Genomic DNA, 57,671 nt, shown 5'->3' with positions numbered 1-57,671 from the left:
TGGCTACGCTCGTAAGTTATTAGTTTTAATCGTTATAATCACAGCAAATATAATCGATCAAGTACTGTCGTTAAATGGGACACTCACATTTGCGACGGTACTTTTTTATATAGCAAATGAGGCTTTAAGTATCACAGAAAACATGGCGCAATTAGTGGTACTTATCCCAAAACAATTAGCTGAAAAGTTAAAGGTCATTGAGTCTCAGTCAGAAGAACATTTCACAAATGAAATGCTAAATGAACTAACAGGGAAAGACGTTGATAAAGAATTGAAAAATAAAAAGGACGGTGGACAATAATGGTTGTAACTCGTAAAAAATTAGTACCCGATGTACAAGCAAACGAGGTCTCTTATGGCAAAGGAAATGCTAAAAAATACATTGTAGTCCATGAAACAGATAATACTCGAACAGGAGCCGATGCAGACGCGCACGCTAGATTACAATATAACGGTAATAGCCGTAATGCATCATGGCACTATACTGTGGACGACAAAGAAGCCGTACAATCTTTTGAACATGCTTGGAGATGTTGGGCTGCAGGAAGCACAACAGGCAATAACCAAGGGATACAGGTAGAGGTTTGCGTTAATAGTGATGGTAACTATCAAAAAGCAATGCTGAACGCTGCGGAATTAGTAGCTAAAATCATGAAAGATGAAGGTATTCCAATTAGTAATGTAGTTCAGCACAATCATTTTAGTGGTAAGAACTGTCCTAGTCAAATGCGTGCTGGAAAAGTAAGTAGGTCACAATTTATCACGATGATTAAGAACGCTAGTGGTAATACAACACAACAGAAGCCTTCCACAGATACTAATAGATATCGTGTCTTAACAGGTACTTACGCTACAAAACAAGCTGCTGAAAATGTCTTAGATGTATTAAAACATCGTTTTGGTTGGGTGGCATATATCGAGCCAGATGAAGCTAAATGGCGCGTTAAAACAGGAACATTTACAGGAATGGATGCTGTACAAGCTGGGGCAAATAAAATTAAAACAGCTAAATTAGCACAAGTAACAAAAATAGTAGTGAATAATATTAAAGACCAAGATAGCTGAATTGCCATCTTGGTCAAGATTCAATTATTAATAGCAATAATCAAAATAACAAAAAACAATACCCCCGCAAAATATCCGATTGCAACAGTAAAAATTGGATCTGCATCCTCTTTATTTTGGACTTGGTTTTCTGTATATTCCTCGCGCTCTTCTTCCTTAATAGTATTACAATACTCACATATTTCAATCTCAGCCCCATCTCTATGTACTTTCTTAAATGGATTTATGGCTAAACAATTAGGGCAATTACTCAATTATATTCTCCTCACTAATCTTATCTTCTAATTACCATTTTAGGAAATTTAGCATGAATTGTATATATAAAATTAGGCAATAGTAACCGAAATCACGCTCCTTAAAATTTATTCCTGTAATTTTCACTTGCTAAATTACAAACATCTGTTCTAAAATGATACAAACGAATGTTCTTGTGTGAGGAGTGGAATTATATGTTGAATATTGAACAGCGTCAATTATTTCATAAGTTTGTGATTTTAGATATGGCGATTCAATCATTACAGCGTGATTATAAAGTGATTGAGATCTTAAATTGAGCAAAGTGTATTTGCCAATCCTTGATAAGCTTTTAGACGACATTTCACAAGAATGTTACAACTCTAAAAGGCTGTTGGCCAAAGATAAAATTAGAATCGTGAAGTGGGTAAAGGTCGATGAATACTTTAGTGATTTAATTATTGCCACCGCTGGCGAGGATCAAGTGTTTACCTATGCTAATATGGTATTGAAAACACAGGTTGAAAAATTATTAATCAGTCACCAAAATAAAGACCAGGAGCTCAATGGAATGTGAGTACCTGGTTTTTTGTCTTAGTATTCTCTTACTTCAAATGAAGCGATTTTATCATGTACGATATATTCAGTAACCTTTTTGTAAGGTGAAATTGTTTTAGAAAATTTAAATGTGGATGTGCCTTGAGCACTATCAAACCATTTCAAATAGTCATTTAATACTTTATTGGTAACATCATACTCTTTTGTTATACCATTTACTAGTGTAATACTTAAAATAGCATTTGAAAATTCATTGTTTGGTTTCTTAACAATTACTGTACTAGTGGCTGTAATTTCAGTGCCTTCAATTTTGGCTGTAATTATTACTTCACCTTCACGAACTGCAGTTACATTACCATCTTGATCTACAGTGGCAATACTTTCATCACTAGAAGACCATATTACTTTTGCAGAATTTGGAGTAACGAATGCTACTAGCTTATCTTGACTAGATTTTAGAAGTTCTAATACATTTCTATCTAATGTGATTGATTTAGATTCTGTACCGCCTAGTTTTTTAACCGTAACTATACAATCAGTTTTTAAATTAGTATTTTCGACTTGAGCAGTTATAGTAATTACGCCTTTTTTAATGGCTCTTACATTACCAAATTGATCAACTGTTGCGATGCTTTCATCACTACTTGTCCAAATTATATTTTTATTTGTATTCTCAGGTAGGATTGTAGCTGTTAATTTATCATAGCGGTTTTCTGAAAGCTCTAATACATTTCTATCTAATGAAATTGATTCAGGCTCTGATGGTCTTGACGTTTTCTCCATCATTTGTAGTTCGGAAATTGATAAGTTGACTTGATTAATTGTACTGTTTGTAAGAGTAACATTTATTCGGTACTTAGTATAATAATTGGTATTTTCAAATTTGAAACTTTGTTTCGGATTCTTTACCCAATCGTTTGCTGTAACGCCGGTTTGAGAGTCCAATATTATCCAATTTGAACCGTCCCAAGCTTCAAAGGTCCATGAATTTGGAAAGATTTCAGGCCATCTTCCTTCATTATGCATTACATATTTACTAATTACTTTTGGGGTTGTGAATTCATAGGCTAACCACCCTGTTTTTGCGGATGTTCCCCAAGCATTTGGATAAATTAGTTGTCCATCAAATGCTAGCCAACTTGGAAAATATTTACTTGAAGATGAAGCTTTACCAAACTCTGATACATCAGATGTCATTTTAGGGATTAGATTTTCTGAATAACCATCTTCAGCATGTGCATTTTCAACGTTATAGCTAATTAGTACTATTAGTATTAATGCTAGATAAATAAAACCATTTTTAAATAGCTTACTCATTTATGTATCCTCCTTTAAAGTTTTTAAAGGTAATTTCTTTAAATAACCTCTAAAGACAACTTTAACCAATATGAGACTTATTTACCGTAATAAAAATTTGTTATTTTTAATAAAAAAAGCCACTCATTTGAGTGACTATTTTGTGTTTACCAAGAACCGATTGTTTTGCCGAAATTCTTTACATCATCCGTCATAAATTCAATCTCGGAAGCCGTAATTACAGCGTCAGACATAGGTTCATCGTCATTGGACACGAATTTATCAGTATAAACAGTGAATTGTGCAATTTTATTAGCGCCCTGTTTAACGTTTATTCCGATAGTTTTGGCACCCTTTACATCTACTTGTTGTACGAAATCATATGTTTAGTTCACAACGTGCTGTGTAGCTAAGCCAGGACTAATAGCTTCGTTCATACTGATAATCAGTGTAACATGATCGTTCAAGTCAATGGCATCTGTCACATCAACAGCGTCCGCGTATTCAAAAACAGATGTATCAATAATGCGTTTCGATGTTTCAGTGGTAGTAGGCTCTTCTTCATTAACTTCTTCTTGTTCTTTTGCTAACTTCGCCTTTTCATCTTCTAGTGCTTTCGCTTCTTTAGCCTTTAACTCAGCTTCTTGTTTAGCTTGTTCGTCCTTATCAACTGTAACTGTTGTTTTTTCTATATCAACTTTAGCTGAATCAGTCGGTTTTTCAAGTAAATTATCTACAGACATCAAAACCACAACTAATAATAAAGATATTCCAGTGAACTTTAAGAATTTCATTCCCTGAGCCTTATCATTCTGTTTAAACTTTTTGTAAGTTAAAACCGCAAAAACAATCAATGATATAAAACTTAATACTCCAAAAAATGCAATAAAACTTGCCATAAATAAATAACCTCCCTCTATATTCCCACTCTAGGAAATTTGGAGGGAAAAGTACATATAAAAAAAACAGACAACCAATATTAGTTATCTGTATTGTAGACAATAATCTCAATTAAAATTGGTACATATCCTCGCAGGGCTTTCATCTCAAAAGAAAAAGGTGATTCAGAATTAAGTTTTAGGTATTCAATATTTGTATGCGGTAGTGCTGCCTTTCGTAATTTAGCTTCTTGCGCCGTTTAGCGCGCATTATGAAGTACCACAAGTTATTAACCGATGTGGGAGTGGCTTACATGCGCCAGTACTTGTATAAAATGTTTGGAAACGTATCTTTGAAAGGGAGTGAGGATGCATGAAGGTGACAGCTAAAGAATGGCGTGTCATGTCTGACCACAATAAACAACTGTTGTTAAATGCTGTCTCTAATAGATAGTAGTACAGTGAGCATATTTCCACTAATAAAAATATGAGGTGATTATATGGATAACAATAAATTACAGGCTTTGATAGAAGGCAATAAATGTGATAATGCGAAGGATCATCTGCGCATAGTTGAAATGGTGTTAAAGATTAACAACAAAAAGGCATTAGACACGTTATACGTTCTAACCAAATCAGTATTAAAAAAGAGCAACTCACTTTGATTGAGTTGGAAAATAAAATAGGAAAAGGGGAATTCACATGCAACAAACACAAAATGTATTAGAAAAAGTAGTGTTAGAAAGTAACAACAATATTTATAGTTTATCTGCACAAATAATTCAATTAAGAGTTGTACAACAGGCGACCTCTCATTTAATGGATAAAATTGATGAAATCACTCACAAAGGTTGGCATAAAGATATTGGAATGGCACATGCAGCTATTTTAGAAATTCAAGATACATTACGTTTAATTGATATGGCATTCTTTCCGTTATACAAAGATATGTCAGAAGAAGTCGATATCCTTAACATTCACGCACAAGAATTGTATAATACTGTAATTGGTGAATCAGAAGCTCAAAGTGTTTGAAGGGTATAAAACATTAATTATTCAAATTACAATGTGGACAAGTAGTATATTTGTGGAATTTTAGAAATATATATTATAAGGGAGTGATTTTATGACAACGAATTTTTTTCCGATTGATCCCGAACGAGTACGTCAGAATGCTTATTTACCTGTGAAACTCTCTGAACTATCTAAGTCGAATCCAGAAAAGGCATTGGAACTTTTACAGGCTTGGGGAGATGGCACAAAATCCATAAAAAAGTTGTGGGATGAGGTCATTCAATATGTGGGAGATAACATCCACACTTCATAGGTAGATGGAGACAAAGAATAGAGAGAAAGGAGGGATATATTGAAAACCATACCATCTATTGAAACTCAACAACGTATGCATGCTTTCTTTATGAAAACATCAGCACCACGTATCTATAAAGAACTTTTAGAAGAAGAACAAAAACGTAAAGAAATGGAATCTCAACAAGATGCGAATAAGGAAAAGTAATAAAAATGAGCACTTGCTACGGCAGGTGTTTTTTGTGTTAGGTAAAATAAAAGGACTGGGGAGTATACCCCAATCCTATAAACTTGCCCCCGGCAACGTCTTTTTTTATAAACCGTATTCAAAACCGTATTCATTCAATAATGTAAAGAGCCGAAAAGCTTGATAAACCTTGGTATTCCTACACTTTAAAAACAAAAGAGCCAGACTAAACAATGTCTGACTCCATGCGTGTATAACCTTTTAAATCATCAAAAAGCTCTAAAGTAAATGAATTGGAATCTGCTTGAGGGCTAACACCCTTTTGAACGAATACTAAGAATTCATCTATCGCTTTTTTTGATCCTTCTACTTCAACCTCAATTTGATCTTGATTATTTAGTTTACAGTATCCTTTTAATCCTAGTTCAATCGCTTTCTGTTTAATGAAAAAACGATAGCCAGTCCCGTAAACATCACCGAAAAATTTAATAAGCGCTCGCTTGTTCAAGCTAACACCTCCTACTAGTTAAAAGGGGTGAATCCCCTTGGTGCTTAGTGCATAACACGTTCTTTTTCTAAATATACGATTAAATTATTGATAAAATAGAGAACATGCTTAGAAGCTTGATCTACTTCTTTTAAATGAACTTCAGCTTGTTGAATATTCCCAATCTTATAAGCTTCCGCTGCTAACTTCGCCGATTCATGAACACGTAAATGATATGCGTCTAATTCTCGGAATTCCTGTAAGTGTCCGAAACGTTCGACAGTGCGAGCGGATGTATACCATTTACCGAGACGGCAATCTGTATGCGAAGAAACATCACTTGGCTCGACATTTTCAAGACCAAGGAACATATTATAAATTCGCCATTTCCATAAAATATGATCGGCCTTTGATAATTGTAAAAGTGCTATAGACGATAGCTGAACATTATTATTCTCAATAATATCATTGCGGAAACGATTAATTTCTTTCCCTAATGAATGAATATCACTAGATGTATTATGACTATATTCGCGAATGTCATCTTGAAGGTTAGAAATTTCAATCATTCTTGCTGATACTTCATCAATAGCTGCAGCCTGTTCCTGTGATATCGCAGCTGTATTCGTGACATCCAGATTAATACCTTCAATGGCACTAACAATCGCATTTAATAAGGGTAACGATTCTTTAGCCTCTACTGTTGCATCTTTAATAATCTCAGTCGTTTCTGTAATTGAGTTTGACACATCGTTTGAATAGCTTTTTAAATGATGTACATTTGCAGTTACTTCACTTAGCGCTGATACCGTTCCCTCAGCAAGCTTTCGAACTTCCTGCGCAACTACGGCGAAGCCTTTACCATGTTCGCCTGCTCGTGCAGCCTCAATAGAAGCATTCAAAGCAAGTAAATTCGTTTGATCGGCAATTTGGTTTATTAACGTTACAACATGCTCAATATCATTTACCCGCTTTTGTAATTCTGAAAAGGATTCAACAATTGTTGTAAATGTCTCTTCTGTTTTAAAGATTTCAGAAAGGGCATGCTCAATTGCATTTTTTCCTTGTACAGCATGATCAACAGATTCAGTTGTTTTTTCAGAAATACGAGAAGACATTCGAGCAACCTCGTTAATAGAAGCGGCAATTTCTTCAGTTGCCGCGGTAGAGGACTGGATTTCTTCGTTTTGTTTATCTAGGCTAAATACTAAATCTTTCATGTACATGATTTTTGCGTTGACATCCATTAAAGAAGAAATTTCAGCAACTACATTTTCAATAGTACGTTCTGTTAATACTTCGATGAGTAATTCTTGGTCAACATTAACAGCTGATTGGAAAGATTTCATATATTCAAATGCTCTATTAGGTTTTAAACCGAAATTATGTAAAATGTATGTAGTAATATAAAATGCAAATTGATTGAAGACGACGATTAACTTACCTGGCTCATATTGATTCTTTCTAAATAAATTAAAAAATTTAACGGTTTCATCTACATAGTCATCATCACGAGTAGCTAAGAAAAATTGATTTAAGTATCGATTAATATTTTCTTCACTAATCGTTAGCTGAGAGGAAAGAGAGATTTCTCTTAAATAGTTATTAAAAATAGCATTCATTGAAGGCGTGATATCTTTTAATTTATTGTAGAGAGTTTTTAAATTCTCTTCATCTTGAGCATTGAAATGGTTAAATGCTAGTGTTTTATTAAAACGACCTGTAGCATTTAAATTTGTACCACGCTTTAATAATTCATCGAGTTCGGCCTTAGGTCGAATACTTGAAAACATAAAAAAAATACCTCCAAAAATTATGAATAATAAGGTAATAATAGCATATGACAGAGTGTTTTAATAGACATTTCAAATGTGTTTGCTAAAATGAAAATATCTTATTACAGCAGGGAATGTGGCAAATATGTATACAATCATTTACATGAAAGCTGATTATGAGCCTTGGTGGAAGTTTGAAGGCTGGGAGGCTTTTATTCAATCAAATGATACATTTGAATCGGAGGAGCAATTTGAGTCAGCATTGCAAACGAAACTGCAGCACTTCCGTTTAACATATGACAATGAGGCTACGAAAGAAGAGGGATATTGGGCATTCTGGTCAGAAGATGAAAGTGTTTTTTGCGAAGCCTGTGATGATGATGTACAAATATATCACGGCATTATCGCTTTAAAATCTGGAAAATAGAAATAAAATTTAGAAATTAATAAAAAAACATTTTTCTTTATTTGACAAAATTATGAATGGCGGTTATACTTAGGTTAACAATTTAATTGCTTCACCGGAAACATGAATTCACATATTACAAAAAGTGATCGCGTTAGTTCGGTACTCTTTGTAATATGTGAATTTTTTACAATCGTTGAAGAAATTACATATTGTTCACTTTTATTTTTTGGAGGTTTTCTTAAATGAAACAAGGTACAGTAAAATGGTTTAACTCAGAAAAAGGTTTTGGATTCATCGAAGTTGAAGGTGAAAACGACGTATTCGTACACTTCTCAGCTATCCAAGGCGAAGGTTTCAAAACTCTTGACGAAGGTCAAAAAGTGGAATTCGAAGTTGTAGATGGCAACCGCGGACCACAAGCTGCTAACGTAACTAAACTTTAATTCTCAGTAATTAAAATTACTTCCGTTAAAAAAAGGCATCCTATTGATATAGGATGCCTTTTTTTTATATGCTTCGAACATTTGAGAGTTACAAAATATGATTACTAGTGACTTGGTATTTGAAAGAGTCTAGATACTACGATTCATACAGATCAAAAATTAAGTTTCTCAATTTCTGTACGATTTAATAATTATATTATGTAAACAAAATAAATTGCTTGTCTCTTTAGTATGAGAACAAGCAACTTTTCGGATTAATTACTTAGTATGCGTTGTAGCACTTCAACAGGAATAAACAAGCCAACACGACCATATGGATCTTTTTTCGCCGTTGCAAAGACGATTCCAATCACCTCACCAGCAGCATTTATAACAGGACTGCCACTATTTCCTCGATAAACAGGGGCTTTCATCATCATAATAGGCTCCTGCCAATCATCAACGAAAGTTGACTCCAGTAAAGTTCCTTCATTTGCAATGCCCGTAAAGGCTAATGGATTACCAATGAAATAGACATGCTCATGTTTGCTATAGTTAGGATTTTCTGCAAGCGAGAGGGAAGGTAAGTCATCACCAGCTACCTGCAATAATGCTAAATCTACGTCAGGGAAACTTTGTAGTACCTTGGCAGCCATTAACCCTTCTTCAGGAAAAATGACGAATAATGATTGAGCATCTTCTACAACATGTGCATTGGTTACGATAAGTCCATCTGAAGAAATTGAAAAACCAGTGCCTTTACTAGAACCTGTAGAAATCTCTACTACAGCTTTTTTATAGGTTTTTATATCTTCTTGCGCTGATAGCCGTGCAGACACCTTCAAAAATTCAAGAGCTGGAGGGGAGTAAATTTGAAAGATAAGAGCAAAGGTATTCAAAATTAATACAAATGCCATACTCCAGACAATCCATTTGACAATTGGTTTTCGTTTTTTAGGCTTTTTACCTTGTAGTAGTTCTTCTTGTTCTTGTGCCAACGCCTTTTGCTGTTCAGCGAGGACAAGTTCTATTAATTCTTCTTCTGTCAATTCTTCATCTGTTGTTGATCTATGTATATCATTCATAAAAACCCTCCTTACCCAAAATGAAAAGCGCCCATGCAGGACACCTGTAAAGTAATTCTTATTTAAATTTTTAGGGCTGAGGTAATGACGAAAGGTTCCTTATCAGTTGTCAGCATTGTGTCATTTATACGAATAAGGCTGATATTTTTAAAAAATATTGCGATATCGTCATTATCCTCTGAGTGTGCTAGCTGAATAACATCATGATAGGCAGTTGCTTCAGTAGTGGTTCGTTAACTTGTAGTTCATATGAGTACATTCAGGCTCATACTAGAGTCCTTTGGCTATTTGCCTTCATTATACGTGAAGTATATAGGTTATACGAACATTATGAAAATCAGTTTTCCTCATTGCTAGTTGTTTGAAACGTACACTTAAGCCGATGGGCATGGCATGTAGGGTTAAGTGTGTAGCAATCAACATCAGTGATGATAGGCATAGTACATCCATCTAGCTGTTCAATACATTATAAGGCTTTCTTCCAGTTCCCAAACCATCATATTGTTCATGTTACCTAAAATAATCGCTGAAGCTTTGTCGAAAATGCCGTGTAGTTTTGCATGGTAAAGTTTTTCTCGCAATACTTTTAGAGGAAGTAAGGTTTCCAACGAAGCCGTACATTGTATTTATATTTTCACCTAAAAAACGACCTTTAGCAATGCCAGATTGAACTGTAATCCATGAATTGTGATGCAGGTTTTATCTGTCGTTTTTTCTAACCAGTTAAGTCGATCATCTGTCCAAATAGGTGGGATTTGGATGTTATAGAGAACATAAAATACCTCTTTCTATTTAATAAAGCTTTTATACATGATTTTACAATTTAAAGATTCGCATTCTTGTTATGAGGAAAGAGAAGTAAAAAGTAACTAAATGAATAGTTCTAACAAAATAAATGAATAAATAATAATGTTATGTAAACTCGATACTAAGCTTGTAAGAGAGTTATCAGTTTACAAAAAAATGGGTGTTGATATATGTACCGGCGTGGTCAGCATTAGCACAAGGCACTATTCAAGTATTAAAAGCTATAACAGATGACAATCTAGAGTAAAGCATTGTAGAAGGTTCCAATACATTTAGTTTGTTATTTATACACTGAAAAGCTCACATTTGATATGTGGACTTTTGAACTGAATATGATGGGAATTTTAACCATTATGTCACATTTAATACTATTACTAGTAATTTTTTCTAATTCCAGTATTGAATTTTCTGGAAATATATTGTAAAGTGGGTATGAAATTTTAATATTTTGATTTTTCTCTTTAGTGATATCTTTTCGTATATTTCAAGTATTGTTAATTTTACTAGTGTGTAAGGTTTCTTACTTTCAAAAAGAAAAAAGAGGTGGTTTGTTTTGGGAAAATTCAGATTTAATAGTATATTAGAAAAAATTTTTTCTGGTAAATTATTGACAGAAGAGGATCGTATTTGGGCAGAACAGGTTGTTGCATTTAAAGAAGCTACATCAGGGCAAATAAGAGCATACGAAATTGCTACCAAGCCTGGTTTTGACCTTAAACAATCACTGTTTTCTACTATTGAAAAATTAGAAGAATTGTTGAAAAGATGCCCTCAAGAAGGGCTTAATATGTGTCCTGCTCCAAACAAGTGGTCTGTACACCAAATTATAGGCCATTTAGCTGATAACGAGGTCTGTAATTCAGTACGCGTACGTTGTATTTTAACAGAGGATTGCCCCAATTTGGTTGGATACGACTCAGATGACTGGGAGCGATGGTTTAGGCTTGATGATGTGTGGGCTTGTTTCGCACGTTTTAAAAGAGAACGTATGAACCTGTTATCTTTACTAGATACCTTACATGAAGAAGAGTGGAATCGTGTCGGATATTTAGATTATCGAGGAAATGAACAACTGCGTGTTCTATTAGGTGTTCTGGCAGGTCATGATGAGAATCATATCAATCAAATGAAACGGACAATCGAATATGTAGAACGGGCGTTAGATGTCAACATAACGACTGAAAAAATTAGTGAAAGGGGTTTAATATAGATGTCGTACTTGCAACTTCAAGAAGAAATTTTGGATCAAGATTTATGTACTAGTTGTGGTGCTTGTGTGGCAGTATGTCCGGCTAACATCATCAGTTTAAACGACGCTTTTTTACCTGAAACGACTTTGGATTCTGAAATGATATCGAATGTTTGCGTTTCATGTAACCTATGCAGTGAGATATGTCCAGGGAAGGAGACGGACGTACCGGCATCCGAGATGTTTCTCTTCGGCCGCACACGGATTCCTGAGGAGCGTTGGACTGGTATTATGCAAAAATCTAATTTAGTTTCCGCTGTAGATTCAAGCATACGTGATCGAGCTTCTGCTGGTGGTGCTGCAACTGGTTTATTAGTGTCTGCACTACGATCAGGATTAGTTGATGCAGTTCTAGTTATTGATCGTGATAAAGAACGTCCTTGGATTCCTCAGGCAATCTTGACTGATGATGAACAGACAATTATTAATTGCGCGCAATCAACATATTGTGTGGCTCCAAACTTGCACTTGTTAAAAGAAACAAAGTACGAACGAATTGGCATAGTTGGTTTGGCATGTGAGATCCAGGCTATCCGAAAGATTCAACGACATCCAAAAACTGCAGATCTAGCCAAGAAAATTGTGTTTACAATTGAAATTGGGTGTGCATCTAGTACTAAGTTGTCGGGAACAGAGCATCTTATAGAGAATAAACTTAATATCCCGCTCGAAGAGGTAGCAAATGTGAGATATCGCGATGGCCAGTATCCAGGAGCCTTTACAGTTTATACAAAGGACGATAAATCCAAAGGACTTCCATTTTTTGAATTGGTAAAGGAGTTCAAAAAATTCAAAACATTCAGGTGTCTATCTTGTCGTGATTGGTGGTCTGGTATTGCAGACATTTCTATTTCAGATGGGGATCCTAACATTTATGCTTCAAGTCAACACGGTGATATCCCAAGTCGTTTCTCAATGGTAGTAACCCGAACAGACATTGGTCAGAGGTTACTCGAACTCGGCGTAAATTCAGGTACCTTAGTAGCAGTACCTGAAAAATTTGAACCAGAAGAGAGCTTAGGGTTGCAACGTAAAAGATTCCGTAGCTCTAGCTTTGCAAAGGAATATCCTGGACGTGTTCCGGATTCTGCGGTGTTGTTTCCAGATGATGACGCGGAAAGGGAGGATGATGAGATAATTGCTACTATGTCAAACCGCATCTCCTGACTCAATGAATCGGCTATTTTAAAATGGGGGTTTTTTCTTGAATAAAGTGACAATATATCCGAGGCTTATGCCTCATGAAAATATAATTTGGAGGCCTCCTGGAGACAAGTCTATCAGTCAAAGAGCTACCTTTTTGACAAGTCTAGCGGAGGGAACCAGTCGCATCTCAGGACTACTATGGTCTGAGGATACGATAAACAATTTGAAATGTCTTAAGCAGATTGGAGTACAGATTAAAACTGTTGGAGAGGATGTCCTCATATCTGGTGTAGGGAAGTATGGATATCATACAGGAAACAAATCTGTTAACTTGGGGAATTCCGCTACTTCATCTCGCATCATGCTTGCGCTCTTATGTGGTCAGCGTGGGTGTTTCCGAGTTGATGGTAACCAAGTTTTGCGTCGTCGTCCAATGAGCTGGATTGTTGAATCTTTAAGAGATATGGGAGCCAAGATTGAATGGGAAGGAGAAACTGGTTATCTTCCTGTAGATGTAACTGGAGCTTTATTAAAGGGCAGGCATCACCGAATTCGAGTCTCAAGTGCTCAAGCAGTCTCGGCGCTACTTTTTGCAGCACTGCTGGCTGATAATCCAACTCGTATTTATAGGAAGACAAAAGCTCGGGATCATACTGAACGGCTGTTTAACTATTTTGGATTTAATTTAGTTGATACTGGGGATTATCTTGAACTTACTCCTCCGAACAAAATACTGGCGCTTGATTTGTCAGTTCCTGGAGATGTATCTTCTGCTGCGTTTCTAGTTGGATTGGTCGCCATGCAAAGAAATCCAGGCCTATCATTAACGGTTAAAGATGTGAACTTAAATCCAACACGTACAGGATTCTTAGATGTAATTCGACGTATGGGGGCTGATATAGATGTTCTAGAGCAAGGTACGGTATGTGGTGAGCCGATAGGGAAAGTGGTTATCCGCTCAGGCCGTAAACTTAAAGGTGTGACGATTGCTGGTGATGCATTTGTCCAGAGTATGATTGATGAAATACCAATCATCGCAGCTGTAGCAGCAACCGCTAAAGGTGAAACAGTAATTTTAGATGCTCACGAACTAGCTGATAAAGATACTGACCGTGCGTTTACTACCATTGAGTTATTGCGACAATTTGGAATTAGTGCTCGGTCTATTGACGGAGGACTGATAATTCCTCCGGGACCGTTTAGTAGTCCTGGAACTGTAACAGTACCAAATGACCATCGGATAGCTATGGTAGCCATGATTATAGCGAGTTGTTGCGCTCAGGAAACGATTATACATAACTGGGATGTGGTACGTGTTTCGTTTCCGGGTTTTTTAGATGAATTTAATCGCATAGGGCATGCCGTAGCAGATAGCGAATTGAAGTTATGGGGTCCTCATTCTCTAGAGGAAGTGGGGGTATAAGAATGAAAAAACTCGCAGTAATTATAGGGGGGGCTGGCTTTATCGGACAAAGTGTAGCTAAACGTTTCGGTGAAGATGGATATGCTGTTAGCTTGTTTGATCGTGACGAACAAGCGTTAAAGTCTGCAACTGCATCATTACAAGCCCTCGGCATTGAGTGTCACCCAAGGGTGGTAGATGCTCTTAACGAAGAGCAAATGAAACAGGAAGCCGATAGTTTATACCGAGTAATTGGACCTGCAGCAACTTTGGTGACTGCTAACGGCTTTTCTCCTAAACGGAACGGTAAACGACCGAGCACATTAGAAGTACAGGGTGATGAGTGGCGTTTAGTAATGGATATTAATTTAAACGCTGTCTTTTACAGCATCGCATCTTTCTTACCTCAGATGAAAGACGTTAAAAGTGGGCGGATCGTTACGATTTCATCAACGGCTGGCCTAGTAGGTTCGCAAACTGCAGGGGTACATTACTGTACAGCGAAGTCTGCGATTATCGGATTGACAAAATCACTAGCAATCGAGTTTGCTTCTGATGGCATATTGATCAACTCGGTGGCTCCGGGGAAAATCGAAAACCCAAACTGGGGCGATGTAAAGTCTGAAATGGAGCGTTATGCGAGTACAGTCCCTCTCGGACGACTTGCTAAGGCTGATGAAATATCAGAAATGATACAATTTTTGGCTTCGGAGCGGAACACATATATAACAGGGAAAGTTATTACTTTAGACGGGGGACGTACTCCAGTTTAATCTGTAATTTAAAAAGGAGAGAAGAGATATGAGTTATACTTTAGCCGGAAACGGAGTCTTGACAGATATACCTTGGGTAGATTTAAAATCGAGTCAACTTGATTTCTTGGTACTTGCGACTGGCAGTGTCGAGCAGCATGGGCCACATCTTCCTCTTGGAGCTGACTATCTTGTGGCGGAGCGAATTGCGCAGGAGGTCGTACGCCGCTTTAGCGTTTTACAGCTCCCTTTTACTCCAGTTGGAGTGAATTTTATGTTCCAAAACTGGGCAGGAACACTCAACATTTCAGCTGAAACATACACTAAGCTTATCGTGGAAATCGGAGCTAATGCAGCAAAAATCTGTCCGCGTCTCCTAATTATTAATGGACATGATGAAAATCAGCCTTTACTACTCACGGCTGCACAGCAACTGGTTACAGACTACGGTATGGAAGTCGTGGTTTTTGAATGGGCGGAATTGGTTCTTGATATTCTACGTTCGGTTTGTGAGTCAAAATATGAAATGCACGCTGGAGAAGGTTTGACATCACTGTTTCTCCATTGGTTTCCTCAACATGTGAGAATGGAGCGAATTAAGGAAGGTACACAAATTTCAGGAGGTCTCGCTTCAAACGATATCCATCTTGATCATAGGGCATATAACCCACGTTTGATTAACCCAAGCCCGGAGGCATCAGGCGTGTTTGGCAATCCTTCTCTTGCTAATGCCGAGAAAGGTGCAAAAATATCAGAAGCCTTGATAAAGCGTGTAACAGAACTGGTGCGAGAATTAAATTGGGAAGGAGCAGCCGCTCGATGAATAAACAAACGATTATAGATGTTGTGACGAAGCTAGAATCCCCATCAATGGCGGATATTATTTGTAAAGAAACAAAACTGGATTGGGAAAGTAGTTCAGGATTTCGCGTCTGGAACGAAACCGGAGATGAATATTTGGATTTGACTGCAGGTTCTGGCGTACACAATGTTGGCCACAATCATCCTGAAGTTCTCACTGCTATAATTCAGCAACTCCAATCTATTTCCCACACAGGTTGGCAATTTCCTACTCGCTCCCGTGCTAACCTTCTGGAGAAACTTAGTAACTTAGTCCCGTTTGAACAGCCACAATTCCTCTTTACTGTTACAGGATCTGAAGCCGTAGAGGGTGCCTTGAAAGTAGCACGGATGGCCAAGAGGCGACCGGCTATACTTAGTTTTCAAGGTGGTTTTCATGGGAAAACGGGAGGATCACTTACTGTGACGGCAAATCCGAAATTACGTGCAGGTGTCTCTAGTCATGCTGCTGATACTATTCGTCTCCCCTTCCCGGATGATGATGCGTTACGTGTGCACGGATTTAAGGTCCCTTCCGTAGAGGAATATCTTGAATGGATAAAGCGCTTTATTATACATCCAGATTTTCCTATCGATCAGGTTGCTGGGATTATAGTTGAACCGGTGCAAGGATCTTCTGGTATGACTGCCGCGCCACCAAACTTTCTTAAAGCTCTAAGACAGCTGACGGATGAGAATGATATGTTGTTAATTTTAGACGAGATCTATACTGGCATGGGCAGAACAGGTCGTTTATTTGGGTTCCAGCATGACAATATAACACCAGATATTATTATTATGGGAAAAGCACTAGGAGGTGGTTTACCAATTTCGTTAGTTGCTGCCCCATCATCAATTATGCAACAAGTACCTGCTTACAAGCAAACCAGTACATTTTCTGCACATCCGGTTGCGTGTGCGGCTGGTGTGAAAGTGTTAGAGATCCTAATCCAAGAGAGCTTACCTCAAAATGCTTTAGAACGGGGAGAGCAATTTAGGAGCAGATTGGAGGCACTTAACGGAGAGTTTTTAGAGAATAGCGGAGTTCATCTTGTCGTTACAGGACGAGGGCTCATGCTAGGAGTTCGAATAGAAGCTAATACGCCAGCTAACTCTGAAAGACTAGCAAGGCAGCTTAATGAGCATTTAAAGGAACAATATGTTATTTGTTTGCTGGGAGGAACGTTTAATAACGTAATCAAAATTACACCGCCACTTACTTTAACATCATCAGATGTGGATATGATTTGCAATCGGTTTGCTTTAGCGATTGGCAAGATGATTACCCAGGAGTCCACTTTGAATTATTAAGAGGAGAGAAAGTTATGGGAAAATTCTGGTTAGCACGTGTATTTTATGATGAAGATATTTCGGGCAACCTTACAGGAGTTGTCAAGCTTGAATCCGATATAGGAATAGAGACTAGTCAGGGGATAGCTACCCGACTTCAATTACCCGACACGGCTTTTATTTGGAATAATAAAACGATGCAACACCGGACGTTCTCTCCGTATGAAGAGCTAAAATTTTGTACCCAGACTTTGTTGGCAAGTGCCGCAGTACAATATGGGCAAAGTATTGGTTTTGCGCGCTTTCAATATGAAACTGCTGTTGGTATAGTTTCTGTATTTACAGAAGGTGATGGTTTTTGGTGGATTGATTCCAACCCCGACCTGGTCATTCCTTATTCGGATATACACGGACTGACACAACTTGGTATATCAGGAGAGGTATTGGCTGGGAAAGTTTGTATAGGCGGTGTTGGCCGACGACGACTTTACATTCCGGTAGCAACAGAAGATGACCTATACAGTATTCGTTTAATACCGTCAAAGGTTATGCATATATGTACAGAACTTGGTATAACTGGGATTTCGTTTTTTGTCAAGCTCAGATCGGATTATGTTCTCTTACGTGTGTTTACTACCTCGCTAGCTGGTAATGAGGATGCAGCTACAGGGGGCGCCGCTCTTGGTTTAATTGGATATGATCAGTATTGTTCATTTGGCCTGTCTAGTAACGTTCGTGTGGATCAAGGACATATAGAATCCTCTAGCAGGGGCTGTATCTATTTACAACAAGATTCGAGCGGTCGTACTTTCCTTGGAGCAAAAGTGGAGGTTCTAGCAGAGGGCTCAATTCTTCCAAAGCAAATGTATTAGAAAGGTGAAAGGTATGAATACACAAATGAATTTAGATATTACACAGAAGGTTGAACAACTTTTTTCAGAGAGATTCGATTTAAATGGCAATATTGGACGTTGTTATAAAAGTGTTAAGGAGATTCCCTCGGATGCTCTGCAAAAGATTACTCAGGAACAAAGCTTTTGGTGTTCTAGTGAATGGTTGACTTACGTTGAGCAGATACCAGAAGTCCAAATGTTGTATCTTGTAATAGAGGACTGTAAGGGGAACTTAGCAGGAATTTTACCTTGTCAACTTGTTACAAATGCAAATGGCTTATTATTTTATAATATACCCCGTAGTTTGATTGAAGGTGGAAACTTTGGCAATCCAGATTTTTTGACTCTAGCACAACAAGAGGAACTTAAAGAATCTCAAAACGAAATACAATGTCAAAACCTATACCCATCCTTGATAGCAGCTACACCTAATTCATATTGTGCGCTTATGGTTAGCCCAAGCATTTCTGCTAATGAACGTCAAAAAATCATTAGCGCAATGGTGAAATTTTTTGAATGTTGCGCATATCAATTAGGAAGTCGAGTTCACGGATTATTTTATATACCGGAGGATTTGTCTACAGATATGGCACGAAATTTACCAGATAAATATCAAAAAGTAAGGGTTGGGGCTGATACGATTTTACCTGTACGCTGGAAGTCGTTCGAGGAGTATTTAAAGTTTTTTAATGATCATCGCCGTAACACAATCCGCAGAGAGCGTAAAAAATTCATAAATGCTGGGTTGGACGTTAAGGTCTTATGCGGTGCCGAAGGACTTACAAACGAGTTAATTGAATTACAGCTCTCCATACGCTCAAAGTATGGTCATGGTGGAGACCTTAACCAATTACGCAACAGTTTTATTGCGATGCGGGAAAATCTTGCTGATCGGATTAGAGTTTTTACTGCTGTTTGTAAAGGAGAGACCGTTGGGTTTGTATTATTTTTCGAATATGATAACGTATTGTATTCTCATGTAGCCGGATTTGACTATGAAAAGTTAGATAAGGTATTTTGCTACCCTAATATTTGTTTTTACGAACCTTTAATTTATGCGATAAAACAGGGAATTACGCGAATTCATTATGGACTTTCCTCTTATGAAGGGAAGGTAAGGCGGGGTTGTGAACTTTTTGATTTAGGAGCGTATATAACACTGGATACCGAATATGATGATTCATTACTAAAACATATTGTCAATCTTATGTCGTACAGTGAAGAACAGCAATTAAACTATTTCCGAAAAATGGTTGTTCAATCATTGAAAGACTATTAATTTATTAGGAAGTTGGTGTTTATTCATGAGTGAAAAACGATATCGTCTTTTAATAGTGGATGCTCCAGGTGGGCCGTCGCCATCAGTGTACATACCTATGCTTCCCAAAGATTTCGAAGTGAGAGTGGTTCTCGCAAAACCAGAGAAAGATAAGATGTTTCAACAACGATTATCTGCTTTAGAAAAGCATGTGAAGGTATATGTAGTTGAAGACCGATGTAAGCTTAAGCAGGAGGTAGAACGTATTGCAAGTTTATTTGGAGCTCAAGGATTACTTGCTTTTAGTGAAAGAGTTGTACATGACGTAAACGAAGTTGCTTATCGTTTGGGATTACCGTCAAATTCGGAGCAGACACAACAAGCTTTACAAAATAAGGAGTTGCAACGTGAAACTTTATCTAAAGGAGGGGTAGCCACTCCAAAAATCTATAAGATAGAAGGTTCTCATCACCTGCAAGCTGCTGCGAAATACGTTGGCTTCCCTGCTGTTCTGAAACCAGTTATTGGAATTGGTAGTTTGTCAACTTACGATATTCAATCAATGAAAGAGTTAGAGGAAGTATTTGAATTAGCGACAACATTATATCAAAATGATGCGCGTGTGCATGGCTCCCCCAATTTTCTGTTGGAGAAAAAATTGATTGGTACACGTTGGCACGAAGACGAGCGATACGGAGATCATGTAAGTGTTGAGTCACTAGTGTCACACGGAAATATTCTTCATTTAACAGTGACAGACAAACTGCCTTTGGTATTTCCGTTTCGTGAAACGGGCGATGTCATGCCATCTTTTCTGCCTGAATTTCGACTAAAAAGTATTTATGAGGAAGCGGAGTGTGCTATTCAATTACTTGGTATTGAAGTAGGAGCTGTACACACTGAGATTAAATTGACAACAGATGGACCACGTATAATTGAAGTAAACGGACGTGTGGGAGGGGGGATAACAGAGATGTTATCCTATGCTGCTAATTATAACATAGTAGCTGAGTTAGCACGAATTGCAGTAGGTATTCCGCCATCAAATGAACCATCATTCAGGGACTATTGCGGATTTTTCACGCCACAACCGCCTGTTTTGGACATTAAATTAGAAAGAGTACCAAGCGTAACTGAAATTATGGATTTACCTGGGGTGATAGAAGCGGAAATCGTGTACCCTGTCGGATCGGAACCAAATTGGCGCATTGGGACAGGAAGTAATTTGGCCCGTGTTATAGCGGTATCAAATAAAAGAGAGGATATTCTCAATCTTGGTACAAAATTGTCAGACTTAAGCTTATTCAGTTATTCGACAAAAGGTAAGGAAAGTAGCGATTCTGATTACAGAAAGGGTGTAAATGTATGAAAGAAAATAATGTAATAAGTGTATTTATGGGTGAGCCCACTTCAATTGACCCATGTTTTGGTTCAGAGCATGATGGTGCCTTGGTATTGCGTTTTTTAAGCGATCCGTTAATAGACTTTACACCGGATACCGGACAAGCTAAGCCGGCGGCAGCTCAATCATGGATATTAGAAGAAGAAGGATGCGTTATACGTTTGTTTTTACGAAAAGGCGTTCGTTTTCATCATGGGCGCGAAGTTGTTGCCGATGACTACATCTATTCTTGGAATCGTTTAGCAAAACCTTCACAAAACTCCGAGCTTGCTTATCATTTAAGCATAATTAAGGGATTTGAAGAGATACATTCTGGTGTAGCTGATCATATGAGTGGTTTGGAAGCAATCGGACCATATGAGTTATTAGTACGTTTGACTGAACCATTTGCTGAAGTCCCAGCCCTCTTCGGACATCATTGTACCGCTGCTGTACCTCGAGAATTGGTTGAGCAGGACCCAGAAAAATTTCGTGACAATGTAGTCTCTACAGGACCATATATGTTGGCTGAACCGTGGGTGCATAATAGCTATGTTCGGTTGAAACGTTTTGATGATTACTATGCAGCTAATGAAGCTTTTATTGATGGTGGAAGAGGATATTTAGATGAAATTGAGTTCCGTATTTATGAAGATCTTGATGATGCCTATTCTGATTGGAAAGAAGGTAAGTTAGATATCACAAAAGTACCACCGAAGTCGTTGGATGAAGCAATGTCTTTTGGAGACTGCTTCCGTAGCACACCTTGTGCATTGATGCAGTATATTGGATTTCCGAATGATTTGCCTCCTTTTGACAATGTTTTGGTTCGCCAAGCAATTGCTTTGGGGATTGACCGTCAAAATATAATTGATAACGTGTTTGCAGGTACTCGTCCATTAGCAACGGGTGTATTACCACCAATGGTTGGATCCGAATTCCGCACCAACATTTCAGATATTCTTTCTCAAGAGACTAATGTAGACCGAGCACGTGAACTACTTAAGCAGGCAGGAGTATCTCTACCTTTAAAAGTTCCATTTTATTACAATGAAGGTTTAGGACACGAAACTTGGGTACGTGAGGTAAAGCATCAGCTCGTAAATAATCTCAATATTGAACTCGAATTACGTCCGTTACCCTGGGGTCAATTTTTAGACAAGTTACAGAGTGGAATTGACGGAATGTTCCGAATGACGTGGGCGATTGACTGCCCAAGTCCCGATAACGTATTGTTCCCACTTTTCCATTCTAATTCTATTGGAATGGACAATTTTTCAAGCTTTAACAACGCAATCTTCGATAATACGTTAATGGAAGCACGTGCTATGTTAGATATCGATCAGCGTAAATTAAAATATCAAGAAGCTGAGAATATCATATTAGAACAAATGCCTATTCTACCATTATGGTACGGGATACAATACCACGTGGTTGCTAAGGAGCGTTTTGAATTTACTGGAAATCGTGTGGTGGATATTTTCGGAGAGCCAGTCCTACGCCACGTGAAAGCCAAAGTCACAATTACTAAATAGTAAATTTGATAACCAAAGGAGAGCTGTGGATAATGAACACATCTGATAAAGTACCGAACGAAACTTTATTTCAAAAACGCCATCACGTCTTAATTGTAGGTGGTGGTTCTGATCTCATACCTCGACTTCGTGCCGTTGACACAAATGTACAAACGTCTGTAATCTGTCGTCCCTCTGTTTTAAAATTTGTTTATGAGATTGAAAAGAACAATAAAGTCTTAGTTATAGAAGAAAAAGCGGATACTCAGGCGTGGGTAGAACATGCAGGTGCACTACACAAAATTGATCCTTTCGACTCAGTAGTTTCCTTCGCAGAGATTGATCAAGATAAAGCAGCTGCAATTAGTGAGTCACTAGGATTGGACTATCACAGCTCCTCTACAATCGAGTGGGTGCATAACAAACTTCAAATGCGTGAACAACTGCGCTCAACCGGAGTAGAAGATATTCCAAATGCATTAGTTTTGAGTGCTGAAGAAGTGATGGAATTTGGACAAAAGTGGGGATACCCACTGATTATTAAACCTTGCAAAGGTCGTGCTAGTGCAGGGGTTTCAGTTGTCTATGGACCAGAAGATGTGGCTATAAAATTTGAACGTTCCAATACGGCGACTGCACCCCGTTTGGAACCTTCACCCTTAATAGTAGAACGTTATCTGCAAGGTCGTGAATATAGTGTTGAAGCAATTTCTGAGGGAGGCCAACATGTAATTCTGTCTATCGTTGAGAAGTATAAAGAGGAGGTCAGTAAGGTCGAAATTGGCCATATGATTCCGGCTATACTTGATTCAAACACATATACAGAAATTGAAAACCATATCGTAAAGGTATTAGATGCATTAAACATTCGCTTTGGAATTACTCACACCGAAATCATGTTAACTGGGGAAGGTCCTCGTGTCATCGAAACACATGTGCGAGCAGCTGGGGATGATATTCCCTATTTATTACAAGATTCTCTGGGATTAGACCCGTTGCAGTACGTGGTGGAACAGGCCGCTGGGGAATCGATATATGAGCGATTGAAGATGGATGTACAAAGAGCCAAACGAACGCAAAAAGGAGTGGCAATCTGGTTTGTTCATACCGACCTAGAAGGGGAGTTACTAAATGTGGAGAACACTGAGCAAGTATCACAAGCCGAAGGGGTCGTAGAATTCATTCCTAGCTTCGAACTTGGTATGACTTTGGAAGGTTTGAAAAACTCATATTCACGCCTGGCATCAATTCGAACAGTTGCTGAAACTCCTATACAAGCGTTAGAGTTGGCAAAAGCAGCAGCAGATCAACTCAAGTTACAAGTAAAAGTTCACAGTAACGTAGGGAGTTGATTGATTGAAGTCAAATACCTTTTTGTTAAAACAGCTAGACCGAAGAGCTTACTTTTTACTATTAAATGTATTGTTTACTAATATCGGGCTTGGTGGTCATTCATTAATGACCGGGATTTTGATTTATAATGTAACAGGGTCAGTGGTAGCATTTGCCACTACATTAAGTCTGGGGTTTGCTCTTGATTTAGTCGGACAGTTCTTCGGAGGAGGTATTCTTGATCGGATTAGCCCACGTAGTACAGCTAATTTCGTCAATATTTCTAGGGGGCTTCTGATAATTATCGCGGGTATTCTTGTAATCGTTACAAAAAGCATCGTGGGTGTGATAATTGTTTCGCTATACATGAGTATAATGGGGCCTGCATACCGTGCAAGTATCTTTTCATTGTCACCACAGTTAATCCAGCAAGAATTGCTTAGCCGCTACAATGCACTTCGTATGGGGGTCATGCAAGCTGGGCAATTACTTGGTCTAGGGATGAGCACCCTTATACTTGCAATGGCTAATAAAGAGCTTGCTTTCATCTCTCTTGGAATTTGGTTCTTGCTGGGAGGTCTTATGACATTTTCACTAGGCAAATTACCTTCTCTTGAAAAAACAATACATTCCAAAATGTTTAACTTTACTCAAACATTACTTGAATGGAAGGAGCTATTAGTGGCATTTCGCACTACCCCAAGCATATATGCCCATGTCTTGATATCCAGTAGTGGTCTATTAATTACAGCAATTATTAACTTGCTGATTGTTCCGCTCAACGAATCACTTAAAGGTCAATCATTTGGATACGTTATATTGGATGGTGGATACATAGTCGGAGCATTTTTAGCTTCCTATCTACTTTCACGTATAGTTAGGTTAGAACGTTTATCTCGATATATTGTAAATATTAGTTTGTGGTTATCTACAGGAGCGATCTTCTTAGTTGGAGGGGGTAACATTTACTTTGCTGGTTTTTGGTTATTTGTAATAGGCTTTTCATCTACAAGTGCAGTGATATGCTTAGATACTTCCTTGCAATTACGTGTTGGAAGCAATTACCTGGGTCGGACAGCTATTTTTCAGGATGTGTTCATGTCATTGGTAGCAGTGTTCCTTGTTCCTATCATAGCTAATACAATTGAAGCTCAAGGCATCCAGTCATCATTGAACCTAACTTCACTAGTTTTATTTATCTATGCTGGTTTTACGCTGCTGTGTGGCTCAAGCTTCATATTTGGAAAGCGAATGTTCGAGAAATCTATCCAACTATAATATATAACATTCAATTATTAGTTATTTTTCCAATGAGAGTTTGAAGTTAAAGCAATATTGGGTGGTATTATTTCTTGGTAGAAATATACCGTTCAATATTGCTTGCATTTTTTTAAATAAACAGATTGTTACAAAATGAATTTCCTAGAGCTCAAAAAACGATCATATTTTATCATATATAGTTAAGTAACTAACAAGGAGGATTTTATGATATTAACTCATGAAGTAGACTTGCTACGAGAAAAAATAGATGATATTAATTTACAGATATTACATTTACTAAATGAACGTGCAAAGGTTGTTCAAGAAATTGGTGGATACAAAAAATCACAAAGTACAAAACGCTTTGATCCCCTACGCGAGCGTGAAGCACTTGATTTGATTGCCCAGAATAATGAAGGTCCGTTCGAAACAGCTACCATTCAGCATATTTTCAAAACTATTTTTAAAGCAAGTCTAGAATTGCAAGAAGATGATAATCGGAAAGCATTATTGGTTTCACGAAAAAAGAAACAGGAAAATACAATTGTAGATATTAAAGGTGAATTATTAGGAAGTGGCTTACAGACATTTATTATGGGACCTTGTGCAGTTGAAAGCTTAGACCAGGTTCGTCAAGTAGCTCAGGCTATGAGAGAACATGGAATAAAATTAATGCGGGGTGGTGCGTTCAAACCGAGAACATCGCCTTATGATTTTCAAGGATTGGGAATAGAAGGATTACAAATTTTACGCCAAGTAGCAGATGAATTTGATTTAGCAATTATTAGTGAAATATTAAATCCCAATGATGTAGAAATGGCACTTGATTACGTTGATGTAATTCAAGTTGGCGCTCGAAATATGCAAAACTTCGATTTATTAAAAACCCTAGGAAAAACGAGTAAACCAGTATTATTAAAACGGGGCATAGCAGCGACAATTGATGAGTTCGTCCATGCAGCCGAATATATTATTGCGCAAGGAAATGATGAAATAATTTTATGTGAGCGAGGTATTCGTACATATGAAAAGGCAACACGTAATACACTTGATATTTCTGCAGTGCCGATTTTAAAGAAAGAAACACATTTACCGGTTGTTGTTGATGTAACACATTCAACTGGACGAAAAGATTTACTTCTTCCAACTGCAAAAGCGGCACTAGCAATTGGTGTAGATGCAGTTATGGCAGAAGTACATCCAGACCCAGCAGTCGCATTATCTGATTCTGCACAGCAAATGGATATTCTGGAATTCCATACATTCATAGAAGAATTAAAAAGATTCAAGAATAAGTTATCTTAATTCTATAGTGAATTTGCGTGGAAAGGAAAGTTTTATTACGAATTTTCTTTGTTACAGAAATTGATCGATGGGAGAAGCTAGTATAAGCTCGACAAAGTAATAATTTACTTGCAAAAATTAAGTAAATAAATGTATAAAAAAACAGGGTTCTCCTTTTTGAATAGGAGGACCCTGTTTTGTTCATTAGTTTAAGCCTTGGCTATCTTTCCACTCTAGGAATTCATCATAAGTTAATAGTTTATCTAAAATTGTACCGTCTTCACGGATTTCGATGACACGGTTAGCAATAGTTTGGATGAACTGATGGTCATGAGATGTGAAGAGCATTGCACCTTTGAAGCGCATAAGTCCTTCGTTTAATGCTTGGATTGACTCAAGGTCAAGGTGGTTCGTTGGCTCATCCAGTAAAATAACGTTTGCTGTTGCAAGCATCATTTTTGATAGCATACAACGAACTTTTTCGCCTCCTGATAAAACGGAAGGAGATTTTTTCACTTCTTCACCAGAGAATAGCATACGACCTAAGAAGCCACGTAAGAAGCTTTCTGTTTCATCATCAGGAGAATATTGGCGTAACCATTCCACTAATGATTTCTCTGAGCCTTCGAAGTATTTATCGTGATCATTTTCAAAGTAGCTTTGAGAGGTTGTTACGCCCCATTTGAATGTACCAGCATCTGCTTTTCTTTCGTCCATTAGAATATCAAGAAGAGCCGTTTTTGCCATTGGATTACCAAGTAAAATGATTTTATCCTCTTTGTTCATTGAAAAGCGAATATCTTTAAATAGTGTTTCGCCTTCATTGCTTGCTGTAAGGCCTTCCACCGTTAACACATCATTACCGATTTCACGTCCAGTTTGGAAGTTGATGAACGGATATTTTCGGCTAGAAGGTTTAATGTCGTCTAGCTCGATTTTATCCAACATTTTCTTACGAGAAGTTGCTTGGCTTGATTTTGAAGCGTTCGCAGAGAAACGAGCAACGAATGCTTGTAGCTCTTTAATCTTTTCTTCTTTCTTCTTGTTTTGGTCTGCCATCATTTTTTGTGCTAGTTGGCTAGACTCATACCAGAAGTCATAGTTACCAACATATAATTGGATTTTAGAGAAATCAAGGTCAGCAATATGTGTACATACTTTGTTTAAGAAGTGACGGTCATGGGATACGACAATAACCGTATTTTCAAAGTTAATTAAGAATTCTTCTAACCATTGGATTGCTTTTAAGTCAAGGTGGTTGGTAGGCTCATCTAGTAATAGAACGTCTGGCTTACCAAATAGAGCTTGTGCTAACAATACTTTGACTTTGTCAGAACCTTCAAGGTCAGCCATTAGCATATAGTGAAGCTCGTCGCCAATCCCTAATCCGTTTAATAATGTTGCTGCTTCTGAGTCAGCTTCCCAACCATTTAGGTCAGCGAATTCACCCTCTAATTCAGCAGCACGCATGCCATCCTCATCAGAAAAGTCTTCTTTTGCGTAGATAGCGTCTTTTTCAGATTTTACTTCCCAAAGACGTTTGTTCCCCATAACAACTGTATCTAATACATTAAATTCATCGTATTCAAAGTGGTTTTGTTTAAGAACTGATAAACGTTCGTCCTTACCCATCGATACGTGACCTTCTTGTGCTTCAATTTCACCAGAAAGAATTTTTAAAAATGTTGATTTACCAGCACCATTTGCTCCGATTAAACCGTAGCAATTCCCCGGTGTGAATTTTATATTTACGTCTTCAAATAGTTTACGATCGCCATAGCGAAGACCTACATTACTTACTTGAATCATGCAAGTTCCTCCTTTTTTCACAATGGCACTAGTATATCATGAAATATGTACCATAGTCTATAAACATTATTAAATCAACGTTTGCGTTTATGGCTTGTCAGGTGTTTGAGTGGAATAGGAGGGTGGGGGAATAGAACGATGTAGAAATAAGGATCAGTAACAAAGTACCTTAAACATTTTTATGGTAAAGAACAGGTAAGTAAATGTAATTGATTTATCCTTAATTTATTACCTTTTAATATTTCATTGAAAGGAAGATGCAAAATGTCTAGAAAAGTAAAAGAATTGAGAATGAATGATGTTGTTTTTAAGCCTAGCTTACAACCTAAGCAATCGGGAGATAATACCGCCAAACGTAAATCCGATTCAATCCTAATCGATCAAGCACTTGAAATAGTAAATCGACAAATGCAATTACAAGGACTAAGACATAAAACTTTGTTGACTTATAACCAGACGATGCAAAAATTTGTAGAGTTTTTAAATATTGAGACGGTGGATGATATTAATAAAGATGGATTCATGAATTGGATGGAATCACTCAATCATTTAGATAAGACGACTCAAGCTAATAGATTTAGGTTTGTATCGGCAATTTTAACTAGGTTTTATGAGAATGGTTGGATTAAAGGTAATAAATTTTGGAAGGACGTTAAAATTAAAGTAGATAAAAAAGTAAAAAAGGCAGCAGATGAAAAAGAATTAGAAATATTACTATCGGTGATCGACACTACCACATGGCTTGGCTGGCGAGACGTAACAGTTTTACTTCTACTATATAGGACAGGCATACGTATTCACACTTTAACAAGCCTAAAAGAGGAACATATAGATTTTAATGAAAAAATGTTGGTTCTATCTGGTGACATCATGAAAAATGGGCAGGTACTGAAGATTCCGTTAGAAGATGAATTATTAATGTTGCTTGATCGGTTAATTAGGCAAAATCATGAGGTTAGGAAACGTTATAAAGAGAAAAATGATTATGTTTTTATTACGAAAAGTGGAAAGCCAATATTGAATGACTATTCCCATAACAATGCTATTTCAAAACGTATAAACGCTTACTCTAAAAAATATGGACTTTCAATTTCACCACACAAAATACGTAGATTATATGCGACTAACTTGGTACGTAAAAAAGTACCGTTGGCAATTATTTCAAAGGCGCTTGGTCATTCTTCATATGAGGTAACAAGGAGATACATCGAAATGGATGCCGATGAGGTGGCTGATACTTTACGTAAATATTTATGATGTATTGACAACAATAAAAAAGAGAGCGAGCTATTTGCGGTAGCTGACTCTCAACACTCAATTAGCTATACACCAATACAACTAAATATGATCGATTATTGCCTTTATTTTACTTCAAAAAAAGTAAAATGCAAAGGTCTAGTTTCATCATGAGAATCAGCTGTCTATGTTAGCTGATTCTTTTTTTTGAGTCGCTAACGTAGGCAGCCACTTTTGCACCAAGCCGTTTTCCTTATTTCGGCTTCATTGTGTATCTAGCCCTTAACAGAATGTCAATGAAAACATCACGGATTTCCATAATAATTCATTTAATAGGAATTATTTCTTGTGGTATTATATAGGAGTAATTACTTAAAAAAATTGGAGAATTATGATGAAAGATATTATTGAGAATTTTGGGAGTTTAGTGCCTATTTTAACTGCAGTATTTGGTGTTAGTATAATGAGTCTTATTCTATCCTTGGTTACTTCATTATCTTATGACTCGTTTGATATGAGATTATTATCAAGAGATAAATTTGCAGTGATCAAATTTAAAAAAAATATAAGTGTATTTCTGATTATCATTCCAGTTTATTGTGCGTTAGCATTCTTATTAGCATATGAAGCAGTAATATTTCCTGCGTTTTTGAAATTAATATACGTTCTATTCTTCTTAGCTACTGTAGGCATAATCCTTCGTTATTTAGTATCTTTTTTGGAGTTTATCTTTATAAAAAGTGTTAACCTTAGATGGTTAAATTGGGTAAGAATCCTCCTTGCTAAACTTTCTTTTATTTATAAATTAAATGTTAAAACAAAAATTTATATGACATTAGCATTCTTGCTTCTTTCTCTAACAATGCTTGCTTATGGGTATATTGCTAACGTAGAAACGGTATTAACTAGCCTAACAGAGTATTTAATAGCAATGATAGGGATTTCATTTTTATTATTATATTCATTAAAACCAGATACTAAATCTGTTGATTACATCTTTATTGAAGAAAATGCTAACTTAAGCAACTTATTAGAAAAGAATGAGATTACAGAAAAGCTAAGATTAGAATACTTTTTGACTGATTCTATAACAGTGTTTTCAACTGAAGATAGAGTATTCAGGGTAATTAAACGAATATCGGAATCTAAAAGTACATACGAGATATATAAAATTAATGAGTAAAATTCACTGAACTAAAGAGTCATTTATGTGTTTTTATATGGAGGAAAAAGATATTGAGGGACTATTTAATAACTATAAATCACGATTTACATGGATTAAAAAAAATAATGTTAGTAGGACATTATTCTCTAAATTTTGGCTCAGCGCCTGTATTCTCTATCTTTCGTGATATTTGTGTAGTACTAGATGAAACTAACAAAGTTTTAAAAGAAGATGGAGTTATACTCACTGATATACCCCAAATAGGAATAATAGAAGAAGTACGTCATAAAGTAAAGACAAATCAAGGTTTTCAAAATAGGGAAATTTTCAATAATCTCCTAGATGGGCATAAAAAAATTTTTGGAGATGATATAGATAACTTGGGATTCTATATAGATAATGATACATTTGCTAGCAGTACTTTATTCCCGACTTTTGTTTTCGCTAATACGCCTTATTTAAATACTTTGTTTAATATAAATGATAGTAACGAACACACAAACTTTGATACTACTATTGCTTTATTGATACAAGAAATTTTAGCTTTGATAAATCAACCGATACATTTAGACTCTAAACCATTTAAAAATATTAGTGAGAAAGAGTATGTACTTAAAGATGTTTGGGATAAAAGGTTTTACACCGAAGATATAATTTATAATGTACTTTTAACAAGACTTCTTCTTATTCAAAATGAACTAACTACCTGTACTTGGCTAGAAAATCATCTGGAATATCAATCACCTAAATTTAATTTAGATAAATACATTTTATTACGATTAACCTCCATTAAGTTATTTGAAACAATGAGGAATCTATTGGATATGAGGGATAGAGTCGAACTCCAAAAATATTGGATTGACCTCAATTTGAATAGTTTGGATTATTTGCTTGCTGAATATGAAAATACATTTGGAGATGAGATGAAAGTATTAAGAAATATGCTTCACTATAATAATAAGGGAAATAATTTTTATGATTATCTTCAGAAACAACTTCAGAAAGATAATGAGTACCCAGATAAATTAATAGAAACAATATTTAAGTACATTTATGAGATTAGAAGAACTATTTCAGATACTATCAACATTCAATCATATAAAAGTATGAGCGACTTTGAAAAAATAACACGTCGAATGAATAGTAGTTTGTTGAATTAAAGATTTTATAAAACTAATGTCTATTATTATGGATAATTTGACATTAATAATTTATTATTATAGTAATTGAATAGATAATATTAACAATAGGTACTACTTTTAAGTAGATTTAAATGGGAAGTCGGAGTAGATTAATCTTTATTCTTAAAGCCGACGCTGTTTACGCAACTGTAAATGCTGATATAGCAAGCCAGGAGACCAGCCAAACACATTTATTATTACTCTTCGGAGTAAAGTGTTTGCTAGTTCATGCGTATTTTTAAACAGCATTTTCAAGCCACTTTACTAAGGAGCTATTCAATAATTCTTGGTAAAGAGGTGAGTAAAATGGAAATGCTAAACATTTTTCTTTCTATTGCTACTTTTATATGTTTTTTGATTTTTGGTATATTAAACATAGTGTTAAAAATAATTGAGTTAAATAAATGATCTTAGGGCGCAGCCATTTAATTGGTTTGCGCTTTTTTTTTTAATATTATCAACTTAGATTTAAATAGTACAAAAAAGGACTAGCTATAAAAGCTAATCCAAGTCATTTAGATATACAATCATTTTTTTGCTAAACTTTTCGCTAAATGTAGAGTGTTTTCTAATGTTACAAGTAGAAATTCTTTTTCCTCGTCTTTTAATCCGCTGATTATCTGTTGTAGTTTGTTATCAAGATAACTTTCAGAATTGTTGGTTAAGTCTAAATATTTTTTATCAGTTCGTCCTAGTAAATAATCAGTACTGACATTAAAATAATCTGCAACTTTAACAAGGTTACTTCCTTTTGGAGTGTTTTTCTTCCAAGAGTAGAGGGTATTTTTACTTAATTCAATTCTTTCCTCTAATGTATTTACAGATATACCTTGTTCATCACAAAGTTTTTTTAATATGTCAAATGCTGTCATAATAATGTCTCCTATCGTCTGCACAAATTTAGTTAAAATAATTTTTAAAATAGGTTTGACTTTTAAAACTAGTTTTAATATACTGTAGTTAAGTTATTTATTTAGCTAAAAAAGGCAATAAAAAATATAACAGATTTAAAAACATTCTATCGTTGGGGAACGGTTGATGTTGATTTAAGGCTTTTTAAAAGTCTTATTTAACTATGCCTTAATTTTAAATCTAGTTTTAAAAAATGTCAATATAATTAATGGATGTTTTAACTCATGTTTATAAAAAATAAAGCACAAGAGGTGATAACTTAAAATTACTAATCGCAATAATCAGATACTTCAACTATCTGCCTGATGTGGCAGACGAGGAAATACAGGTTTTAGACTACTGGCATCAATTTTTAATATTGTTGGCTAATTTACTGGCTATCGTATTAATCATTACTATTTAAAGTGGGAGGAAGTGTGGTAGTAGTATATGCAAGTACTAACAATACTAACAGATTTACAGTGTAAATTTTTATTGCAAATAAACTCATATCATCAATCTATTGATGATCATACTGGTAAATATCAATTAACGCACATCATAGATATAGATATAGATAGAGCTAGGCAGTGTCTCGTTGTCGGCTTTTGTAATAAAGAGGTATTTAGATACAGTAGTACTGGGGAAGTAATTAAAATCAAATAACACATGAAAAGGGGATATTAAAATGTCGAATCAAAAAAATTATGTAAAAATGAATCTGGAATTTCTAGCTGAAGGTATTAGTCCTACTGAGCTAATGGTCTACTTCAATGACTTCCTAAAAGAAAAAACACAACTTGTATCGCAGTCAGGTCGTACTGCTGACATTGAAATTGTATGGTCAAATATTACAAGCATAGTTCAATTTGATGAAGAAGAAAACGAACGAGAGTTTTTAGATGCAAAGGGAAATCTTCAATTAACAGATGCTGAGTTACAAATGGGTGATCAGTGACAAGGAAATCGAAGGATGGAACGGTAACGTAATTTTAGATGGAGGTACAGCTACAGGAAAGACGCATATAATCATCCATAAAATAGCAACAATATCAATGATGGAAGGAAAGAAGATTTTATTTGTCTGTAATCGTGATGCATTAAAAAATCAAACAACGGATGAAGTGGAAGAAACATTTGCATTTAATGTAGATGTAACAACTTATCAGTACATTGAGCAATCTATACGTAATAATATAATGACTTCAAATGTGTTTACTACAGATTATGATTGGATTTGTTTAGATGAATTTCACCACGTAACAGAAATTTATAATCGATATACAGATTTATCATTTGATTGGATTTACAATCATCAATCTAAAAAGATTTACATGAGTGCGACAGCTACCGGTATCTTTAATCAATTTATAGAAGAAGGTCATGTAGCTGAAGATAATTACTATCATATACCGAAGTCCTATAGCTACGTTGATAAATTTTACCTCTATAATAATAAGCAAGATGCAAAAGAAATCATTCAAGACAAATTACATAATACAGAAGATAAAATTATCTTTTTTAGTGGCAGCATGGATTATGCGCTAGAGATTTACAATGAGTTTAAGAAGGAAGCTTTATTCTTTTGCTCGAAACACACTAAAAATACAGAGGCTAAAAAGTTATATCAGGAAATCGGAAATCCAATACATAATAAAACGTTTGAGAGTCGCTTACTTAAAGGGATGGGATACAAAAAATTTATGATGAATAAACTAGGAATTGGATATGGACAAGTACTTAATTATGAATCAGTTAAGCAGGAACAAAAGGAACTGAATTTAGTTGAGTATTTAGAGGCTAATTTAGATAGAAAATTCTATAAGGATGAACAAAAGGAATTAAAGGAGATTTTTAAAAAAGAAGGTTTAAAGTCAAGAACGGTAGGAATAAATACACTGAATGGAAATTTACAAGATAGAAAGCTACCATACATAATTATACCAAAACGTACTAATAAAATTAGATGGTGGGAAATTGAAAATAACTTTAATTGGAATTAATAATTTATTCAGTACATAAAGAGTGACAAATTATACACTTTCCCTTATATATAGAAAATTACACTTTTTGTCACGATTATAAAGTTACATAATACATAAAAAACAAATCCGACGTTTCAATTTTACTATGTAACCGGATAGGGCGCATTGGGAAATTGAATAAGGCGAAGGCAATAGTTTTTAGTTGTTAGTAGAACTCAATTTGCTGAAAGCTAATTGTAGTGATACTTACAATCTTAAAAGTGTTGACTACTCTTTACCATATTAAATGAAAAAATACATAAAACAAAAAAGAAAATGGAGGAATTTATATTGAGTAAAAATAACAATAATGGAGTTTACATTCAATCTATCGAAGCAGCACGTATATGGGAGCATATGAATAGAGGAACAGAATTACAAGGTGAATATAATGGGTTTATACCTTACTCACTTGAATTAATTAAGCTACGTAAAGAAGGTTTAGACGAATTTGCAAAGCGTATTACTACCGTTAAAGATGAAAAAGGTAAAGTAAAACGGAAACCTGAAAATAAATCAACTTCCGAACTTGATAGTCGTACATTAAAAGGTATTAATAAGTTCTATAGTGATGATGTCATTAACATTAAACTTAGTAGCAAAGTTGAAAATGTAAATGGTGTTATCAAAAAAATCAATAATAAGTATAAAGAGCTAATTGCTAAAAAAGTAGCTGAACGAGATAAACGAATTGAATCGGCTGGAGACGATGTACAGTTAGCAAATTTGATTAATAAAAATCATGATGATGAAATTTTAAAAATGGAAAGTAAAAATGAATCACGAATAAAGCAGTTAAAAGGTGTTGCGGAATTACAATCGAAAGTATGGAATAAGTCATTGACACTTGCCCAATTAAGGGATGATCTATATGAAAATGGCTTTACAATCAAGAATTATAAAGGTGAAGATGTACATTACATAGTATATAAGCGATCAAGCGCAAAAGCCAGAACTGGAGAGTGTTTATTCATTCGCGAAGGTTTAGCTAAAAAGATGGTCGAGTGGTCGAGAATGAATTTATCTATTCCTAAAGATGCAAAGATTGATTTAGCAGCGTTATCAGCATATGAGGCACTTGTCACATCATCAATAAAAGATACAATTAAAATCAATCCTAAAAATATCCTATTGATTAACGATATTGATAGTGTATTCAAACAAGATGCAAATGTAATTGAAAAGGTAAATAAAGATGGTAGAGAAATCTTACAATCAAGATTAAAGGAGGATCAGACAATCATAAACAGCCTATTCGATGGTCAAGGCTTACTCGAATCTTCTTATTTTACAGATGAATATAAAAATAAAGGGATGATCCTTACAAGACAGCATTTCTTTAAATCCTGCCTATTCAATACAAATATCCAAGAATTTATGAAAGATACATATAAGGATGAATATCAGACTGCAACTATCAAAGATATGTTAGGTAATGAAATGATGGTTAAAAATGTACATTGTATAGTTACACCTTCTTCATTAAAAATATTTAAGTTTAGTGAATTAGTTGGTGGAGACGAGCAGATTTATGAGGATTGGAAAAATCTTGTCTTATCAAAAGAGGAAAAATGTCAATTTGGTATTTGTAAAAGTGAATCTAAAACAAAACTAGGATCGTTTAATGGAATGCCATTGCAGCAAACGAGTTACCAGATGATTAATAGTCTACCTCTAAATAGACATAATGCAGAGCAATTGAGTAAATTTGAAGTTGAATACATAAATGGTTTAAAAAATAACGATGATGAATTTGTTGCTCATCTTGAAAAGAACGCTACATTGACAAATGCTAATAAGATGATGGCTGATTTATATAGACGTAATTCTGATATTGCTAAGACAGAGTTTTTCAATGATTTTAAAATTAACGAAATTAGTGAATATGTCAAACATATTAAAAAGGGTAAGTTGCGGATTACAGGAGATTACTGTGTCCTAGTTGGTAATCCATATGAAATGCTTTTACATAGTGTTAAACCATTTAACAAACATAATTTAGAGTCAAAGACATTACATAAAAATGAAGTTTATACAAAGTTATTCGATGATGAGGAGGAATTAGCAGGGTTTCGAAATCCACATACATCGAGCAATAATCTACTATACAGCACCAACAAACAAAATGATTTAATTGATACATACTTTAATTTTACGAAAAATATCGTAGCAGTTAATGCGATAGAGTTTCCGATTCAAGATTTGCTCTCAAGTTGCGATTACGATAGCGACAGTGCGTTATTTACAAATGAAAAAACTATTGTTGACATAGCTAGAGAGAATAAAGCTAAAGTTTGTTTGAATGGTGTAGAAGCAACATCAAATACATATGAGTTGACAGATTTAAATAGAAGTAAAGTTGATAAGGCAATTGCATCAGATGTAATAGGTAGAATTGTAAACGTTGGACAGGCTGCACAAAGTATCATGTACGATGCTATTCGAAATAATGATACTGATTTAGTTAAAAAGATGAAGGAAGTTGTTGAGATTATCTCTGTAGCCAGCACGATTTCGATCGATTTGGCAAAGAAAAGCTATAAGATCAATATTGTAAAAGAATTGGATCGTTTGAATAATATCGTCAAAGATAGTCTAAAACTCAAGAAGATTGAAAAAGTTGAGAAAAAATCATATCCAATGTTTATGTCTTCAAAAAATAATCGTACATACTATAAAACTGGAATGGATTATGTCTATGGAATCTTTACTATAGCTGAAAAACAAATCAAAGAAGAATTAGGGGAAGAATTTAATATTAAAGTCAAACGTGGTAAAGAATTGAAAGTAGATGAAATAATTGATATTTGGGATTTAGTAATGAAGTGTGATAAGAATGGTGAAATATTTGAAATTAAGAAAGCGAATGATAAACAGGAACAGGAAATTATTGATGCTGTAAATGATTATAGTTTTAATGTTTCAGCTTACCATGCTCAAATGAGTAAAGCGACTGAAAAAGAAAGAGAGCAGTTTGCGAAAGCAATAGTAGAAGAATCACATGAGTTGCAAACTAAAATGAATAAACGAACAATCAAGCCTGTAACAATTTTCGCTATTTTATATCATGCTTTTTGTAAGAAATCTATTGAAAATAATGTAATTAAAGTACTTAATGCAGTTTATCTATCATCTCCAAATAATTTCATTAATATTTTTATGCACAAAAAGTAGAACTTTTTTAATTAGATACCATACAAACATTGATATGTCAACGTTATTACTAAATTAATAGATAGGTAAATGGAAGGGGTAATGTATTCCTTCCATTCCTCTTTAATAAATTCCTCCTTTTGGGACTGTTACTTGACTACGTTTAGGGGTAGCAGTCCTAACCTTTTTTATAAAGGTAATAGAGGGATATTTTTTAAACTTAATTTTTAAACGAAGTGAATATAGTTTATCAAATTTACTATAACACAAAATTAATATAAATAGCAATAACATAAATGAAGAAAAGTAGGTGAAAAAGTAGAAATGGATTTTGAAGCAAGATGTGAATTATATAAGCAAATGAGATTACGTGGCGTAAAGGCGAAGGAACTAGCTGAAATCTGTAAATGCAGTAGCAGTTGGATAAGTCAATGGTTCAATAAGCCAAACGTGCAAATTAGTCAAGATATGGAAACTAAAATAGTTAACTATATTAATAATAAATAATATATAAATCACAGTAAGGACACTTAGAGATGAGAGGCTCTAGCAAATTTAAAAAAAGGTGGAATTTATAATGGTAAGTATTTTTGAGGAAATTATGGAAGGTTTAGATGTAGAAGAGTTAAAAACGGTAGATGGGATGAGTAGATACAAATTCGATTTAAAAAATGGTCGTATCTATGATTGTGATAGAGAAATTTACTTAGATCCCAAGCCGAATAAACGTAATTATTGTTATGTGAATCTACAAAAAGATGATAAGTCACGTAAAGTCGCAAGTGTACACTCTTTGATGATCTATGCTGCACTTGAAGGATTCGATTTCAGAAAATTATTTAAAGGAATGAATTTAGTTATTGATCATAAAAATCGCAAACGATTTGACAATTCATGGGGTAACTTACATGTCATTCCGCAAAGTAAGAATTTAGAAGGACGCAAAACGAAGCCCAAACGATTATCGGATGATAAGATGCAAGCATTATATAATGATTTTATTTTAATTGACAAGGCGAAACACGGCAGTAAGCATGATACGTATAATTATTTAGCAGATAGATATGGTTGTAGCAGCCATACAATTCAAGTTAAATATTTAGAGTACAAAAAGGCTCAATAAAATAATACATACATATTAGTTTTTAAAAATATCATAAATACTTTGTGAGAGTGATTATGGTTAGATAACTACATACATAATTAAATCTCAATCAGTCTCACGGAGAACGATACATAATTTTACATATCGGGTAAAAAAGGAAAAAGGGGAATTGAGATGAAACAAGTATTAGATATTTTAAATAAGGAGGCGAATATTATATGAGTGAAACGAAATTTGTGTATAGATGTTTGGATAATCCTGCTCATTCTTTTTGGGGGAGTAACAAAATGGATGGTATAACTTGTCCTGTTTGTCGATTTCAAGTAATAGCTACAGGACATTACGAACCTAAATACTATCAATTACCTTATTATTGCGACTTGAAGAAGCAATGTACAGATTCCAAAAGAGAAGTTGATATAAAACAATATTAAACTTAATTTTCTTTTAATGACATATGATTCCTATTCGCTTACAATTATAGGTAGATAGGAGTGTAAAGTATGTCTAGTGAAAAGAAACCATTTAAAGAATGGATTAAGGAAAATGAAAATAAGTGGATTTTTGGAGGAATAATTACTATATGTTTTGCTATATTAATGCCGATAGCAATTTTCTTTATATCAAAATCTAGTTTATCATCTGATTCATTTGCTAAACTAGGAACCGTCGGCGATTTTTTAGGTGGTTCGACAGTAGGATTTTTATCTTTAGCCAGTATGTTGTTTTAATCTCTACTATTATAATGCAAAGAAAGGAATTAGGATTGCAACGTGAAGAACTACAAATGACAAGAGATGAATTAGCTAAGGCAAATGAACAATATAGAATATCTAATGATACGATGCTAAAACAGCAATTCGAGACCACATTTTTTAATATGATTAATATGCATAATAATTTAGTAAAAGGTTTAACTTTATATGGTACGACTGTAAATGATAAAGATGTGTTTATAAATATTTATGAAGCAATCGAAAGTTACTACAAAAAAGATTCTTTAAAATCGTGTTTACAAAAGATACTATTTAGAGAACGAGATTCATTAGATGAGTTAGGATCAGACTTTATAAACTTTTATAATAAAATTAATGATGATTCCATTGAAGTAGATATAGGGTACAATGTTAAAACTTTTGTGAGGCTTGCCAATAAGTACATCATTGGTGACAGATATGATCCAATTTTGATGGAAGATATAACAGTTTTTTATATTTTTAGAATTAATTATGAAGAATTAGAAAATTATTTGTACAGGTACAGTAATGATAATTTTATTAATAGAATAACTGAGGAATTTGTTAAAAATGAAGAATATAAAACTACTGCTATCCATTTAGTAGACCATAAATTCAAATTTCCTTTCAATCACTATTTTGAAAGTATCATATCTGTAATAGATTTTCTGGAAGGTAGTAATTTAAATGAGAATGAAAAAGAAAATTATTTTAGAATCTTTTTTTCGAATTTAACTACATATGAAAAAACAATAATTAATCTTTATACAAAATATAAAGTGGTCGAAAATTTTGAAGTTTATTTCAATAAGTACCATCGATATTTTGAGAAAGATATAAAGTTTTACAATCCAACAATATACCCTAATTTATAAAGCATTCTTAATTGAATGCTTTTTTATTTTATTTAAAAATAGAGTACCAATAAAGGAGAAGATTAATATGGGGTTAATAACTATTGGATGGTTCTTTGTATTTTTACCTTTGATTATATCATGTGGCATCTATATGACCTTTGTTATTATTGCGGTAGTAGCAGGTAAGAAAGTACATACAGCAGAAGCTAAGCGATTCTTCAACAGTGCAAAGTGGAAAAGTTAACTTCAAGAAAATATAAACCTGTAAGTCAAGTAATAAATAATATTACCTCTAATGGACCTAATGCAAGATATAATCATTATTCGACGGATAATTCCATGAATGTTATTAATGATTCTTTTACATTGTTTGATGAAATTAAAAAAAGCAATCGAAAAAAGTGTAGTTGATAACAATGAGCAAAAAAACTGTAATTTTGGAAATGGTGAATGAACTGGAAAAAAGTAAAGGTACTTCTTCATTTAAAGATAAATACGCTAATTTTATACAGTCTTTAGGTAATCATATAACTGTTGTTTCACCGTTTATACCACAATTAACAGAATTGCTAATATGATTAATAATAGAATTTGAGTCACGTTCAATTGAGCGTGACTTTTTATTATGCTAGTATTCAATTGATTTTCTTCATGGTAAGATATTCCTAGTAAATCTTGGAGGAGTTAAAATGAAAAGATTCATAGAAGTAATTCTTTGTATTTTTGTAGGAGTATTTTTATTTGGAATTATAGCGATTGCTTTTCAAGTAATCGGAGAAGACAGTCCTAATAAAGCCTCAATTATCGGAGGAATATTAAGTATGATTGGAGGTGCATTAGGAGCTTTAGGTGCTTATATTGTTGCTACTTATCAAATGAATAAACAATTTGAAAACCATGAAAAAAACAGAGCTTTAGAATTAAAAGTAAATAAATCAAATACTGCTTTAAACAAATTAGTTGAATTAAAAGAGTTTGTTCATAAAATTAAAGGTGAATTAACTAATATGGAAGTTGAAGTGAGCGAAAAAATATTAAGAAGAGGGCTTCGGCTTTTACACCAGTATAATTTGGTAGATGGTATTTATCGCGATCAATTAAAGCTTGATATTGATGAAATATTAAGTTTTAGAAAAGAAATTGAGAAATTAAAAATTTTTATAAAAAATGAAGTAGATATTGACACGTTTAATGTAAAAGTTTTTAAGTTCATTGATGCATATAAGAATTACATAAATTTAAATGGGGAATTTGAAGATACTATTGATGCATTTGAAATTGATGGTCATTTAAAATGGATAGAAATAAATGGAGAGTTCAATTCTAATTATGAAATATTTATAGAAGTTTTGAATGAAAATATTATTAAAATCGAAAATTACATTACAAAAATTTTAGAAATCAAATAATTAAAATGTCTAAAAAGATGCCTTATGAGGTGGCTTTTATTGATGTCGGAATCAAGCATGAGAGGCTACTAAATTGGTAGTCTCTTATTATTTGTGTCAGATTTGTATTATTGGCACAACATTCCATTTATCCTATGATAGATAGGTAGATGGGAGGTGTTATTTATGGAAATAGTATTTCATTTTAAAAACGGAGAAGTATTCACGTCAGGTGCAGATGGTAATCAGAATTTAGAAGAACTTAAAAAAAGACTGGACCAATTAATGAAGAGTGATAAAACTTTTCAAATTAGTACGCAAAGAGGAACAGAGACTAGAAAATGGTCGGATGTATCTAAATACGATTTAAAAACAACCTAACAGGTTACATAAAGTCACATCTAACAAGGTGTGGCTTTTTAATATGTTGTAATTTGGTAAAAAAGTATTAGAAAAATTATTTAAGATATAAAAGAGTGTTTGTATAGTTTGTATAGAACAGGTGTTTCTGGTAAAATTATAATATTAAATGCAAAGGGGTTGTTCAATCTAGTGTCAGTCTATGAGTTGTTCAAAGGGTTTGAAAAAATAAATAACTTTGTATCTGGTAAAGTAAGTAATCCTTATATAATAGAAACCCAAGAAAATACAGATTCGTACAAAAAATTTGTTATCAAAGCAATAATTGATAATGTCAAAGAGTTTGATGAATATGTAGAAGAAGTAAATAAAGTTGTTGAACATGGGAATGATTATCAAAAATTATCGACATATTTAAATGAAAATAAAGTTGATAGTTACAAAATGGAAAGTGTTGGTTATATTAAATGTTTATTAGTTGAGGATGTTATAAAGGTATCGATACATCTTGGGGATAAACTACTAAAAGAATTTAATTATAGTCATGATAATCTAATTGATGATTATATGTTTTATTTAGAAAATGATTTATCCGAGATTATCAAAAAGCAATATAATACAATATAGGGGTAACAGAGATGATGAATGAAAAGGCTTTACAAATTGTGAATGAATTAAGTTTATTGCAAGAATTGTATCAAGATATTTATCTTAATTCTGATAATGCTTATGATATTTTGGAGAAATACGATGGCGACAATAAGTATTTGATTGCTACTAATTATTTATCAATGGCTCACAATAGTTATTTACAAGCGATTATTTATATATCAAATAATAGTATGCAGAGAAATGATTTAGAAGAATTCTTATCAGATTTTAAGAAATTTAAATTTGAATTCGATCAAGTTATTGTAAAGAAAGATAAAAATACTTCATGGTTGTTTTCGACAAAAAATAGTTTAGATGAAGGTTATAAATATGTGATGAATTATACTAAAGATGTAATTCAAATGCAGATGGAAATTAAATAATTTAATTTATTAGAGTATTCTTAATCGGATACTCTTTTTATTATGCCAAAAAATTGGAGGGATAATTGAAGGTGGATAAACGAGTGGGGAAGTTTTACATATCAGATGAATTGATTAAGACTAACTATAATTTAGTTAAACGTGTATTGAGCTATGTAGTGACAGTGGAGTGTACACATCATTATTACAGTGGACAATTTGAGTATATCACTATTTCTCCATTATTTGATGTAGTAGAAGATGGATGTAGACTTAACGAATATCGAGTTATTATTAATGATGATGAAATACAATTTGAAAAGATTAAATGTGGGTGAACGGTGAATTTCTACAAATCGAAACCTTGGAAGATTAAACGGGAAAAGATATTATGTCGTGACCAATACGAATGTAGAAACTGCAAGCGTTATGGTAGGAATCGAACTGCGAATACAGTCCATCATTGCAATCCATTATTAGAATATCCAGAGTTGCGATTGGAATCTTGGAACCTATTATCTTTATGTTCTACTTGCCACGATAAGATGCATGACCGTGAAAATGATGTGCTGACAGAACTAGGAGAGTTTTGGAGAGAAAAAGTAACTCCCCCATCATATTAAAGTTGAAAATGAGTAATGGAGTAACGATGAGGAGGACTCTTTCCCCCCACGCTGTGATTTTAGACATAAAGGGGTGTTAATTTTAAAAGTTGAAAATAAATGAGGTGAGAAATTGACGACAGTAAAAACTAAAAAGCAATTAAAAAGTTCAATCATCCGTGAGATGAAGAATCTTAATACGTATAAAAAAGAGTACAATAATTTGATTGATATTTATGCAGGCTTGTTACATCAATATCAGGTATTTGAAATGCAATTTGAAGAATCAGGATATCAAATAACGGAAGAATACACGAATAAGGCAAACGCAACAAATCAGAGGAAAGTACCTATCCTGACTGCAATGGAATCATTACGAAAGGATATTGTGTCATATTCAGATCGATTGTGCCTGAATCCTAAATCATTAAATATTGAGCAACCTAAAAAGTCAGAACCTATAGCAAGTCCACTTGACCAATTTCTCGCTGGACAGAAGTGATATAAATGGATTTAAAACATATTGATTCTAAAAATTTTGAAGCGGCTTTAGAGTATGCAGAATCAATAGCAGACTGGAAAAAGGTTGCTTGCGTTGAAAATAGATTAGCTGCTAAACGATTTCTAGAGGATTTAAAACGTAATGATTTAGATTTCAAACAGGAACAATTTGATTTTGTTATTGGATTAATTGAAGGAACAATAGCACATCAACAGGGTGAAGATTTACACGGAACTCCATTAAAAGGTACACCAATGATATTACAACCTTGGCAAAAGTTTGTTATCGTAAACCTTCTGGGATTTTTTAATAAGGATAGTCTCGTCAGAAGATTTCACGAAAGTCTCTTAATGATTCCACGTAAGCAAGGTAAAACCGCCTATGCATCTTCCTTGGGATGGGCATTATCCATTCTTGAACGCAAGTCTGGTTCAAAATTATACATACTCGCTAACAGCTTAAAACAAACGATGGAATCATTTGGATTTTTAAAATACAATGGAGAACGTTTAAACGATAAATCGTTACGAATACGTGATAATAATCAGGAGCATTCAATCACTAAAAACTTTAGTGACGGAGGCTCTATTTTTATTCAAGCGTTAGCAAATGACGTGAAACGTCTTGACTCTCTAAACTCCAATCTTCTCATCCTCGATGAAGTCCACACATGGCACTCTGCCAAACAGTACATATTAATGAAAAACTCCCAAAAAGCATATCGAAACAAATTACTTATAGCAATTTCAACAGCAGGTGATATTCCAAATGGATTTTTAGCACAACGCTTGGAATATTGTAAGAAAGTATTGAATGGAACAGTTGTTGATGATGAATACTTTATCTTTATCTGTAAAGCTGATCAAGATGAAAAGGGTAATGTACCAGATTATACAGACCCGAAAATTTTAGAAATGGCGAATCCGTCGTTAGGAGTCACAGTTACAATTGAAGATTTACAGCGTGATGCCGAATTAGCAATGAATGATCCACAAACACGTGGCGAGTTTTTCAATAAAACTTTAAATATCTTCACTTCTTCTTTAAAGGCATACTTTGACATTAATGAATTTAAGAATTCGGATAGGCAATATAATTGGACGTTAGAAGAATTGGCTAAATTACCTATTCAGTGGTATGGAGGTTTTGATGGTGCAAAGCTTCATGATTTGACTGCAAGCTCACTTTACGGACGTTACAAACACAAAGGAAAAGATATTGATATTGTCATTACACATGCATTCTTTCCAATTGTAAATGCCTATAAAAAGGCAGAAGATGATGGAATACCTCTATTTGGCTGGCAAGATGATGGTGTACTTACAATGAGCAATACGCCAACAGTACATTACGATGATGTTATCAATTGGTTTATCGATATGAAGAAGAGGGGTTTCAAAATTAAAAAGGTTGGATTTGACAGAAAATTTGGTCGTGAGTTCTTCTTAGGTATGAAGAAAGCTGGATTTAAGATTGTAGATCAGCCGCAGTATTTTTATAAGAAGTCTGAAGGTTTTAGACGAATTGAAATGAAAGCAAAAAATGGGAACCTTTATTACTTAAATAACCAAGCGTTTGAATATTGCGTACAAAACGTTAGAGCCATCGAGAAAACTGACGACATGATTCAATATGAAAAAGTGGATGGTGATGGAGGTACTCAACGCATTGATTTATTCGACGCTGCGGTATTCGGAGCTGTACAAATGCTAGAAGATATGACAAATTCACAGAATGCATCAAGTTGGTTGAATAGCTAAAGGAGGTGACAAATTGGCATTTTGGAAACGAGAAAAGAAAACACGTTCATCTGTAAGTATTCCCTTGGCGGTCGGAAATTCAGATGAATTAGGATATGTTAAGTTAAGTAATCACCCAGACATTATTACAGGTGTGAATAAAATTGCAGATTTAGTCTCTAACATGACTATTCAATTAGTTGAGAATACTGATAAAGGTGACAAGCGAGTTAAAAACCAATTATCCCGAAAGATTGATATAGAGCCATGTCGTAATATGACACGTAAAACTTGGCTTTATAAAATCGTTCGAGATTTATTGTTATATGGGGATGGAAATTCAGTTGTACATATTGGTGTGAATAATGAAACAGGATTAATTGACAATCTAACACCATTCCCAATGCAGGGTGTTAAATACGATGAATTAGAGAATGGTGATTATTTAATTTCTTACAATAGGAGAAAATACACATCAGATGAAGTAGTACATTTTGTAATTAATCCACATCCACTATATCCATATAAGGAACAGGCTATAAAGTAGCATTGCGTGAAATTGCTAGAAATCTAACTCAAGCAAATAAAACGAAGAACAATTTTATGAGTGGAAAATACATGCCTTCTTTGATTGTAAGTGTTGATGCAATGACTGAAGAACTTTCGAGTGCTGAAGGTAGAGAGAAACTAATGGAAAAATACTTTGCCGAAACCGAAGGTGGAAAGCCGTGGATAATTCCTGCTGATTTAATTGGAGTTGAGCAAGTTAAACCACTATCACTAAAGGACATTGCAATTATTGAAGGCATGGAATTAGATAAGAAAACTGTTGCTGCTATTTTAGATGTACCACCTTTCTTTTTGGGAATTGGAGAGTTTAAAAAAGAAGAGTACAACAATTTTATTAATACTCGGATTCATTCGATTGGTCAGATTATCGCACAAACATTAACAAGGGATTTGCTAATTAATCAAAATTGGTTCTTCCGTTTAAATCCACGCAGTTTATATAGCTATGACCTGACTGAAATGGTTACAGCAGGTACAGAAATGGTTGACCGTAACGCAATGCGAAGAAATGAATTACGTGATTGGGTAGGACTAGACCCAGATGATGAGATGGAGGAATTAATTATATTAGAAAATTATATACCATCTAGTAAGTTAGGAGATCAAGGTAAGTTAAAAGGAGGTGAAAAGATTGAATAAGAGACATATGCATTTTACAACAGAATTAAAAACACGTGCTGCTGAAGAAAATGGAGATGCCTATATTGAAGGGTATTTCGTAGTGTTTAATCAAGAGACAGAACTTTGGGCAGGTGCGTATGAAGAGATTGCACCAGAGTCTTTTAACCGTTCATTAAATGAAAAAGTAGATGTTATTGCACTAGATAATCATGATACACGAGTGGTTTTAGGAAGTATAGGAAGCGAAACTCTTGAATTAAAAGTTGACAAATATGGTTTGTATGGTCGAGTAAAAGTTGACTTAGAAGATCCATTTGCAAAATCAGCATATCGAAAGGTGCAAACTGGAAAAGTTCGAGGATGTTCATTCGGTTTTTATCCTGTCACTGAAGAAGTAACAGAACGTGAAGACGGTAGTCTAAAGTGGATTGTAAAAGATGCAGATTTATTAGAAGTATCAATTACAGCATTCCCAGCTTACCCTCAAACAGAAATAGCGGCACGACAAAAAGATGTGCAAAAAATGAAAAAACAAAAATTGGAACAACGAAAAAAACAATTACTTGAAAGGATTGGTAAATAAAATGAACCCAGTATTAATCGGAGCTAAATTAAATTTAAAGCGTAGTTCGTTACAAGATAAAGAAGAAGAGTTAAATATGTTTTTAAAAAAGCGTGATGAATTAGCAGCGTCTATTGAAGGTGTTGAATCGGAAGAAGATTTAAATGTAATCGAAAAAGAAATTAACAAATTAGAAGAAGAGATTAAAGAGTTAGATGAACAAAAGTCTAATTTAGAAGATGGAATTAAAGAATTAGAATCAGAATTAGAACAATCAAATCGCAAATCACCAGCTAAAGGAGCTAAACGAAGCATGACAACTCAAATTGAAACACGTGAAGCAATTAACGAATATGTACGAACAAAAGGACAGACACGAGCAGGGTTTACATCAGTAGAAGGAGGAGCATTAATTCCAGAAGAATTATTAACACCTCAACAAGCGCCAGAAGATACTGTTGATTTAAGTAATTTAGTAAACATTGCAAAAGTTAATAGTGGTGCAGGTAAATATCCAGTTATCAAAAAATCAGGAAGTAAAATGGTATCTGTTGCAGAGTTGCAAGCTAATCCAGAACTGGCAAAACCAACTATTGTAGAAGTACCTTATGATATTGAAACTTATCGTGGTTACATTCCAGTATCACAAGAGGCTATCGATGATGCAGATTATGATGTAACAGGTTTAATTGCAGATGAAATTGCAGACCAAGAGCTTAATACAAAAAATGCTGCAATTGCTACAGTACTAAAAACAGCTACAGCAAAGGCGGTTACAGGTTTAGATGGTTTGAAAGCTGTATTTAATAAAGATTTAAAGAAAGTGTACTATGCCAAAGCTGTGATTTCGTCATCTTTATACAACGCATTAGACACACTTAAAGATAAAGATGGTCGTTATTTGCTTCAAACTGATATTACTGTAGCTTCTGGTAAAAAATTATTTGGTAGAGAAGTTGTAGTATTGGACGATGATGTAATTGGGACTGTTGATGGCAATTTAGTTGCTTTTATCGGTGATCCAAAAGCATTCGCTACATTATTTGACCGTAAACGTGCTTCTGTTAAATGGGTTGATGATAGTGTATATGGTCAATTACTAGCTGGTTTCGTTCGCTTTGACGTTGAGAAAACAGATTCGGATGCAGGATTTTATGTAACTTATACACCAGAAGTAGAGGGTGCTTAATCCTAATGAAAGGATGATACATATGAAATACAAGGTAATTAAGCGATTCAGGGATTTACAGGATGCTAACCACATTTATAATGTTGGAGACAAGTACCCTCGTAAAGGTCGTTTGAATAAAGAGCGTATAGAGGAATTAAAGTCTTATGACAATAAAATAGGGTTTCCATTAATTGTAGAGATTGAAGGTGATAAATGATGAGCGATGAAAAACTTGCAAATTGTTTATCACTTTTTAAATTGGATATGGGTATTATGCATAATTTGCGTGATACTCTTTTCACCAATTTAATTGAATCTTCTACCATAGAATTAGAAAAAATGGGAGTTAATCTATCTTCAGGAACTGTAGAAGATACACAATTAATTGTGGATTATTCAGCTTGGATGTATCGCAAAAGACAAGAAGACATTGGGATTCCCAGAAACTTACAATTCCGCATCCGTAATCGAGTAATTCAAAAGGTAGCTACTTTTACAGATGCCTAGTTTAAAACAATCGATTGGTAGCGGGAAGCACTTTTCAAAGGACGATATTTGCTTTTTGATTTCTACTAAAATAACTGTTGATGAACTATTTCAACAAATTGAAGTAGCATTACCTGGGATGGTTTATTGTGCTGTTTCAAGTATTGGTCAAAATGAATTTTCAGTATCCATGCAAAATGGCTTAAAAGCAAGGTTAACTATTATCGTTGATTACGATGAATACGATGGAGAAACACAAGTTGAATATAACCGTCAAATGTATTCGGTATATCGTACTTTCGTTCGTGATGACGGTGATATTGAATTGTATTGTGAGGTGAGAATCGGTGGCTAGTATTGATAACTTTGCTAAAGAAATCGTTAAAGAATTAGAACGCTTTTCACAATATGTTGCAGAAGAAGTAGAAGCTTCTGCTAAATCTGTATCAAAGAAATCTGTACAGAAACTTAAGCAAACTTCACCCGTAGGCGATTATGCAGGCGGTGGTAGTTATGCTAAAGGTTGGCGAGTTAAAAAAGTTGGGGACAACTATACGGTTCATAATGCTACAGATTATCAACTTACACACTTGTTAGAGAATGGTCACGTTAATAGAGACGGCACAAGAACACCTGCTTATCCTCATATAAAGAAAGTTGAGCAAGAAGCAATCAGAGAATTTGAAAGAGAGTTGAACAAACTATGATCACACTTAAAGAACTACCTGCAATATTAAAGACTATCGGTATTCCAGTAGCGTATTCTTATTTTGTTCACAATGAAAATTCTCCTGCACCTGCTCCTCCTTTTATGGTTTATCTAGAAGAAGATTCAGATAATTTTGGTGCTGATAATAAAGTCTGGAAAAAGGTTTTAACATATCGGGTTGAAGTTTATACAGATAAGAAGGATTTAAAATTAGAACAAAAAATCGAAGATACATTCGATCTACATAGTATCTATTACGATATAGACGAGTTGTTTATTACAGATCAAGATTTATACCAACGATTTTACATAATTCAAATATTAAAATAGAAATGGAGTTTTTTAAAACTATGAGCAAAAATACAGTTTTATTCGGTCTAACAAACGTTCACTACGCTACTTATGAACGTGAAACAGACGGTTCTTATAAATATGATACACCAGTGCGAGTTGAAGGTGCGGTTTCACTTTCATTAAATCCAGTTGGTGACGAAAATAAATTCCATGCAGATAACGGAGTTTATTTCTCTCGTTTTGCTAACAACGGTTACGAAGGTACACTTAACATTGCAATGATCACTGACAAATTACGTACAGAAGTATTAGGTGAGAAAATGGTAAACGGTGGGTTCTTAGAAACTTCTGATGCTCGTCCTAAAGATGTCGCGTTAATGTTCGAAATCGATGGAGACTCAGAGGCCACACGCTTTGTATATTATAACTGTTCTATCGCTCGTCCTTCTCAAACAGCTAATACAATTGCTGAATCAATCGAAATCGAAGGTCAAGAGTTATCATTCACAGCAAAACCACGTCTTAACGATAAAGCTATTCGATGGAATACAGGGGAAGCAACACCAACAGAGGTATACGCTGATTTCTTCAAAGCCGTTATTGAACCCGCAGATGTACCAAAACCTTAATAAATAGAGAGAGGAATATAATCCGATGGCAGAAACAACAGTAAATATTTATGGAAAAGATGTAACATTCAAAGTCACAGGGCAAACCCCTTTAATGTATCGAGCGATGTTTCCAGGTTCCGACTTTTTAAAAGACTTTATGAACTTGGAAAAAAATCAAGCTCAAGGAAAGGCTTTTGAATCAATTGAGTTCTATCAAATGGTTTATTGCTTGGCAAAGAAAGCTGATCCAGAGATTCTAGAAATGAACGCATGGCTAGATACATTTGAAGATGGTTTCCCAGTTATGGAGATTGTTAATGATGTATTACCACTTATTCAAGCAAATTTCATTTCTAATCAACCTAAAAAAAAGCCAACACGCAGCAAGAAGTAAATGATGATCCGTCAACTAGTATCTATCTATTAATGGCAAAAGAGGCTAAGCTTTCTTTTGATGAAATGGATATGATGTCTATTGGAATGGTTTTAGAACATATCGAATTGTACTTTGAAATGAAACATCCGAAAGATGATAAACCAACAGTTAGAAAAGCAACGCAAGCAGATATTAATGCACTTAAAATTTAAAACTACTAGGGAACGCTCAATAGAGTAGTTCCCTTTTTCTATACATAGAAGATTCATTTGTGATTTTCCGATGGCAAAAATTATAGAAAGGAGCAAATGTATTTAATGGCAGGTAAAGGCATCAAAGGTATCACTTTCGATATCGGTGGAGATACAAGAGGTCTAGATCAAGCGTTACAAAAAGTTGAAAAAGATGCGGTGAAAACTCAGAAGGAATTAAAAGAAGTTGAGAAAGCCGCTAAAATTGATCCCTCTAGTACCGAAATGTATGCACAGAAGCAACAGTTATTACAAAAGCAAGTTTCTAATACAGCGGATAAATTAGATGTATTGAAAAAGGCTCAATCACAAGTAGAAGAACAATTTAAGAACGGTAAAATCGGAGAAGAACAATATAGAGCATTCCAACGTGAATTAACTATGACAGAAGCTTCTCTTAAATCGTATCAAGGTAAAATTGATCAAACTCGTGCAGAACATCATGCATTAGCTGAATCAACTAAGAACATGCAAACGTTCTTTCAAGCTACAGGAACTCAAGTAAATACTTTCGCAGATGTATTAGGCAATAAACTTACAAATGCAATCAAAGAAGGTAAAGCGAGTTCACAGCAATTAGAACAAGCATTAGAGAAGATGGGTAAGACGGCATTAGGTGCTTCTATGGACTTTGAGAAGATGAAACATGCTTTATCTAATGTTGACCAAAGAGGTCTTAAAGCAGTACAAAAAGACCTAGGTCAAGTTGCTAAAGAAGCGAATAAAGCAGGCGACGAAGTAAACGGGTTTGGTAATAAACTGCAAGCTGTAGCAGGTGCTTTAATGGCAGGTGGCGGTTTAGCTGCTATGATTCATGAAGCATTAGATGTATCTACACTCAATACTAATATTGAGATTTCAATGGGTGTTAAAGGTGGAGACCTTGAAGCTGTACGTGGATCAATTAACAGTGTAACAGCCGCTATCGGTGATGAAGAAGCAGCGTATGAAGGTGTTCGTAGGCAAATGACGTTAAATAAAGATGCGTCACAAGCAACTAACGAAAAGATTATCCAAGGCGCAGGAATGGTATCTCGTGCTTATAAAGAAATTGACTTTAAAGAACTTATTCAGGAAACACATGAAATAGGTAAAGAATTAGGTATTTCTCAACAAGATGCATTAGCGTTAACTAATCAGTTGTTAGCAATTGGATTTCCACCAGAGCAATTAGATGAAAAATTGTCCTCTCAACTAGTAATAGTTGTGTAGAACTCCTTTAATTCATGGGAAATCTCATTAGAGACAATCATGAGCCAAGCCTATTCACTAGGAAGGTGCAACGACTATCGAAACCGCGTGTTAATGCACGAAAGGGAGTAGAGTACACTCAAGCGAGTGGAAATGGGGAGCATCCCAAGTGGATGATGATATAGTCTCATCTATATGGTGACATATAGCAGTTCATAAGAGAACGACATGCAATTAGCGAATGCATGTGAAGATAAATGACGATTGCTGAATATGGTCAACAATTACAACGCGCAGGGTTTAACGCAGAAGAGATTCAAGGGATTATGGCAGCAGGTGTTGAAACTGGTACATGGAATATCGATAATCTTTTAGATGGTTTAAAAGAAGGACGTGTTCGTGCGGCAGAGTTCGGAGAAGGTTTAAATAAAGCTCAAGACAATGCCGTTAGAGGCGCAGGATTATCTGCAAAAGCATTTGAAGATTGGGGAACAGCTATCGCTAAAGGTGGCGAAGATGGTAATGCGGCATTTCGTGAAATGACTCAAGCGCTTGCAGATGTAGAAGATGATACGAAACGTAATACTCTAGGTACTGAAATTTTCGGGACTATGTGGGAAGACCAGGGAGATAATATTATCGACACGATTCTTAACATGGAGAATCATTTAAAATCAGCAGATGATATGCAATCCAAACTCACAGAAGATACTAAAAAGATGGAATCTGATCCTGCTTATAGATTAGCAGAAGCTATGAATAATGTTAAACAATCTTTAGCACCAGTTTTAGCAGATATTGCAGAAGTAGTTGCATCTATCGCAGATTGGGTTGCAGAAAATCCTAAGTTAACAGCTACATTAGTGGCAGTAGTTGGAGTTGTAGGAACATTAGTTGGAGCATTTGCGGCTATAATGCCTGCTATTAGTTCTTTTATAGGATTGATAGGAGGAGCAGGTGCAGCAGTTGAAATACTTGGTGGAGCAATAGCAGTATTATCGGGACCCATTGGTTGGGCTATTGCAGCTATTGCGGCTTTAGGTGTAGGTGCATATGCTCTTAATGAACATATGAGTGAATCTGCATTTGCAGTAGAAGATTGGTCTGATAAAGTTTCAGAAGGTACAGCAAAAGCTGTAGGTAGCTTTATGGATTTAGAAAAAGGAGCTACAGATGCCTTAACACAATTAAAATGGTCTGGTGCTACTTTAACTAGTGAAATGGCAACGGATTTAATTGATAAGAACAATCAAATGACTGAACAAGTATTAACCGCTATGAAAGAACGTCACACAAGACAACTAGAAGAACAAACTAATTACTTCAATGAATCATCTGCATTATCGGCAGAACGTGAAGCTGAGATTTTAGAACAAACAAAGCAACGCAATGCGGAGCAGGAACAAGCTGTATCAGACGGACAAAAACGCATTAATGAAATACTTAAAACTGCATCCGATGAAAAGCGAGCCGTAACGAAAGAAGAGTATGCAGAGATTGATAAAATCAATGCAGATTTACAAACAAATGCAATTAAATATTTATCTGAATCTGAGCGTGACCAAAAGGTTATCTATGAAACTCTTAAACGTAATGCTAGCGAGATTTCAGCACAACAAGCAGCAGATGTTGTAAAGAATTCTAATGAACAGAAAACTAAAACAATTAAAGATGCAGAAGAAACATATAAGCAACGTGTAGCTGCTATTACTAAAATGCGTGATGAAGATAAGACAATTTCAAAAGAAGAAGCTGATGCATTAATTAAAGAGGCAGAACGTTCTAAGAACGATACAATTAAGAATGCTACTTTAATGCACCAAAACGTTGTTAAGGAAGCTAAAGGTCAAGCTAAAGAACACGTAGATGAAGTTAACTGGGAGACTGGTGAAGTTCTTACTAAGTGGCAACAACTAGGTAACAATATTTCCAAAGTTTGGGGAGATATGGTTTTAGGTGCTAAAAAGATGTTCAGCGATATGGGGAAAAACATATCTAAGAGTATTGATGATATGGTTGATTGGGTTGGTGATGGTGTAGATAGTATCTTCAACTTCTTCAAAAATCTTAAACTTCCAGAAATCAAAATCGCAAAGATTAAATTACCGCACTTTAGCGTTAAAGGATCATTTAGTTTAGACCCTCCGAGTATTCCGAGCTTCGGTGTAGATTGGTATGCAAAAGGTGGTCTTATGACTAAGCCTACAGCATTCGGAATGAACGGTAGTAATCTAATGGTTGGCGGAGAAGTTCCTGGGGTTTCTGAAGCCATTTTGCCATTAACACCAAAAGTTTTTGCAAGTATTGGTAAAGGTATTGCTCAACAAATGTCACAAGGGCAACAACAAGTAATTTACATGCAACCTGCACCTATCTTTTTAGATGGTGAAAAGATTGCAGAAGTTACATTTGATTCAATTAACGGTATGCAATACAACCAAACAAATATAAACGCATTATCGAAAGGAGTAAATTTATGATAATTGAACTATTAAACGGCAAAAAGTTAGACATTGCTAATTATAGTTTAAAACGTTTATTCCATCACATCCCTTCTGTTTCAATCTCTCATAATACAGAGCAGGTTGACGGAAGGGATGGTTTATTATTCCTTGAAACAACATTCGACAGTAGAGTTATAACTGTGGAATTACTATATGAGTCTTATGATATTTTTGATTACTATTTATTACGTGATGCTATAAACGCTTTATTTACACGTAAAGAATCGTTCTATATCACCTTCAAGAATGAACCATATAAACGTTATCTAGTTAGATTAAATCAAGCATTTGAAGTTGAGCCTAATCAACATATGAACTCATTCACCATTGAGTTTACTTGTGTGAATGTATTTGGTGAATCAGTTGCATCAACTTTATCTAAAAAGGAATGGGATATTGATGCTTGGGCTTGGAATGGTCAAATTACATGGGATGATGCTTTAACATATTCATTCAATACTAATTCATTCACTGTTATGAACCTTGGTAATGTAGATATTAATCCTAGACAAAGCGATTTAAATATAGTCTTAAAAGGATCATTTAGTTCATCTGTAACAATTATTAATCAAACCACAAGTGATTCTTATACATACAATGGCTCACTTGGAGCAAACGATACACTGATAATAAAAGGTGTGCAATCTTTTAAAAATGGAACAAGTGTATTTAGAAACACAAATAAGAAACTAATTACCTTACAAACTGGTACAAACAACTTCACTATTCAGGGCGGTACTGTAAATCACATCTCATTTGATTTCAGATTTTTATATTTATAGAAAGGAGTACATATTTTGACGATTTTATTAAACAATACTGGAAACCCAATTACAAGGGAGGAACGTATTAAAATAAATGAAAACTGGCAAAGGATTATGTCGGGATATACTAATCTTCAAATGCAAATCAACGTATTAGCAGGTGGAGAAGAACTAGAAGAATTGATTCGACGCTTAAATGAGACTGTAGAAAATGCAAATGTAGCTGTTCAAAATGCTATTGAAGCAAACAACACAGCAACTCAAGAAGCAATTGAAACTAATAAAAAGGCACTCCAAACAGCTCTTGATATAGTCTCACAAACACTCGTAGACATGAATAAGGCTATCTCAAACGCAAATACTGCTACATCCGAAGCTAATACTGCTAAACAAGGAGCTTTGGATGCAACTGCACAGGCTCAAACAGCTATTAATACAATGCAATCTCTCATTAACAACATTGGACATAAAGGCGAGTGGTCAAATACAGAACAATATTACAAAAACAACATGGTTGAGTTTAATGGATCAACTTTTATTGCACTACAAAATAGCACAGGTAAAAATCCGCCTACACTACCTATGAAAACCAATATGTATTGGTCTCTTTTTGCCGAAAGAGGTAATAAAGGAGCAAAAGGAGATAAAGGTGACACAGGTGCGGCATTAAGCATCTTAGGTAAATTAACTGATGAATCACAACTCCCTCCTACTGGTCATGCAGGTGATGCTTATACTGTAAATGGTGAATTGTATGTGTGGTCAGAAGTGACAGGCGAATGGGAGAATGTTGGTAACATTAAAGGTGAAAAAGGAGATACTGGTGATGCTGGCGAGAACGGTCTATCGGCATATGAAGTAGCACTTGATAATGGGTTTGTTGGTACGTCTGAAGAATGGTTAGCGTCTTTAAAAGGTGAAAAAGGAGATGCAGGTAAAGATCCAGATTTAACAGAAATTAATCAAAAAGTTGATGGAATGCAAACAGAAGTTACTGAACATTTGATTGAAATTGCGACTACTGAAAAGTTAGGTCATTTTAAACCTGATGGTGAAACATTAGAAGTTGACCGAGTTACAGGTGTAGCAAAAGTCATTGGAGGAAGTGGCGCAAAACTATATCAAGAAAACAATACTACATTTCCTACATCTAGCGCTATAGGTAACGATAATTTTGTTGACTTTGTAGCGTTTGCAGGAATATGTTTTTCTCAAAACAATTCTGCAAAGACAGTTCGGGTTAAAAATGCAGCAACATTATATACCAATTCTCCTGTCTCATTAAGGAGAATAGATGGGACTTGGATTGACAGTATTGCTATAAGTAAAACGACTGTAGGTGATGAAGTAGATATTAAGTTGAGTGATGCAACTGACATGTCAATCGCCTTTATACAAATTGTACAGAAGTATGAAGGTGACATAACTAGATCCAATCAGGCATTTGGGTCATTCAACTTATCTGGAGGTGTCAATTCTACGGCTATCGGGAAGTATTCCATAGCGACAGGACATTATTCTTTGGCTGTAGGAGATTCAACTCAGGCGTTGGGTGCATACTCCTTGGCCACAGGAAACAAATCATCTGCTATAACTAGTAACTGTGTTGCTCTTGGTAACAATGTTGTAGCATCAGCATTGCATTCAGTCGCATTAGGTGACTATTCTATAGCATCAGGACAGGCAT

63 protein-coding genes, 2 pseudogenes and 1 riboswitch (1 of these 66 running past the window's edge) are annotated in these 57,671 nt (G+C 34.8%); of the genes and pseudogenes, 57 read left to right on the top strand and 8 right to left on the bottom strand.

What is annotated here, in order from left to right; all coding sequences use genetic code 11:
* Together ACIPKN_RS03130 and ACIPKN_RS03125 are read left to right on the top strand one after the other, a co-directional pair.
* On the top strand, positions 1 to 301 hold the 3' portion of the coding sequence (locus ACIPKN_RS03130; protein WP_400933311.1) for a phage holin family protein. It extends 161 nt beyond the left edge of the window; 301 of the gene's 462 nt are visible here — the last part of the coding sequence; its start codon lies off the left edge, out of view; the stop codon is at positions 299 to 301.
* Positions 301 to 1,065 (top strand): peptidoglycan recognition protein family protein, encoded by a 765-nt coding sequence (locus tag ACIPKN_RS03125; RefSeq protein WP_400933309.1) that lies wholly within the window; start codon positions 301 to 303, stop codon positions 1,063 to 1,065. Before ACIPKN_RS03130 ends, ACIPKN_RS03125 begins: the two co-directional genes overlap by 1 nt.
* A gap of 20 nt (positions 1,066 to 1,085) precedes the next feature.
* Here ACIPKN_RS03125 and ACIPKN_RS03120 read toward each other — a convergent pair whose 3' ends face one another.
* Positions 1,086 to 1,319 (bottom strand): hypothetical protein, encoded by a 234-nt coding sequence (locus tag ACIPKN_RS03120; protein WP_400933307.1) that lies wholly within the window; start codon positions 1,317 to 1,319, stop codon positions 1,086 to 1,088.
* Between the two features lie 305 nt (positions 1,320 to 1,624).
* Here ACIPKN_RS03120 and ACIPKN_RS03115 point away from each other — a divergent pair, with 305 nt between their 5' ends.
* Positions 1,625 to 1,876 (top strand): YhjD family protein, encoded by a 252-nt coding sequence (locus tag ACIPKN_RS03115; protein ID WP_402880723.1) that lies wholly within the window; start codon positions 1,625 to 1,627, stop codon positions 1,874 to 1,876.
* A 17-nt stretch (positions 1,877 to 1,893) separates the two neighbouring features.
* Here the strand turns inward: ACIPKN_RS03115 and ACIPKN_RS03110 are convergent, their stop codons facing one another.
* Complete coding sequence (locus ACIPKN_RS03110) at positions 1,894 to 3,174, bottom strand: Ig-like domain-containing protein (RefSeq protein WP_400933303.1); 1,281 nt, start codon at positions 3,172 to 3,174, stop codon at positions 1,894 to 1,896.
* A gap of 365 nt (positions 3,175 to 3,539) precedes the next feature.
* Complete coding sequence (locus ACIPKN_RS03105; RefSeq protein WP_400933301.1) at positions 3,540 to 4,052, bottom strand: hypothetical protein; 513 nt, start codon at positions 4,050 to 4,052, stop codon at positions 3,540 to 3,542.
* 681 nt (positions 4,053 to 4,733) lie between these two features.
* Between ACIPKN_RS03105 and ACIPKN_RS03100 the strand changes: the two genes are divergently transcribed.
* The 3 genes from ACIPKN_RS03100 (at position 4,734) to ACIPKN_RS03090 (ending at position 5,547) form a co-directional block, all read left to right on the top strand.
* Positions 4,734 to 5,066 carry a hypothetical protein gene (locus ACIPKN_RS03100; protein WP_400933299.1) on the top strand — a complete coding sequence of 111 codons (333 nt, stop codon included), beginning with the start codon at positions 4,734 to 4,736 and terminating at the stop codon, positions 5,064 to 5,066.
* Positions 5,067 to 5,157: 91 nt separating this feature from the next.
* On the top strand, positions 5,158 to 5,358 hold the full coding sequence (locus ACIPKN_RS03095) for a hypothetical protein (RefSeq protein WP_400933297.1): 201 nt from the start codon (positions 5,158 to 5,160) through the stop codon (positions 5,356 to 5,358).
* A 39-nt stretch (positions 5,359 to 5,397) separates the two neighbouring features.
* Positions 5,398 to 5,547, top strand: coding sequence for a hypothetical protein (locus ACIPKN_RS03090; protein WP_274067831.1), 150 nt, complete (start codon positions 5,398 to 5,400; stop codon positions 5,545 to 5,547).
* Positions 5,548 to 5,752: 205 nt separating this feature from the next.
* Here ACIPKN_RS03090 and ACIPKN_RS03085 read toward each other — a convergent pair whose 3' ends face one another.
* Positions 5,753 to 6,034: an acylphosphatase gene (locus tag ACIPKN_RS03085; RefSeq protein ID WP_132364826.1), complete on the bottom strand. Its 282-nt coding sequence runs from the start codon at positions 6,032 to 6,034 to the stop codon at positions 5,753 to 5,755.
* Between the two features lie 44 nt (positions 6,035 to 6,078).
* Positions 6,079 to 7,806: a globin-coupled sensor protein gene (locus ACIPKN_RS03080; RefSeq protein ID WP_400933294.1), complete on the bottom strand. Its 1,728-nt coding sequence runs from the start codon at positions 7,804 to 7,806 to the stop codon at positions 6,079 to 6,081.
* 127 nt (positions 7,807 to 7,933) lie between these two features.
* Between ACIPKN_RS03080 and ACIPKN_RS03075 the strand changes: the two genes are divergently transcribed.
* Together ACIPKN_RS03075 and ACIPKN_RS03070 are read left to right on the top strand one after the other, a co-directional pair.
* The gene (locus ACIPKN_RS03075) at positions 7,934 to 8,215 is read left to right on the top strand and encodes a DUF1033 family protein (RefSeq protein WP_400933292.1); all 282 of its coding nucleotides are present in this window, start codon (positions 7,934 to 7,936) and stop codon (positions 8,213 to 8,215) included.
* A gap of 224 nt (positions 8,216 to 8,439) precedes the next feature.
* A complete protein-coding gene (locus ACIPKN_RS03070; RefSeq protein ID WP_004230088.1) occupies positions 8,440 to 8,640 on the top strand; it encodes a cold-shock protein in 201 nt (66 codons plus the stop codon).
* 254 nt (positions 8,641 to 8,894) lie between these two features.
* Here the strand turns inward: ACIPKN_RS03070 and ACIPKN_RS03065 are convergent, their stop codons facing one another.
* Positions 8,895 to 9,704 (bottom strand): S1C family serine protease, encoded by an 810-nt coding sequence (locus ACIPKN_RS03065; RefSeq protein ID WP_400933287.1) that lies wholly within the window; start codon positions 9,702 to 9,704, stop codon positions 8,895 to 8,897.
* A gap of 1,360 nt (positions 9,705 to 11,064) precedes the next feature.
* Between ACIPKN_RS03065 and ACIPKN_RS03060 the strand changes: the two genes are divergently transcribed.
* The 14 genes and pseudogenes from ACIPKN_RS03060 (at position 11,065) to ACIPKN_RS02995 (ending at position 26,133) form a co-directional block, all read left to right on the top strand.
* On the top strand, positions 11,065 to 11,721 hold the full coding sequence (locus tag ACIPKN_RS03060) for a DinB family protein (RefSeq protein WP_400933285.1): 657 nt from the start codon (positions 11,065 to 11,067) through the stop codon (positions 11,719 to 11,721).
* A pseudogene (locus ACIPKN_RS03055) lies at positions 11,722 to 11,901 on the top strand (4Fe-4S binding protein); the annotation flags it as partial.
* 39 nt (positions 11,902 to 11,940) lie between these two features.
* Positions 11,941 to 12,927, top strand: a complete 987-nt coding sequence (locus ACIPKN_RS03050) for a Coenzyme F420 hydrogenase/dehydrogenase, beta subunit C-terminal domain (protein ID WP_400934038.1) — start codon at positions 11,941 to 11,943, stop codon at positions 12,925 to 12,927.
* 67 nt (positions 12,928 to 12,994) lie between these two features.
* Positions 12,995 to 14,329: a 3-phosphoshikimate 1-carboxyvinyltransferase gene (gene aroA / locus ACIPKN_RS03045; RefSeq protein WP_400934035.1), complete on the top strand. Its 1,335-nt coding sequence runs from the start codon at positions 12,995 to 12,997 to the stop codon at positions 14,327 to 14,329.
* A 2-nt stretch (positions 14,330 to 14,331) separates the two neighbouring features.
* Positions 14,332 to 15,081: an SDR family NAD(P)-dependent oxidoreductase gene (locus ACIPKN_RS03040; RefSeq protein WP_185903422.1), complete on the top strand. Its 750-nt coding sequence runs from the start codon at positions 14,332 to 14,334 to the stop codon at positions 15,079 to 15,081.
* A gap of 28 nt (positions 15,082 to 15,109) precedes the next feature.
* Positions 15,110 to 15,883, top strand: coding sequence for a creatininase family protein (locus ACIPKN_RS03035; protein ID WP_400933283.1), 774 nt, complete (start codon positions 15,110 to 15,112; stop codon positions 15,881 to 15,883).
* On the top strand, positions 15,880 to 17,211 hold the full coding sequence (locus ACIPKN_RS03030) for an aspartate aminotransferase family protein (RefSeq protein ID WP_400933281.1): 1,332 nt from the start codon (positions 15,880 to 15,882) through the stop codon (positions 17,209 to 17,211). Before ACIPKN_RS03035 ends, ACIPKN_RS03030 begins: the two co-directional genes overlap by 4 nt.
* Positions 17,212 to 17,225: 14 nt before the next feature.
* A complete protein-coding gene (locus tag ACIPKN_RS03025; protein ID WP_400933279.1) occupies positions 17,226 to 18,062 on the top strand; it encodes a PhzF family phenazine biosynthesis protein in 837 nt (278 codons plus the stop codon).
* A 25-nt stretch (positions 18,063 to 18,087) separates the two neighbouring features.
* Entirely contained in the window at positions 18,088 to 19,362 is a 1,275-nt protein-coding gene (locus ACIPKN_RS03020) for a GNAT family N-acetyltransferase (RefSeq protein ID WP_400933277.1), read from the top strand.
* Between the two features lie 25 nt (positions 19,363 to 19,387).
* Entirely contained in the window at positions 19,388 to 20,710 is a 1,323-nt protein-coding gene (locus tag ACIPKN_RS03015; RefSeq protein ID WP_400933275.1) for an ATP-grasp domain-containing protein, read from the top strand.
* A 26-nt stretch (positions 20,711 to 20,736) separates the two neighbouring features.
* Positions 20,737 to 22,257 carry an ABC transporter substrate-binding protein gene (locus ACIPKN_RS03010; protein WP_400933273.1) on the top strand — a complete coding sequence of 507 codons (1,521 nt, stop codon included), beginning with the start codon at positions 20,737 to 20,739 and terminating at the stop codon, positions 22,255 to 22,257.
* Between the two features lie 32 nt (positions 22,258 to 22,289).
* The gene (locus tag ACIPKN_RS03005) at positions 22,290 to 23,588 is read left to right on the top strand and encodes an ATP-grasp domain-containing protein (RefSeq protein WP_400933271.1); all 1,299 of its coding nucleotides are present in this window, start codon (positions 22,290 to 22,292) and stop codon (positions 23,586 to 23,588) included.
* Positions 23,589 to 23,592: 4 nt separating this feature from the next.
* Positions 23,593 to 24,846 (top strand): MFS transporter, encoded by a 1,254-nt coding sequence (locus tag ACIPKN_RS03000; RefSeq protein WP_400933269.1) that lies wholly within the window; start codon positions 23,593 to 23,595, stop codon positions 24,844 to 24,846.
* A gap of 210 nt (positions 24,847 to 25,056) precedes the next feature.
* Positions 25,057 to 26,133, top strand: a complete 1,077-nt coding sequence (locus tag ACIPKN_RS02995; RefSeq protein WP_400934034.1) for a bifunctional 3-deoxy-7-phosphoheptulonate synthase/chorismate mutase — start codon at positions 25,057 to 25,059, stop codon at positions 26,131 to 26,133.
* Between the two features lie 183 nt (positions 26,134 to 26,316).
* Here ACIPKN_RS02995 and ACIPKN_RS02990 read toward each other — a convergent pair whose 3' ends face one another.
* The gene (locus ACIPKN_RS02990; RefSeq protein WP_100541926.1) at positions 26,317 to 27,921 is read right to left on the bottom strand and encodes an ABC-F family ATP-binding cassette domain-containing protein; all 1,605 of its coding nucleotides are present in this window, start codon (positions 27,919 to 27,921) and stop codon (positions 26,317 to 26,319) included.
* Positions 27,922 to 28,185: 264 nt separating this feature from the next.
* Between ACIPKN_RS02990 and ACIPKN_RS02985 the strand changes: the two genes are divergently transcribed.
* The 3 genes from ACIPKN_RS02985 (at position 28,186) to ACIPKN_RS02975 (ending at position 31,482) form a co-directional block, all read left to right on the top strand.
* Positions 28,186 to 29,178 (top strand): tyrosine-type recombinase/integrase, encoded by a 993-nt coding sequence (locus ACIPKN_RS02985; RefSeq protein ID WP_400933266.1) that lies wholly within the window; start codon positions 28,186 to 28,188, stop codon positions 29,176 to 29,178.
* A gap of 370 nt (positions 29,179 to 29,548) precedes the next feature.
* Positions 29,549 to 30,340: a hypothetical protein gene (locus ACIPKN_RS02980; RefSeq protein ID WP_400933264.1), complete on the top strand. Its 792-nt coding sequence runs from the start codon at positions 29,549 to 29,551 to the stop codon at positions 30,338 to 30,340.
* A gap of 53 nt (positions 30,341 to 30,393) precedes the next feature.
* On the top strand, positions 30,394 to 31,482 hold the full coding sequence (locus ACIPKN_RS02975) for a hypothetical protein (protein WP_400933262.1): 1,089 nt from the start codon (positions 30,394 to 30,396) through the stop codon (positions 31,480 to 31,482).
* A gap of 76 nt (positions 31,483 to 31,558) precedes the next feature.
* Positions 31,559 to 31,703, top strand: a riboswitch (cobalamin riboswitch).
* A 327-nt stretch (positions 31,704 to 32,030) separates the two neighbouring features.
* Here ACIPKN_RS02975 and ACIPKN_RS02970 read toward each other — a convergent pair.
* Complete coding sequence (locus tag ACIPKN_RS02970; protein WP_400933260.1) at positions 32,031 to 32,375, bottom strand: helix-turn-helix domain-containing protein; 345 nt, start codon at positions 32,373 to 32,375, stop codon at positions 32,031 to 32,033.
* A 707-nt stretch (positions 32,376 to 33,082) separates the two neighbouring features.
* Here ACIPKN_RS02970 and ACIPKN_RS02965 point away from each other — a divergent pair.
* The 32 genes and pseudogenes from ACIPKN_RS02965 to ACIPKN_RS02810 all read left to right on the top strand — a co-directional run.
* Positions 33,083 to 33,352, top strand: a complete 270-nt coding sequence (locus ACIPKN_RS02965) for a hypothetical protein (RefSeq protein ID WP_400933258.1) — start codon at positions 33,083 to 33,085, stop codon at positions 33,350 to 33,352.
* Entirely contained in the window at positions 33,342 to 34,397 is a 1,056-nt protein-coding gene (locus tag ACIPKN_RS02960) for a DEAD/DEAH box helicase family protein (protein WP_400933256.1), read from the top strand. The genes ACIPKN_RS02965 and ACIPKN_RS02960 overlap by 11 nt, the downstream gene beginning before the upstream one ends.
* A gap of 312 nt (positions 34,398 to 34,709) precedes the next feature.
* Positions 34,710 to 37,592, top strand: coding sequence for a hypothetical protein (locus ACIPKN_RS02955; RefSeq protein WP_400933254.1), 2,883 nt, complete (start codon positions 34,710 to 34,712; stop codon positions 37,590 to 37,592).
* 556 nt (positions 37,593 to 38,148) lie between these two features.
* Positions 38,149 to 38,694 carry a hypothetical protein gene (locus ACIPKN_RS02950; protein ID WP_400933252.1) on the top strand — a complete coding sequence of 182 codons (546 nt, stop codon included), beginning with the start codon at positions 38,149 to 38,151 and terminating at the stop codon, positions 38,692 to 38,694.
* A 200-nt stretch (positions 38,695 to 38,894) separates the two neighbouring features.
* On the top strand, positions 38,895 to 39,110 hold the full coding sequence (locus ACIPKN_RS02945; RefSeq protein WP_400933250.1) for a hypothetical protein: 216 nt from the start codon (positions 38,895 to 38,897) through the stop codon (positions 39,108 to 39,110).
* Positions 39,111 to 39,179: 69 nt separating this feature from the next.
* A complete protein-coding gene (locus ACIPKN_RS02940; protein WP_400933248.1) occupies positions 39,180 to 39,407 on the top strand; it encodes a hypothetical protein in 228 nt (75 codons plus the stop codon).
* Between the two features lie 35 nt (positions 39,408 to 39,442).
* Positions 39,443 to 40,288, top strand: a complete 846-nt coding sequence (locus ACIPKN_RS02935) for a hypothetical protein (protein ID WP_400933246.1) — start codon at positions 39,443 to 39,445, stop codon at positions 40,286 to 40,288.
* 67 nt (positions 40,289 to 40,355) lie between these two features.
* Complete coding sequence (locus ACIPKN_RS02930; RefSeq protein WP_400933244.1) at positions 40,356 to 40,514, top strand: hypothetical protein; 159 nt, start codon at positions 40,356 to 40,358, stop codon at positions 40,512 to 40,514.
* Between the two features lie 445 nt (positions 40,515 to 40,959).
* Entirely contained in the window at positions 40,960 to 41,679 is a 720-nt protein-coding gene (locus tag ACIPKN_RS02925) for a hypothetical protein (RefSeq protein ID WP_400933242.1), read from the top strand.
* Between the two features lie 165 nt (positions 41,680 to 41,844).
* Positions 41,845 to 42,039 (top strand): hypothetical protein, encoded by a 195-nt coding sequence (locus tag ACIPKN_RS02920; RefSeq protein ID WP_400933240.1) that lies wholly within the window; start codon positions 41,845 to 41,847, stop codon positions 42,037 to 42,039.
* A 108-nt stretch (positions 42,040 to 42,147) separates the two neighbouring features.
* Complete coding sequence (locus tag ACIPKN_RS02915) at positions 42,148 to 42,645, top strand: hypothetical protein (RefSeq protein ID WP_400933238.1); 498 nt, start codon at positions 42,148 to 42,150, stop codon at positions 42,643 to 42,645.
* An 11-nt stretch (positions 42,646 to 42,656) separates the two neighbouring features.
* Positions 42,657 to 43,052: a hypothetical protein gene (locus ACIPKN_RS02910; RefSeq protein WP_400933236.1), complete on the top strand. Its 396-nt coding sequence runs from the start codon at positions 42,657 to 42,659 to the stop codon at positions 43,050 to 43,052.
* Positions 43,053 to 43,135: 83 nt separating this feature from the next.
* Positions 43,136 to 43,369 (top strand): hypothetical protein, encoded by a 234-nt coding sequence (locus tag ACIPKN_RS02905; protein ID WP_400933234.1) that lies wholly within the window; start codon positions 43,136 to 43,138, stop codon positions 43,367 to 43,369.
* A gap of 3 nt (positions 43,370 to 43,372) precedes the next feature.
* Entirely contained in the window at positions 43,373 to 43,654 is a 282-nt protein-coding gene (locus tag ACIPKN_RS02900) for an HNH endonuclease (RefSeq protein WP_400933232.1), read from the top strand.
* A 112-nt stretch (positions 43,655 to 43,766) separates the two neighbouring features.
* Positions 43,767 to 44,135, top strand: coding sequence for a P27 family phage terminase small subunit (locus ACIPKN_RS02895; RefSeq protein ID WP_400933230.1), 369 nt, complete (start codon positions 43,767 to 43,769; stop codon positions 44,133 to 44,135).
* Between the two features lie 5 nt (positions 44,136 to 44,140).
* Positions 44,141 to 45,895 carry a terminase large subunit gene (locus ACIPKN_RS02890; RefSeq protein ID WP_400933228.1) on the top strand — a complete coding sequence of 585 codons (1,755 nt, stop codon included), beginning with the start codon at positions 44,141 to 44,143 and terminating at the stop codon, positions 45,893 to 45,895.
* A gap of 13 nt (positions 45,896 to 45,908) precedes the next feature.
* Complete coding sequence (locus tag ACIPKN_RS02885) at positions 45,909 to 46,421, top strand: phage portal protein (protein ID WP_400933226.1); 513 nt, start codon at positions 45,909 to 45,911, stop codon at positions 46,419 to 46,421.
* Positions 46,422 to 46,423: 2 nt separating this feature from the next.
* The gene (locus ACIPKN_RS02880) at positions 46,424 to 47,083 is read left to right on the top strand and encodes a phage portal protein (RefSeq protein ID WP_400933224.1); all 660 of its coding nucleotides are present in this window, start codon (positions 46,424 to 46,426) and stop codon (positions 47,081 to 47,083) included.
* Complete coding sequence (locus tag ACIPKN_RS02875) at positions 47,067 to 47,648, top strand: HK97 family phage prohead protease (RefSeq protein WP_400933222.1); 582 nt, start codon at positions 47,067 to 47,069, stop codon at positions 47,646 to 47,648. The genes ACIPKN_RS02880 and ACIPKN_RS02875 overlap by 17 nt, the downstream gene beginning before the upstream one ends.
* A 1-nt stretch (position 47,649) precedes the next feature.
* Complete coding sequence (locus tag ACIPKN_RS02870) at positions 47,650 to 48,816, top strand: phage major capsid protein (protein ID WP_400933220.1); 1,167 nt, start codon at positions 47,650 to 47,652, stop codon at positions 48,814 to 48,816.
* Between the two features lie 22 nt (positions 48,817 to 48,838).
* Positions 48,839 to 49,015, top strand: a complete 177-nt coding sequence (locus tag ACIPKN_RS02865; protein ID WP_400933218.1) for a hypothetical protein — start codon at positions 48,839 to 48,841, stop codon at positions 49,013 to 49,015.
* A complete protein-coding gene (locus ACIPKN_RS02860; RefSeq protein WP_400933216.1) occupies positions 49,012 to 49,305 on the top strand; it encodes a hypothetical protein in 294 nt (97 codons plus the stop codon). Before ACIPKN_RS02865 ends, ACIPKN_RS02860 begins: the two co-directional genes overlap by 4 nt.
* Positions 49,306 to 49,360: 55 nt before the next feature.
* On the top strand, positions 49,361 to 49,639 hold the full coding sequence (locus tag ACIPKN_RS02855; RefSeq protein WP_400933214.1) for a phage head-tail adapter protein: 279 nt from the start codon (positions 49,361 to 49,363) through the stop codon (positions 49,637 to 49,639).
* Positions 49,632 to 49,991 carry an HK97 gp10 family phage protein gene (locus ACIPKN_RS02850; RefSeq protein ID WP_400933212.1) on the top strand — a complete coding sequence of 120 codons (360 nt, stop codon included), beginning with the start codon at positions 49,632 to 49,634 and terminating at the stop codon, positions 49,989 to 49,991. Before ACIPKN_RS02855 ends, ACIPKN_RS02850 begins: the two co-directional genes overlap by 8 nt.
* Entirely contained in the window at positions 49,988 to 50,323 is a 336-nt protein-coding gene (locus ACIPKN_RS02845) for a hypothetical protein (protein ID WP_400933210.1), read from the top strand. Before ACIPKN_RS02850 ends, ACIPKN_RS02845 begins: the two co-directional genes overlap by 4 nt.
* A gap of 20 nt (positions 50,324 to 50,343) precedes the next feature.
* A complete protein-coding gene (locus tag ACIPKN_RS02840; protein ID WP_400933208.1) occupies positions 50,344 to 50,916 on the top strand; it encodes a major tail protein in 573 nt (190 codons plus the stop codon).
* Positions 50,917 to 50,941: 25 nt separating this feature from the next.
* On the top strand, positions 50,942 to 51,292 hold the full coding sequence (locus ACIPKN_RS02835; protein WP_400933206.1) for a hypothetical protein: 351 nt from the start codon (positions 50,942 to 50,944) through the stop codon (positions 51,290 to 51,292).
* A gap of 32 nt (positions 51,293 to 51,324) precedes the next feature.
* Positions 51,325 to 51,486, top strand: a complete 162-nt coding sequence (locus ACIPKN_RS02830; RefSeq protein WP_400933204.1) for a hypothetical protein — start codon at positions 51,325 to 51,327, stop codon at positions 51,484 to 51,486.
* Positions 51,487 to 51,591: 105 nt separating this feature from the next.
* Positions 51,592 to 52,737: a hypothetical protein gene (locus ACIPKN_RS02825; RefSeq protein WP_400933202.1), complete on the top strand. Its 1,146-nt coding sequence runs from the start codon at positions 51,592 to 51,594 to the stop codon at positions 52,735 to 52,737.
* A 236-nt stretch (positions 52,738 to 52,973) separates the two neighbouring features.
* Complete coding sequence (locus tag ACIPKN_RS02820; RefSeq protein ID WP_400933200.1) at positions 52,974 to 55,196, top strand: phage tail tape measure protein; 2,223 nt, start codon at positions 52,974 to 52,976, stop codon at positions 55,194 to 55,196.
* Positions 55,193 to 56,002, top strand: a complete 810-nt coding sequence (locus ACIPKN_RS02815) for a distal tail protein Dit (protein WP_400933198.1) — start codon at positions 55,193 to 55,195, stop codon at positions 56,000 to 56,002. Before ACIPKN_RS02820 ends, ACIPKN_RS02815 begins: the two co-directional genes overlap by 4 nt.
* A 15-nt stretch (positions 56,003 to 56,017) precedes the next feature.
* Positions 56,018 to 57,671, top strand: a pseudogene (locus ACIPKN_RS02810) (hypothetical protein); the annotation flags it as partial.

The sequence above is a fragment of the Lysinibacillus sp. NPDC086135 genome (assembly GCF_044746345.1).
In the GTDB taxonomy this organism is placed as follows: domain Bacteria; phylum Bacillota; class Bacilli; order Bacillales_A; family Planococcaceae; genus Lysinibacillus.
Note: the sequence above shows the minus strand (reverse complement) of the source record. Positions and strands in the feature narration are given on the sequence as shown.

What these genes read in the sequence shown, in the direction of transcription:
- ACIPKN_RS03125 (WP_400933309.1), top strand. Translation starts at nt 301, where the DNA reads ATGGTTGTAACTCGTAAAAAATTAGTACCCGATGTACAAGCAAACGAG.
- ACIPKN_RS03110 (WP_400933303.1), bottom strand. Translation starts at nt 3,174, where the DNA reads ATGAGTAAGCTATTTAAAAATGGTTTTATTTATCTAGCATTAATACTA.
- ACIPKN_RS03105 (WP_400933301.1), bottom strand. Translation starts at nt 4,052, where the DNA reads ATGGCAAGTTTTATTGCATTTTTTGGAGTATTAAGTTTTATATCATTG.
- ACIPKN_RS03100 (WP_400933299.1), top strand. Translation starts at nt 4,734, where the DNA reads ATGCAACAAACACAAAATGTATTAGAAAAAGTAGTGTTAGAAAGTAAC.
- ACIPKN_RS03095 (WP_400933297.1), top strand. Translation starts at nt 5,158, where the DNA reads ATGACAACGAATTTTTTTCCGATTGATCCCGAACGAGTACGTCAGAAT.
- ACIPKN_RS03080 (WP_400933294.1), bottom strand. Translation starts at nt 7,806, where the DNA reads ATGTTTTCAAGTATTCGACCTAAGGCCGAACTCGATGAATTATTAAAG.
- ACIPKN_RS03075 (WP_400933292.1), top strand. Translation starts at nt 7,934, where the DNA reads ATGTATACAATCATTTACATGAAAGCTGATTATGAGCCTTGGTGGAAG.
- ACIPKN_RS03070 (WP_004230088.1), top strand. Translation starts at nt 8,440, where the DNA reads ATGAAACAAGGTACAGTAAAATGGTTTAACTCAGAAAAAGGTTTTGGA.
- ACIPKN_RS03065 (WP_400933287.1), bottom strand. Translation starts at nt 9,704, where the DNA reads ATGAATGATATACATAGATCAACAACAGATGAAGAATTGACAGAAGAA.
- ACIPKN_RS03050 (WP_400934038.1), top strand. Translation starts at nt 11,941, where the DNA reads ATGTTTCTCTTCGGCCGCACACGGATTCCTGAGGAGCGTTGGACTGGT.
- aroA (WP_400934035.1), top strand. Translation starts at nt 12,995, where the DNA reads ATGCCTCATGAAAATATAATTTGGAGGCCTCCTGGAGACAAGTCTATC.
- ACIPKN_RS03040 (WP_185903422.1), top strand. Translation starts at nt 14,332, where the DNA reads ATGAAAAAACTCGCAGTAATTATAGGGGGGGCTGGCTTTATCGGACAA.
- ACIPKN_RS03035 (WP_400933283.1), top strand. Translation starts at nt 15,110, where the DNA reads ATGAGTTATACTTTAGCCGGAAACGGAGTCTTGACAGATATACCTTGG.
- ACIPKN_RS03030 (WP_400933281.1), top strand. Translation starts at nt 15,880, where the DNA reads ATGAATAAACAAACGATTATAGATGTTGTGACGAAGCTAGAATCCCCA.
- ACIPKN_RS03025 (WP_400933279.1), top strand. Translation starts at nt 17,226, where the DNA reads ATGGGAAAATTCTGGTTAGCACGTGTATTTTATGATGAAGATATTTCG.
- ACIPKN_RS03020 (WP_400933277.1), top strand. Translation starts at nt 18,088, where the DNA reads ATGAATTTAGATATTACACAGAAGGTTGAACAACTTTTTTCAGAGAGA.
- ACIPKN_RS03015 (WP_400933275.1), top strand. Translation starts at nt 19,388, where the DNA reads ATGAGTGAAAAACGATATCGTCTTTTAATAGTGGATGCTCCAGGTGGG.
- ACIPKN_RS03010 (WP_400933273.1), top strand. Translation starts at nt 20,737, where the DNA reads ATGGGTGAGCCCACTTCAATTGACCCATGTTTTGGTTCAGAGCATGAT.
- ACIPKN_RS03005 (WP_400933271.1), top strand. Translation starts at nt 22,290, where the DNA reads ATGAACACATCTGATAAAGTACCGAACGAAACTTTATTTCAAAAACGC.
- ACIPKN_RS02990 (WP_100541926.1), bottom strand. Translation starts at nt 27,921, where the DNA reads ATGATTCAAGTAAGTAATGTAGGTCTTCGCTATGGCGATCGTAAACTA.
- ACIPKN_RS02985 (WP_400933266.1), top strand. Translation starts at nt 28,186, where the DNA reads ATGTCTAGAAAAGTAAAAGAATTGAGAATGAATGATGTTGTTTTTAAG.
- ACIPKN_RS02980 (WP_400933264.1), top strand. Translation starts at nt 29,549, where the DNA reads ATGATGAAAGATATTATTGAGAATTTTGGGAGTTTAGTGCCTATTTTA.
- ACIPKN_RS02970 (WP_400933260.1), bottom strand. Translation starts at nt 32,375, where the DNA reads ATGACAGCATTTGACATATTAAAAAAACTTTGTGATGAACAAGGTATA.
- ACIPKN_RS02965 (WP_400933258.1), top strand. Translation starts at nt 33,083, where the DNA reads ATGTCGAATCAAAAAAATTATGTAAAAATGAATCTGGAATTTCTAGCT.
- ACIPKN_RS02950 (WP_400933252.1), top strand. Translation starts at nt 38,149, where the DNA reads ATGGTAAGTATTTTTGAGGAAATTATGGAAGGTTTAGATGTAGAAGAG.
- ACIPKN_RS02945 (WP_400933250.1), top strand. Translation starts at nt 38,895, where the DNA reads ATGAGTGAAACGAAATTTGTGTATAGATGTTTGGATAATCCTGCTCAT.
- ACIPKN_RS02940 (WP_400933248.1), top strand. Translation starts at nt 39,180, where the DNA reads ATGTCTAGTGAAAAGAAACCATTTAAAGAATGGATTAAGGAAAATGAA.
- ACIPKN_RS02930 (WP_400933244.1), top strand. Translation starts at nt 40,356, where the DNA reads ATGGGGTTAATAACTATTGGATGGTTCTTTGTATTTTTACCTTTGATT.
- ACIPKN_RS02925 (WP_400933242.1), top strand. Translation starts at nt 40,960, where the DNA reads ATGAAAAGATTCATAGAAGTAATTCTTTGTATTTTTGTAGGAGTATTT.
- ACIPKN_RS02920 (WP_400933240.1), top strand. Translation starts at nt 41,845, where the DNA reads ATGGAAATAGTATTTCATTTTAAAAACGGAGAAGTATTCACGTCAGGT.
- ACIPKN_RS02910 (WP_400933236.1), top strand. Translation starts at nt 42,657, where the DNA reads ATGATGAATGAAAAGGCTTTACAAATTGTGAATGAATTAAGTTTATTG.
- ACIPKN_RS02890 (WP_400933228.1), top strand. Translation starts at nt 44,141, where the DNA reads ATGGATTTAAAACATATTGATTCTAAAAATTTTGAAGCGGCTTTAGAG.
- ACIPKN_RS02870 (WP_400933220.1), top strand. Translation starts at nt 47,650, where the DNA reads ATGAACCCAGTATTAATCGGAGCTAAATTAAATTTAAAGCGTAGTTCG.
- ACIPKN_RS02865 (WP_400933218.1), top strand. Translation starts at nt 48,839, where the DNA reads ATGAAATACAAGGTAATTAAGCGATTCAGGGATTTACAGGATGCTAAC.
- ACIPKN_RS02860 (WP_400933216.1), top strand. Translation starts at nt 49,012, where the DNA reads ATGATGAGCGATGAAAAACTTGCAAATTGTTTATCACTTTTTAAATTG.
- ACIPKN_RS02845 (WP_400933210.1), top strand. Translation starts at nt 49,988, where the DNA reads ATGATCACACTTAAAGAACTACCTGCAATATTAAAGACTATCGGTATT.
- ACIPKN_RS02840 (WP_400933208.1), top strand. Translation starts at nt 50,344, where the DNA reads ATGAGCAAAAATACAGTTTTATTCGGTCTAACAAACGTTCACTACGCT.
- ACIPKN_RS02835 (WP_400933206.1), top strand. Translation starts at nt 50,942, where the DNA reads ATGGCAGAAACAACAGTAAATATTTATGGAAAAGATGTAACATTCAAA.
- ACIPKN_RS02830 (WP_400933204.1), top strand. Translation starts at nt 51,325, where the DNA reads ATGGCAAAAGAGGCTAAGCTTTCTTTTGATGAAATGGATATGATGTCT.
- ACIPKN_RS02825 (WP_400933202.1), top strand. Translation starts at nt 51,592, where the DNA reads ATGGCAGGTAAAGGCATCAAAGGTATCACTTTCGATATCGGTGGAGAT.
- ACIPKN_RS02820 (WP_400933200.1), top strand. Translation starts at nt 52,974, where the DNA reads ATGACGATTGCTGAATATGGTCAACAATTACAACGCGCAGGGTTTAAC.
- ACIPKN_RS02815 (WP_400933198.1), top strand. Translation starts at nt 55,193, where the DNA reads ATGATAATTGAACTATTAAACGGCAAAAAGTTAGACATTGCTAATTAT.